Origin of the sequence: Paraburkholderia ginsengiterrae (genome assembly GCF_001645125.1) — a bacterium.
GTDB lineage: Bacteria > Pseudomonadota > Gammaproteobacteria > Burkholderiales > Burkholderiaceae > Paraburkholderia > Paraburkholderia ginsengiterrae.
The window spans coordinates 1-57,671 of the sequence record NZ_LXKA01000382.1 but is presented as its reverse complement, the minus strand read 5'-3'; the positions used below and the strand labels follow the sequence as shown (position 1 = coordinate 57,671).

50 protein-coding genes (1 of these 50 running past the window's edge) are annotated in these 57,671 nt (G+C 57.1%); 23 read left to right on the top strand and 27 right to left on the bottom strand.

Annotated elements, in window-relative coordinates:
* A protein-coding gene (locus A6V37_RS36515) for an aldehyde dehydrogenase family protein (RefSeq protein WP_064265092.1) crosses the window boundary here: on the bottom strand, window positions 1–1,008 show its 5' portion. Its footprint begins 507 nt before the window's first position; only the first 1,008 of its 1,515 coding nucleotides appear in the window; the start codon lies at window positions 1,006–1,008; its stop codon lies beyond the left edge, outside the window.
* 35 nt (window positions 1,009–1,043) lie between these two features.
* Complete coding sequence (locus A6V37_RS36510) at window positions 1,044–2,642, bottom strand: acetolactate synthase large subunit (RefSeq protein ID WP_064265091.1); 1,599 nt, start codon at window positions 2,640–2,642, stop codon at window positions 1,044–1,046.
* 427 nt (window positions 2,643–3,069) lie between these two features.
* On the opposite strand from A6V37_RS36510, the gene A6V37_RS36505 reads away from it, so the two are divergent.
* The 4 genes from A6V37_RS36505 (at window position 3,070) to A6V37_RS36490 (ending at window position 7,206) form a co-directional block, all read left to right on the top strand.
* Window positions 3,070–3,813 carry an IclR family transcriptional regulator gene (locus A6V37_RS36505; protein WP_064265090.1) on the top strand — a complete coding sequence of 248 codons (744 nt, stop codon included), beginning with the start codon at window positions 3,070–3,072 and terminating at the stop codon, window positions 3,811–3,813.
* A gap of 276 nt (window positions 3,814–4,089) precedes the next feature.
* A complete protein-coding gene (locus tag A6V37_RS36500) occupies window positions 4,090–5,034 on the top strand; it encodes a helix-turn-helix domain-containing protein (protein ID WP_064265089.1) in 945 nt (314 codons plus the stop codon).
* A gap of 284 nt (window positions 5,035–5,318) precedes the next feature.
* On the top strand, window positions 5,319–6,758 hold the full coding sequence (locus A6V37_RS36495) for an APC family permease (RefSeq protein ID WP_064265088.1): 1,440 nt from the start codon (window positions 5,319–5,321) through the stop codon (window positions 6,756–6,758).
* A 79-nt stretch (window positions 6,759–6,837) separates the two neighbouring features.
* A complete protein-coding gene (locus A6V37_RS36490; protein ID WP_064265087.1) occupies window positions 6,838–7,206 on the top strand; it encodes a hypothetical protein in 369 nt (122 codons plus the stop codon).
* Between the two features lie 86 nt (window positions 7,207–7,292).
* On the opposite strand, the gene A6V37_RS36485 is transcribed toward A6V37_RS36490, so the two are convergent.
* The 5 genes from A6V37_RS36485 to A6V37_RS36465 all read right to left on the bottom strand — a co-directional run bounded on the left by A6V37_RS36485 (window position 7,293) and on the right by A6V37_RS36465 (window position 14,198).
* The gene (locus A6V37_RS36485; protein WP_131799784.1) at window positions 7,293–7,496 is read right to left on the bottom strand and encodes a hypothetical protein; all 204 of its coding nucleotides are present in this window, start codon (window positions 7,494–7,496) and stop codon (window positions 7,293–7,295) included.
* Window positions 7,497–7,519: 23 nt separating this feature from the next.
* Window positions 7,520–8,491, bottom strand: a complete 972-nt coding sequence (locus tag A6V37_RS36480) for a WD40/YVTN/BNR-like repeat-containing protein (protein ID WP_064286886.1) — start codon at window positions 8,489–8,491, stop codon at window positions 7,520–7,522.
* Window positions 8,492–8,522: 31 nt separating this feature from the next.
* Window positions 8,523–10,883, bottom strand: coding sequence for an efflux RND transporter permease subunit (locus tag A6V37_RS36475; RefSeq protein WP_064265084.1), 2,361 nt, complete (start codon window positions 10,881–10,883; stop codon window positions 8,523–8,525).
* 61 nt (window positions 10,884–10,944) lie between these two features.
* The gene (locus A6V37_RS36470) at window positions 10,945–12,774 is read right to left on the bottom strand and encodes a DUF1302 domain-containing protein (RefSeq protein ID WP_341271993.1); all 1,830 of its coding nucleotides are present in this window, start codon (window positions 12,772–12,774) and stop codon (window positions 10,945–10,947) included.
* Window positions 12,775–12,836: 62 nt separating this feature from the next.
* Window positions 12,837–14,198 (bottom strand): DUF1329 domain-containing protein, encoded by a 1,362-nt coding sequence (locus tag A6V37_RS36465; RefSeq protein WP_064265083.1) that lies wholly within the window; start codon window positions 14,196–14,198, stop codon window positions 12,837–12,839.
* A gap of 522 nt (window positions 14,199–14,720) precedes the next feature.
* On the opposite strand from A6V37_RS36465, the gene A6V37_RS36460 reads away from it, so the two are divergent.
* The 4 genes from A6V37_RS36460 (at window position 14,721) to A6V37_RS36445 (ending at window position 19,831) form a co-directional block, all read left to right on the top strand.
* Complete coding sequence (locus A6V37_RS36460) at window positions 14,721–16,166, top strand: aldehyde dehydrogenase family protein (protein WP_064265243.1); 1,446 nt, start codon at window positions 14,721–14,723, stop codon at window positions 16,164–16,166.
* A gap of 79 nt (window positions 16,167–16,245) precedes the next feature.
* Window positions 16,246–17,589 carry an aspartate aminotransferase family protein gene (locus tag A6V37_RS36455; protein ID WP_064265082.1) on the top strand — a complete coding sequence of 448 codons (1,344 nt, stop codon included), beginning with the start codon at window positions 16,246–16,248 and terminating at the stop codon, window positions 17,587–17,589.
* Window positions 17,590–17,783: 194 nt separating this feature from the next.
* On the top strand, window positions 17,784–18,347 hold the full coding sequence (locus tag A6V37_RS36450) for a cytochrome b (RefSeq protein WP_064265242.1): 564 nt from the start codon (window positions 17,784–17,786) through the stop codon (window positions 18,345–18,347).
* A 740-nt stretch (window positions 18,348–19,087) separates the two neighbouring features.
* Window positions 19,088–19,831 carry a type IV toxin-antitoxin system AbiEi family antitoxin domain-containing protein gene (locus A6V37_RS36445; RefSeq protein ID WP_064265081.1) on the top strand — a complete coding sequence of 248 codons (744 nt, stop codon included), beginning with the start codon at window positions 19,088–19,090 and terminating at the stop codon, window positions 19,829–19,831.
* Window positions 19,832–19,884: 53 nt separating this feature from the next.
* Here the strand turns inward: A6V37_RS36445 and istB are convergent, their stop codons facing one another.
* Window positions 19,885–20,766 (bottom strand): IS21-like element helper ATPase IstB, encoded by an 882-nt coding sequence (gene istB, locus A6V37_RS36440; protein ID WP_165614388.1) that lies wholly within the window; start codon window positions 20,764–20,766, stop codon window positions 19,885–19,887.
* Window positions 20,767–20,976: 210 nt separating this feature from the next.
* On the opposite strand from istB, the gene A6V37_RS36435 reads away from it, so the two are divergent.
* From A6V37_RS36435 to A6V37_RS36420, 4 genes are all read left to right on the top strand, one after another.
* A complete protein-coding gene (locus A6V37_RS36435; RefSeq protein WP_064265080.1) occupies window positions 20,977–21,651 on the top strand; it encodes a Crp/Fnr family transcriptional regulator in 675 nt (224 codons plus the stop codon).
* A 101-nt stretch (window positions 21,652–21,752) separates the two neighbouring features.
* The gene (locus A6V37_RS36430; protein ID WP_064265079.1) at window positions 21,753–22,166 is read left to right on the top strand and encodes a RidA family protein; all 414 of its coding nucleotides are present in this window, start codon (window positions 21,753–21,755) and stop codon (window positions 22,164–22,166) included.
* Between the two features lie 331 nt (window positions 22,167–22,497).
* Window positions 22,498–23,529, top strand: coding sequence for a 4-hydroxyphenylpyruvate dioxygenase (hppD, locus tag A6V37_RS36425; protein ID WP_064265078.1), 1,032 nt, complete (start codon window positions 22,498–22,500; stop codon window positions 23,527–23,529).
* 102 nt (window positions 23,530–23,631) lie between these two features.
* The gene (locus A6V37_RS36420) at window positions 23,632–25,371 is read left to right on the top strand and encodes an NAD(P)H dependent flavin oxidoreductase family protein (RefSeq protein WP_064265077.1); all 1,740 of its coding nucleotides are present in this window, start codon (window positions 23,632–23,634) and stop codon (window positions 25,369–25,371) included.
* Between the two features lie 144 nt (window positions 25,372–25,515).
* On the opposite strand, the gene A6V37_RS36415 is transcribed toward A6V37_RS36420, so the two are convergent.
* The 5 genes from A6V37_RS36415 to A6V37_RS36400 form a co-directional block, all read right to left on the bottom strand.
* Window positions 25,516–26,373, bottom strand: coding sequence for an alpha/beta fold hydrolase (locus A6V37_RS36415; protein ID WP_064265076.1), 858 nt, complete (start codon window positions 26,371–26,373; stop codon window positions 25,516–25,518).
* Window positions 26,374–26,424: 51 nt separating this feature from the next.
* A complete protein-coding gene (locus A6V37_RS36410; RefSeq protein ID WP_064265075.1) occupies window positions 26,425–27,252 on the bottom strand; it encodes a DODA-type extradiol aromatic ring-opening family dioxygenase in 828 nt (275 codons plus the stop codon).
* Window positions 27,240–27,533, bottom strand: a complete 294-nt coding sequence (locus A6V37_RS41120) for a hypothetical protein (RefSeq protein ID WP_131799783.1) — start codon at window positions 27,531–27,533, stop codon at window positions 27,240–27,242. Before A6V37_RS41120 ends, A6V37_RS36410 begins: the two co-directional genes overlap by 13 nt.
* Before the next feature lie 12 nt (window positions 27,534–27,545).
* On the bottom strand, window positions 27,546–28,370 hold the full coding sequence (locus tag A6V37_RS36405; RefSeq protein WP_064265074.1) for an aspartate dehydrogenase: 825 nt from the start codon (window positions 28,368–28,370) through the stop codon (window positions 27,546–27,548).
* A 613-nt stretch (window positions 28,371–28,983) separates the two neighbouring features.
* A complete protein-coding gene (locus tag A6V37_RS36400) occupies window positions 28,984–29,970 on the bottom strand; it encodes a DODA-type extradiol aromatic ring-opening family dioxygenase (RefSeq protein WP_165614387.1) in 987 nt (328 codons plus the stop codon).
* Window positions 29,971–30,184: 214 nt separating this feature from the next.
* Between A6V37_RS36400 and A6V37_RS36395 the strand changes: the two genes are divergently transcribed.
* The gene (locus A6V37_RS36395; RefSeq protein WP_165614386.1) at window positions 30,185–31,156 is read left to right on the top strand and encodes a LysR substrate-binding domain-containing protein; all 972 of its coding nucleotides are present in this window, start codon (window positions 30,185–30,187) and stop codon (window positions 31,154–31,156) included.
* On the opposite strand, the gene A6V37_RS36390 is transcribed toward A6V37_RS36395, so the two are convergent.
* The 6 genes from A6V37_RS36390 to A6V37_RS36365 all read right to left on the bottom strand — a co-directional run bounded on the left by A6V37_RS36390 (window position 31,138) and on the right by A6V37_RS36365 (window position 36,681).
* Window positions 31,138–32,361, bottom strand: coding sequence for a Rieske 2Fe-2S domain-containing protein (locus A6V37_RS36390; RefSeq protein WP_207547558.1), 1,224 nt, complete (start codon window positions 32,359–32,361; stop codon window positions 31,138–31,140). The genes A6V37_RS36395 and A6V37_RS36390 overlap by 19 nt on opposite strands.
* 103 nt (window positions 32,362–32,464) lie before the next feature.
* Window positions 32,465–32,812 carry a non-heme iron oxygenase ferredoxin subunit gene (locus tag A6V37_RS36385; RefSeq protein ID WP_131799782.1) on the bottom strand — a complete coding sequence of 116 codons (348 nt, stop codon included), beginning with the start codon at window positions 32,810–32,812 and terminating at the stop codon, window positions 32,465–32,467.
* Complete coding sequence (locus A6V37_RS36380; protein WP_064265238.1) at window positions 32,802–33,743, bottom strand: 2-hydroxyacid dehydrogenase; 942 nt, start codon at window positions 33,741–33,743, stop codon at window positions 32,802–32,804. The genes A6V37_RS36385 and A6V37_RS36380 overlap by 11 nt, the downstream gene beginning before the upstream one ends.
* An 11-nt stretch (window positions 33,744–33,754) precedes the next feature.
* Complete coding sequence (locus A6V37_RS36375) at window positions 33,755–34,177, bottom strand: VOC family protein (RefSeq protein ID WP_423213086.1); 423 nt, start codon at window positions 34,175–34,177, stop codon at window positions 33,755–33,757.
* Between the two features lie 66 nt (window positions 34,178–34,243).
* Complete coding sequence (locus tag A6V37_RS36370; protein WP_064265072.1) at window positions 34,244–35,488, bottom strand: NAD(P)/FAD-dependent oxidoreductase; 1,245 nt, start codon at window positions 35,486–35,488, stop codon at window positions 34,244–34,246.
* A gap of 32 nt (window positions 35,489–35,520) precedes the next feature.
* The gene (locus A6V37_RS36365) at window positions 35,521–36,681 is read right to left on the bottom strand and encodes a Rieske 2Fe-2S domain-containing protein (RefSeq protein ID WP_064265071.1); all 1,161 of its coding nucleotides are present in this window, start codon (window positions 36,679–36,681) and stop codon (window positions 35,521–35,523) included.
* A gap of 335 nt (window positions 36,682–37,016) precedes the next feature.
* Here A6V37_RS36365 and A6V37_RS36360 point away from each other — a divergent pair, with 335 nt between their 5' ends.
* Window positions 37,017–37,709, top strand: a complete 693-nt coding sequence (locus A6V37_RS36360) for a GntR family transcriptional regulator (RefSeq protein ID WP_165614385.1) — start codon at window positions 37,017–37,019, stop codon at window positions 37,707–37,709.
* Between the two features lie 11 nt (window positions 37,710–37,720).
* On the opposite strand, the gene A6V37_RS36355 is transcribed toward A6V37_RS36360, so the two are convergent.
* The 5 genes from A6V37_RS36355 to A6V37_RS36335 form a co-directional block, all read right to left on the bottom strand.
* On the bottom strand, window positions 37,721–38,428 hold the full coding sequence (locus A6V37_RS36355; protein WP_082902542.1) for a GntR family transcriptional regulator: 708 nt from the start codon (window positions 38,426–38,428) through the stop codon (window positions 37,721–37,723).
* Entirely contained in the window at window positions 38,425–39,501 is a 1,077-nt protein-coding gene (dmpG, locus tag A6V37_RS36350; protein ID WP_064265068.1) for a 4-hydroxy-2-oxovalerate aldolase, read from the bottom strand. Before dmpG ends, A6V37_RS36355 begins: the two co-directional genes overlap by 4 nt.
* The gene (locus A6V37_RS36345) at window positions 39,491–40,432 is read right to left on the bottom strand and encodes an acetaldehyde dehydrogenase (acetylating) (protein ID WP_064265067.1); all 942 of its coding nucleotides are present in this window, start codon (window positions 40,430–40,432) and stop codon (window positions 39,491–39,493) included. Before A6V37_RS36345 ends, dmpG begins: the two co-directional genes overlap by 11 nt.
* Complete coding sequence (locus A6V37_RS36340; protein WP_131799780.1) at window positions 40,429–41,199, bottom strand: alpha/beta fold hydrolase; 771 nt, start codon at window positions 41,197–41,199, stop codon at window positions 40,429–40,431. Before A6V37_RS36340 ends, A6V37_RS36345 begins: the two co-directional genes overlap by 4 nt.
* Before the next feature lie 95 nt (window positions 41,200–41,294).
* A complete protein-coding gene (locus tag A6V37_RS36335) occupies window positions 41,295–42,074 on the bottom strand; it encodes a 2-keto-4-pentenoate hydratase (RefSeq protein ID WP_064265065.1) in 780 nt (259 codons plus the stop codon).
* 303 nt (window positions 42,075–42,377) lie between these two features.
* On the opposite strand from A6V37_RS36335, the gene A6V37_RS36330 reads away from it, so the two are divergent.
* The 6 genes from A6V37_RS36330 to A6V37_RS36310 all read left to right on the top strand — a co-directional run bounded on the left by A6V37_RS36330 (window position 42,378) and on the right by A6V37_RS36310 (window position 51,406).
* Entirely contained in the window at window positions 42,378–43,919 is a 1,542-nt protein-coding gene (locus A6V37_RS36330) for a methyl-accepting chemotaxis protein (RefSeq protein ID WP_075643621.1), read from the top strand.
* 9 nt (window positions 43,920–43,928) lie between these two features.
* On the top strand, window positions 43,929–44,825 hold the full coding sequence (locus tag A6V37_RS36325; RefSeq protein ID WP_064265063.1) for a LysR family transcriptional regulator: 897 nt from the start codon (window positions 43,929–43,931) through the stop codon (window positions 44,823–44,825).
* 1,841 nt (window positions 44,826–46,666) lie between these two features.
* Window positions 46,667–47,743: a porin gene (locus A6V37_RS36320; protein ID WP_064265062.1), complete on the top strand. Its 1,077-nt coding sequence runs from the start codon at window positions 46,667–46,669 to the stop codon at window positions 47,741–47,743.
* Window positions 47,744–47,876: 133 nt separating this feature from the next.
* A complete protein-coding gene (locus A6V37_RS41115; RefSeq protein WP_131799779.1) occupies window positions 47,877–48,161 on the top strand; it encodes a hypothetical protein in 285 nt (94 codons plus the stop codon).
* Window positions 48,162–48,728: 567 nt separating this feature from the next.
* Window positions 48,729–49,505 (top strand): hypothetical protein, encoded by a 777-nt coding sequence (locus tag A6V37_RS36315; RefSeq protein ID WP_064265061.1) that lies wholly within the window; start codon window positions 48,729–48,731, stop codon window positions 49,503–49,505.
* A 254-nt stretch (window positions 49,506–49,759) separates the two neighbouring features.
* Window positions 49,760–51,406, top strand: a complete 1,647-nt coding sequence (locus tag A6V37_RS36310) for a sensor histidine kinase (protein ID WP_064265060.1) — start codon at window positions 49,760–49,762, stop codon at window positions 51,404–51,406.
* 249 nt (window positions 51,407–51,655) lie between these two features.
* On the opposite strand, the gene A6V37_RS43360 is transcribed toward A6V37_RS36310, so the two are convergent.
* Window positions 51,656–51,835 carry a cation:dicarboxylate symporter family transporter gene (locus A6V37_RS43360; RefSeq protein ID WP_064265059.1) on the bottom strand — a complete coding sequence of 60 codons (180 nt, stop codon included), beginning with the start codon at window positions 51,833–51,835 and terminating at the stop codon, window positions 51,656–51,658.
* A gap of 545 nt (window positions 51,836–52,380) precedes the next feature.
* On the opposite strand from A6V37_RS43360, the gene A6V37_RS36300 reads away from it, so the two are divergent.
* Entirely contained in the window at window positions 52,381–53,454 is a 1,074-nt protein-coding gene (locus A6V37_RS36300; RefSeq protein WP_064265058.1) for a PDDEXK family nuclease, read from the top strand.
* A gap of 103 nt (window positions 53,455–53,557) precedes the next feature.
* On the opposite strand, the gene A6V37_RS36295 is transcribed toward A6V37_RS36300, so the two are convergent.
* Entirely contained in the window at window positions 53,558–53,866 is a 309-nt protein-coding gene (locus A6V37_RS36295) for a hypothetical protein (protein ID WP_064265057.1), read from the bottom strand.
* A gap of 380 nt (window positions 53,867–54,246) precedes the next feature.
* Between A6V37_RS36295 and A6V37_RS36290 the strand changes: the two genes are divergently transcribed.
* Window positions 54,247–55,707: an MFS transporter gene (locus A6V37_RS36290; RefSeq protein WP_131799778.1), complete on the top strand. Its 1,461-nt coding sequence runs from the start codon at window positions 54,247–54,249 to the stop codon at window positions 55,705–55,707.
* Window positions 55,708–55,793: 86 nt separating this feature from the next.
* Entirely contained in the window at window positions 55,794–56,147 is a 354-nt protein-coding gene (locus A6V37_RS41625; protein ID WP_075643620.1) for a porin, read from the top strand.
* A 210-nt stretch (window positions 56,148–56,357) separates the two neighbouring features.
* Here A6V37_RS41625 and A6V37_RS36285 read toward each other — a convergent pair.
* A partial coding sequence (locus tag A6V37_RS36285; protein ID WP_242665694.1) for an IS1182 family transposase occupies window positions 56,358–57,671 on the bottom strand: 1,314 nt, incomplete at its 5' end.

Here is a 57,671-nt window from a genome sequence, read left to right as displayed (position 1 = left end):
TCGAATGGACTGGGCTTTGGAGGCGATATCGGCAACGACGCGATCGAAGTGCTTTTTGTGGATATACAGCCGCGAGCCGGCCGTGCAGACCTGGCCCTGGTTATAGAAAATTGCAGCGGCAGCAGCTTCGGCCACCTCGGCAGGATCCGCATCCGGCAAGATGATATTGGGTGATTTGCCGCCCAGTTCGAGCGTGACGCGTTTGAGGGAATCCGCACACTGCCGGGCAATGCTTTTGCCCACCTGAGTCGATCCCGTGAACGCGATCTTGTCGACTCCGGGATGTGCCACAAGTGCTGCGCCGGCCGTGGCGCCGCGCCCCGTCATAACGTTCACGATGCCTGCCGGAAATCCGGCCTCGTCGATCAGTTCAGCTAATCGCAACGCCGTGAGCGGTGTCTGCTCAGCAGGTTTCAAGATGCAGCCGCAGCCCGCCGCCAATGCCGGCGCCAGCTTCCACGCGGCCATCGACAACGGAAAATTCCACGGAACGATCAGCCCGCAAACCCCCACGGGTTCGCTGCGCGTATAGTTCAGGAACGTCCGCCCTCCGCTCGGCGAGACAGGAATCGTTGCTCCCTCGAGCTTGCTCGGCCAGCCGGCAAAGTAGCGAAAGATTTTCGCCGTGCCTGCAACGTCGCCGTTTAGCGCGGCCGAAAGCGGCTTGCCGTTGTCGAGCGATTCGAGCTCAGCCAACTCTTGCGCATTCGACTCGATCAGATCCGCCAGGCGATTGAGCAAACGCCCCCGGTCGATGGGCGTCATTTTTTTCCATGTGACCGCTTCCAACGCCGACCGTGCGGCACGGACCGCGGCATCGATGTCCGCCGGCCCTGCATCGGCCACGCTTGTAACGACTGTCCCGCTCGCCGGATCGAGCGTCTCGAACGTCCCTCCGTCGGCGGCGTCCTGCCAGGCGCCGTTGATAAAGAGCCGATGCCGGCGCAAGGCGAAGCGACGCGCCGCATCGCCGATAAGTTCACTCCAACCACTCACGTCGGTGGACATGTTTTTGAATCCCAGATTTGTTCTGACAGCAGTGCTCAGGCGAGCACCATTTCGATCAGGAAAGGGCCGCTCGTGTGAACGAGCGCGGTCGCAAGCGCTGCCTCGAGCTCACGCGTGGTCGATGCACGCACGGCGGGCACGCCATACCCCGACGCGAGTGCCAACCAATCGAATGCAGGGTTGTCGAGTTCCGTAAGCGCACGGGCTTGAGGACCGAATTCGGCGCTGCCTGCCCGGCGCAGCTCCGTCTGCAAAATTCCGTAGCGGCGATTGGACGTAATCAGCATGACGACCGGCAAGCGCTCACGTGCCATCGTCCACAGCGACTGGATCGTGTACTGCGCACTGCCATCGGACTGAAGCGCGAACACGCGACGCTCCGGGCAAGCGATGGCCGCACCGAGCGCGACAGGCAGCCCTTGCCCGATCGCGCCTCCAGTATTTGTGAGAATCGTGTGGCGGGCAGCCGATGCGGACGCGGTGACGAACGGATAGCCGCAGGTGCCCCCCTCCACCGATACGATGGCTTCATCGGGCAGCGCATTCGAAAGCACCTTGCCTACGAGCGCAGGATCGAGCGCGCACTCGGGAATCGCATAGCGCGACATCGGGACGCCGACCTCCGACGTATCCGCGCCAACGAGTTCTGCGAGTCTTTCCAACGCAGCGTCGCCGCATTCGGCCACATCGGCAAGCGTCATCAATCGCCGCTCGTCGACCAGCAGGCTCGGCAAACCTTCGTAGCCGAAGTAGGCAACCGGCGTGATCGTCTCCACCAGCACCACCACGTCGCCAGTCCCGAGTTGCTCGATCGCCTTTTCCGGGAAATACGGCAGACGGTCGATGTCGGGGAGGCGACCACCACGCTCTGTCCGCGCAGGAAATGTCTCACTGAAGAAGCGCGCGCCCGTGCTTGCGCCGATCCGACCGGCAGCACGCTGCCCACGCTCGGACAGTGCACCGCCACCCAACAGGAACACCACGCTTTTGCCCGCCTTCAGCTTCTGCGCGACGGCTTCAACTCGCGTTTCCTGGAAGCTGCGCCGGCTTTGCACCGACGGCAGTCCGCCGTCTCGGCGCGGGGCGTGATGCTGCTGATAATCGACCGGAAAGACGAGTGTCGAAATGCTGCCGGGCGCCCTCAACGCTGACTGAAACGCAGCGAGCGTATCGCTCTCGATGTCCCCCGTGGACTCAATGGTTCTCACCATGCCGCTCACGGGGCGTGCCAGCGAATGAATGTCGGACGTCAACGGCGCATCGTATTGAACGTGCCAACTGGCGTGATCGCCGACGATATTCACGATCGGGGTGCGTGCACGCCTCGCGTTGTGCAAGTTGGCGATGCCGTTCGCAAAGCCCGGACCCAAATGCAGCAGCGTCAAAGCAGGCTTGCCCGTCATGCGGCCATATCCGTCGGCGGCCCCCGTGCACACGCCTTCGAACAAACCGAGCACAGCCCGAATCCCGGGCACGGTGTCCAAAGCGGCCACGAGCGGCATCTCCGTCGTGCCCGGATTGGCGAAACAGACCTCGGCGCCAGCGGCACGCGCTGCAAGCAGCATGAGCTCGGCCCCCGTTGTAACTGCATCGGCGACGCTTGTTTCCAAAACTGCGGGATTAGCGGTTTCCATCGATTTTTCCTGGGTTCGATACGATGCGGCGCATCGCGCGCCGAGATCAGTGCTATGGATGCTAATCCCGTATTTCGAGACTGTCAATCTACTAGATGGAGATTTTTCTTCGAACTACTGAATCGAAAATCTCCGATGTCGGGATTTAGTTGAAGACACGAAGGCGCTAACGGTTCACTTAGGCGCCCAGCGGCAGTGTGTCGAACGCGGAGCGCCGATCGGTGCTCCGCCATGGCGGGACTTTGCGCAACGGGACCAACGAGGCATTATTCGAGGCGGCGCCATGGAGGCAGATCGCAGAATGACGGATTCTCGATCCAAGCGGCAAAACGAGCGCTGATGCACCGACGACGCGCGGCATAGCGCGCCGGCCATTTACCAACCCGCAGATAGAAGCGATAAAAACGCTATGTCGAGTCTCACCCGCATGTTGTCCATCCTTGACCTGTTCTCCTCGACTGCCATGTCGATGACGGCAGAATCCATCGCCGAGCGCATGGGGTTCACGCGTACCACCTGCTATCGATACGTCAAAGAGCTCACCGAAGCGGGGTTGCTCAACAACGCGAACGGGGTCTATTCGCTTGGCGCGCGAATCATCAATCTCGATCACAAGATGCGCGAATCCGACCCGCTCCTGCAAGCCGGCATTCCTGAGTTGAAGAAGCTCGTGCGGAGCACGGGGGGCGAGGGCCTCATCTCAACGATGTATGACGAGCAAATCATCAACATCCATCACGAGAGCGGGCCCGAGCGGCTAAACCTGGGATTCAGCCGCGGACAGGTCATGCCGCTGATGCGAGGTGCCTCCTCGAAAGTGATCATCGCAACGATGAGCCGATCGCGGCTCAAACGCCTATTCGATCGGCACTTGCTCGCGCAAGACCCGGCCCTCACCGAAGACTGGCCCACCCTGTGGCGGTATTGCCAGCAAATCACCCAGCAGGGCTATTGGGTCTCGCACGAGGAGCTTCATAAAGATCACGTGGGGATCTCGGCGCCCATTCCCGCGGGCGAAAGCAGCGAAGCCACTTCCAGCATGACCCTCGTCTTCAGGCGCGAGCACTACGCCCTGTTCAACGAGTCCGTCTTGGGCGCCGCGCTCGCGGCGACCGCCCGGACCATCGGATTCAAGGCCTACCCGGCAATACCCACCCCGCCTGGAAGGTGAACGGCGGCTACGCGTGTTCGAGGCAGTCGGGGGCGCAGGCAAGCGCTCCCAATGAAAACACCTACGCACAAGGATATTGACGATCCTTTATTGTGCGATTACGTTTCTAAAAAAGGCGCAATCTCTTGGTGCGCATTTTCAAAATCCCACAATACGGAATACGCAGAAAATCGACACAGAGATATCCTCTGACGAATCACTAGGAAGTGCGCATGGCTCACGCAACGAACGACAACCGAACGCGCCGCCGAATCGGCTGGTGCCACAGAGCCGACCATGCCTTTGCGTGCTGAAACACGACGCTTTTCGGATGTATTTCTCCATTCGCAAGCCGTCGCGAACTGGTCACAGCGTTACGATCAGATCAGTCCAGGCTCGGCGAGCACCACGCTGCGCCAAATCTCGGGCCAACGCTTTCACGTCTTTCATGAGCAGATCAATCAACGTGTCCTGCAACAGGGCCGTGCGCCGCACAATCATCTGTGCTTCGCCTTGCCCGTCGTTCGCGCAGTCGCCCCGATCGTCCAAGGCCGCGCCGTCAATTTACCGAGCCTTCTGACGCTGCGAAGCGGCGAGGAGTTCGTCGTCCATTTGCCCGGTGATACGGACGTCATCGCGTTCACGATCGACCGCGCATTGACACTGGAACCCGAGCATGCGGCACTTTCCGAACTGCCGGAGCGAACGCTGGCGCAGCCGGTGTTGCCGGTGTCGCTGCTGCGGTACGAAGCGGCCGTCGACAACCTGCAAGACGTGCTGCGCACGGCCTTGGACAGCGAATCGCTCGTGAACCGGGGTGCGTTCAACGAGAAGGTGCTGACTGACAGCGTCGTCGGCATCGTGCTCGGTTTAGTGCGAACCGGTGATGAGGGAACCCCTACGCTGCCTCACATGTCGACCCAAAGCTACATCGTCCGCAAAAGCCAGGAAATAGCGCTCGACAGCAACGACGATCTCTTGACTGTGCTCGACCTGTGCCGTCATTTGAAGATCAGCCGCCGAACGCTGCAGTACAGTTTTCAGAACATCGCGGGCACGACGCCGACCGCTTATCTCCGATCGATCCGATTGAATGCGGTTCGCCGGTTCCTGATGACGAGCCCCCCCACCTTCCGTATCGGCGACGTGGCGGCGCAGTTCGGGTTCTGTCACTTCGGGCGCTTTTCGTCCTACTACCACCAACATTTCCACGAACTGCCGTCGCAGACGCTGCGCGCGTAAGGCCGCGCAGCACGTCGGCAAAGGTGCTCCAGGGTAAGCCCTAGCGTACGTCGAAGAGATAGATTGCCGATAGCGGACAAATCGAAGAACGCTCGCGCCGTAGAGTAGCCCTGCTCCCGCCGGAACCGGCGAACCGCTTCAGGCGGGAGTCAAAGCGCGCCCCCGCACGACGGCAAAGCCACACGATTCGTTATCGAATATTGGCGGCTCACATCGAATGCGGGCTACCCGTCAGGCATGCCGCGATCGATCACACGTGAACGACCCGGTCTCAAGGATCATCCATGAACCAGATTTCCAGTCAGCCCAGCGAGGGGCTTAGCAAGAACGCTGTCGGACTGCCTCAGATCGTCTTTTTCGTCGTCGCCGCCGCCGCGCCGCTTACTGCCATGGTAGGTGCAACACCGGCGGCGTTTTCATTGGGGAACGGTGCCGGCGTGCCTGGGGCCTTCGTGCTGGCCGGCGTGATGTACCTGCTCTTCAGCCTCGGCTACGCCGCCATGAGCCGCCATATCTCCAATGCAGGAGCGTTCTACGCCTACATCGCCAATGGGCTCGGCGCTCCGCTCGGCGTGGGGGGGGCGTTCATCGCGATCGTTGCTTACAACGCCGTGCAGATCGCCATCTACAGCATGTTCGGCTTCTTTCTCAACAACGGCATCCAGCAGCACTACGGGGTCGACATCCCATGGTGGGGATTCGCGCTCGCGTGCATTGCCATCGTCCACTTCTGCGGCGCACGTCACATCGAGTTCAGCGGCCGGCTTCTCGGGATGCTGATGATCTGCGAGATTGCAATCGTGATGCTGCTCGACCTCGCGATCGTGACGAAGGGAGGCGGCGCCGGCGGGTTCACCGCTAGGCCTTTCAGTCCTGCCGCCATATTCAGTCCTGGATTGGGTATCGCACTCGTGTTCGTCCTCGGTTCCTACATGGGTTTCGAGGCAACGGCCATCTTCTCCGAAGAAGCACGCGATCCCAAAGTCACCATTCCACGCGCCACCTACGTGGCCGTGATACTCATCATGGCGTTCTATGCGTTCTCCGCATGGGCGATTGTCGAGGCTTGGGGCGAGAATCAAATCGTTGCGCAAGCAACGAAGGATCCGGCAAACCTTTGGTTCGCAATGAGCGACCGGTACCTCGGCAAGGTCGCCACCGATGCGATGAACATCCTGCTTGTGACGAGCCTTTTCGCAGCGATTCTTTCGTTCCATAACACCATCACGCGTTATTTCTATGCAATGGGCCGGGAAGGCGTGCTGTGGAGCAAGCTCGGCCATACTTGCCCCGTTTATCGCTGCCCCGACGTTGCCGGCAAGCTGCAAACGCTTATCGCGCTCGTGACGGTAGCCGGCTCCGCCTTGCTGCACCTAGATCCTTTCGCGATTGTCTTTTCGTGGATGAGCGCCCTCGCGACGATCGGCATCATTGCCGTGCAGATTCTCGTAGCGGCATCGGTCATCGTGTTTTTCGCGCGGGATCATCGCGACGCCGGCATCGTTCATCGGCTGATCGCCCCGGCCATCAGCGTGATTGCGCTCAGCGCATGCCTCGTGCTCGTCGTTCGCAACCTGTCCGTTTTGAGCGGTTCTGATTCAAAGCTCGTCTCACTGTTTCCTTATCTCCTGCTCGCAATCGGCATTTCGGGCGTTTGGGCTGCATTGCGGTTGAGAAGAAAAGATCCCGGGCTTTACCGCTGTCTGGGACGAGCCGTTCAATAGGCGCGCTCGCTATCGATCGTTGGGTACGTTGCCGTTCCAAATCCAATCTCCATGGCCTATGTCTCTCGAAACTACGACCATGCTGTTGTACGCCGTTGCGGCGATACGCGTTGAGCCCGCCGGCGAAGCCGGTTGGTTCAACCGGTGCGCCGATGCTCATGCCGCGATCGTTTCAATATCCGAGGATGTGCTTGACATCGTCTTGCGGCTCCCGCAGGTCTGGGACGTCGTTGACAACGCTCGGTTGCATGGCCTTCACGACGATTTAGACGTCATGGAAGGCGACGAGCGCTTCTCGAATGGCTTCGATGGCAGCGTGTTTGCGATTGTGGGTTGCGAGGGCCGAAATCGTTTCGCCGCCCTGATGCAGGTGAATGCCGCTGAATCGGCATTTTGCGCGCCGCGCCTCTTCACGCACGGCGCGGCTTTCGAGAGTTGTCTGATTTGACCGAAACCGGCATGTTGCCGGTAAACGAAACCTCACTGCTGCGATGAATCTCGTTATCGTTTCTCAGGCTTCGATCTCGAACGCACCTAGCGCGTGACGCAGCAAGTCGACATGTTGGACTCGACAAGTAGCTTGTGCGCGTCGAGTAGCGAGGCCTCGGTCTGCTGGCCGACGCCTAAAAGCCTCGCGTAGCCGCCAAGCGCAAGGCGCACTTTCAGCGGCTTCTCCGAACTGGCCTTGAGCGTGGCAATGCGGTGCGCGCTTTGCCCGATGTCGAGCAAAGCGCGCAAACTTCTACGCCGGCTGCTCCAGCCTACTCGGGTTTTACGAAGCCATCCTTCGAAAGAAGGATCGCGCTACCGGAACCCGAAACGACGAGTCCGGTCAGCGCCGCCCTGTCAGGCCGCTGCCGCGCCGTGAATCGTTCGTCCGTGCTCGTGCCACTGATGATGAAGCCGTCCAACCCGACACCCTTTACCTGGTCGCCTGATGCGACGAGATCCGTGATCGACCCCGTCGAGGCGGAATCGATTGCATCCCAGGTGTCGCCGCCGTCGCGGCTGCGATATAGATGGCCGAGTAAGCCGCCGACGAAGATCGTGCCGTCAGCGCTTGCAGTGCCCGTCCATAAGCTGCCTTTATTGCCCGTCTGCCGGTACTCCCAGGTTGCGCCGCCGTCGCGCGAGCGCAGCAGCATGCCTTGCTCCGCCGCAATAAACAGTGTGCCGGAAGGACCCGCGAAGATGTGGAAGAGATTGCGATCTGCCTTGCCTCCGCCCGGCGGGTGCGGCAGCTTCGATACCTTCCATACGTGGCCGCCGTCCTCGGTGACAAGCAGCAGGGACCACAGCCCAACCGCCCAACCGTGCCGGGCATCTGTGAAGTAAACGGAAAACAGAGGCTGATCGATCGATGTATCCGATCGTTGGAGCGTCCAGGTTTCGCCGCCATCGCCGGTGGACAGTATCACGCCCCATTGCCCCACCGCCCACCCGTGATCCGCGTCCGTGAAATAGACCGCGGTCAGCGTCGACGATGCCGGCACCTGTTTCGCCTGCCGGTAGCTGCGCCCGCCATCGTCAGAAAGCAGCACAATGCCATGCTCCCCAACTGCAACGATACGGCCGCCGGCACGCGCTGCATCGAGCAGCATTGCGTGTGTCGGATCGGCCCGCGCATGCGCGGCTTCGATCTTGAGAGGGCTCGGCGCATCGCCGGCCGTTTGACCCGCGGCGATCGTGCAGAAGCAGGCAATCGCCGCACCCGCAAGAAGATTCCTGATCATAAATAAAACCTCAAATGTCGAAACTAAGCAGTCAGTGGGTAAGCAGGCCGGGCGCGCGCACGGGCTTACGGCGCGGAAACCAACGCTCCAGCACAACGGCAATCGCAGGCAGTGCCGTCATCGCCATCACGAGATTCACAATGAACATGAAGGCAAGCAGCTTCCCCATGTCAGCCTGGAACTTGAGGGCCGAGAAGCTCCACGTTGCGACACCGATCGCGAGCGTGATGGCAGTAAAGATCGTGGCCACACCCACCTCGAGCATCGCATGCTCAACCGCCTTGACGATTGTCTGGCCGCCCGCCATGTGCAATTGCAACCGGTTGTAGATGTAAAACGCGTAGTCCACACCGATCCCGACCGCAAGCACCATGACGGGCAGTGTCGCGACGGTCAGGCCGATCTGCAGCTCCTTCATGAACCAGTAACCGATAAAGGTCGCCACTGTCAGCGGCGCGCAGCAGGCGATCATCGCGCGCACGTCGCGATAGGCAAGGAATACGAGAATCAGGATCGCTGCGTACACGTAAAGCATCATGGGCAACTCGCTCTGCGCGACTTCATCGTTGATCGCGGCAAGGACGCCCGCGTTGCCCGCGGCAAGCCGAATCGACAAATCGCGGTGCGGATGGGCCGCACGATACTGCTTCACATCACCGAGAATCCGGTTGAGTGTCGCCGCCTTGTGATCGGTCAGGAACAGGTGAACCGCCGTCATGCTGCAGTCCTTGTTCATATAGCCTTTCACCCGTCCGATCTCGGCCGACAGCCCGCCGTAGTTGCCGGAATCGATCGGTATCACGTTCATCTTCGGGTTGCCCTCGTTATAGCCTTCGTTATACGTGCGCAGCATCCCGGGGTAAGACTGAACCGAGACCACACCCGGTTCGCTTCGCATCGTGGACGCAAACTCCTCCTCGGCCACACCGACAGCCGGGTTGTCGCAAGCGGCTCCCTTCGACTCGAACACGATGGTCAGCCAGTCGAGCCCCACGTCGTAGTTCTTCGCGATCGATACGGCATCCTGGTTGAAGCGGGCATCGACGCGCAATTCCGGCGCTCCGGGCTGCAGCGTGCCGATTACGCGATCTCCGCTTTGCCATACGGCCGCCGCAAAAATCACCGCGGTAATCGCGACAACGACATAGGCGTTTCTGGGCTCAGCCACTCGTGCGAGACCGCGCAGCCAGACCGATCGACGTTCCCGCTTTGCAAGGGCACGGTCGGCATAGGCCTTGGTGAAATGGAAGCATGATGCGGCAACGGGCAGCATCACCAGGTTCGTGACGATCTTGTACGCCACGCCGAGCGAAGCAGTAATCGCGAGTTCTCGCACCATTGGAATAGGAATCGAGAGCAGCGTGATGAACGACACGAACGCGGTGATCAGCGCGAGCGTGCCGGGCACCAGCAGTCCGCTGAAGCTCCGGCGCGCGGCTTCCAACGAGCTGTAACCGTGGGAGAGTTCGCGAACGATATGGTTGACTTGCTGCACGCCATGCGACACGCCGATCGCGAATACGAGGAACGGCACGAGCACGGCCAGCGGATCGAGCCCGAAACCCAGCAGCTTCAGCGTGCCGAACTGCCAGACAAGCGAGGTCAGCGAGCATGCGATCGGCAGCACGGTGAAGCGGACGGAATGGCTGTACCAATACACCGCGAGCGCCGTCAGTAAAAGCGCAATGCCGCAGAAGCCCAGCACGGCCGTGGCGCCGTCGGCGATATCGCCGATCTGCTTGGCAAAGCCGATAATCTGAATCTCATAGCCCGCATCTTCGAACGGCTTGCGAATCTGCTCTTCGAGCAAGCGGTTGAACGCGACATAGTCGAGGACCTTTCCCGAACTGTCGCGTTCGTTGAGCTCGGCAGTGATCATCGCACTGTCTTCGCGATGCGAAACGAGCGTGCCGATATAGCTGCCGTCGATCGCGGACTTTCGGATCTGCGCAACGATGGCTGGTGTCAACTGCGTCGGCGTGATCGTGCCGTCAATCACGGGGCTCGCCCGGAAACCGTCTTCGGTAATCTCGTTGACGAAGGCGTTCGGTGTCCACAGCGACTGGACACCTCCGCGGTCGACGTTCGGCAGGAAGATGACCGCTTGCGTCACCTGATAAAGCCGGGTGAGTCCCTGCGGCGTCCAGATGTTGCCGTTCCGAGCCCGCACGACTACCGTGATGCGATTCGCGCCAAACAAATCGTTCCGATACTTTTTGAACGTCTTGATGTACTCGTGCCCGATCGGCATCTGCTTCTCAAAGCCGGCCTCCATGCGCAACTGCACGGCGAATACCGCCATCACGGCTGTAAAGATACCGATCGCCGCCAGCACGATCGCACGATGGCCGAAGAAAAATTTCTCGAGGCGGAGGACGAAGCGAGTTAGCACGGAATCTATCCTTCAAAAGTTTCGGCGCGCGCTCCCGCGCGCCGTTGCCGCCATCACAACATCAGAAGTTGCGTGTAGCGAACAGCCCAACGAAATTGCGATCGGCGTACGGCTGCCCAACGCCACCATGGCCGCCGAAGAAGGCCGTGTAGTTGATTCCGGCTTGCCACGTGGCTGGGTTCTGGTTGAACAACACGTATACGTTTATCGACTTCGCACCTTGCAGATAGTTGGCCGTAAACGTCGGGGTGTAGCCGTACAGCGCATCCGTGAACGTCACCCCCGGCGTGACCTGCCAGCCGGGAATCAGACTGCCGTCATAGGTCCAGTTGAAATCGACTGTCGCGCCCACCGAACTCGATGTACCCGCCGCCGCGGTGATCGGATAGCCCAGGCTCGACCCATTGTTGAGCCACGTGAAGTAACCCGCCGCCGGTGCCTGCTGCACGCCGTGGCCGTCGATCGTGCGCGCGACCCCACTGGAGCTCAGCCCCGGGTAGTAGATCCAGGTCAACTCCGCAGTGAGCACCGCCTGGTCGGCACGAATGAGCTTCAGGAACGGATACTCGCTCTGAGTAAGACTGAGCTGGCCGTTGATGTCGTACTGAAACTTCTTCATGTCCATCCACTGCGGGCAATTGATGCCGGAGACGCCGTTCGTGTTCAGATCGAGCGGGCCATTCGCGCCGAAGCAGCTCGAGAGCGCAACGGCATCGTGCGGACGGTACGAAAGTTCGGTTCCGATTGCCCAATCGCCAAGACCAAAGTTGGCGCTGACACCAAAGAGCTGGCGATTTTCAAGGTATGAAAACTGGCTCGTGCCATTGGATAGCCCGGAGAGAACCGGTGACTTGTCCGTATAGTTTTCGTAGTAGAAACCGAAATTGACGTCGATCGTTTTGGGTTTGTAGTTGAGCCTGACGCCGTATTGCGGCTTGTATCCCGACGGCAAGACCGTGTTCACCTGGAATCCTACGGAGTTGTAAGGCGGCCCGGCATACTGCCCGCTGAGCAGCCCCGTGTTGATCGACGACAGTGTCGCGGAGTTGCCGCTGTTGGGACCAGCAATGGTGCCGGCATCCACACCGTTCACATTCGCGTTGACCGAACTGCCCGTCCCCGCGACGGCGCCTCGCCCGAAGCTGTTTCCAACCGACCAGTAAGTGCCGACGGGAGGATAGCGATTGCTGTTCCACTGGAACTGGTAATAGGCTTCGGTACTGAAACCATGCGACAAGCCGGTGGCAAAGCTCAGCATAGGCGCAGGCAATAGCGCCTGCTTCAGCTGCGTTCCGGGAATGAGAAGCTTCTGGATATCGAGCGAGTTCGTTTGGTTGATGCCGCCAGAAGCGAAATAGCTCTCACCCCAGTTGACGACTTGATTGCCAAGGCGCACGTGGGCCTGCTGCCCATTGAGCGCAAAGTCCTTTTCAGCCCATAGATCGAGCAGCTGCACCGGGTATTCCACCTGCGCCAGGGTGCTGCTCGAGAGCGGCGTTCGCGCGGTGTTGCCGACCAGAAAGTCGTACATCGCGGTACCCCGTACCATGAACTTGTAGCCTTCGTTCGGCATCGTCAGCAGCAGCTCGCTCGTTGCGCTGACATAGGAACTGAACGGCTGCCCCTTTCGATAGTTCAGGTCTCCGTTGTCGCTGGAGCCCCATTGATTGACGTTAGCCGCGCTGCCGCAGCCATATGCGTTCGGGTCGCCAGTGAGCGAACAGCTAGGGCTCTTTGTACGAATGCCGGCGCCCGCCGTGAGATTCGAGACCCACGAGCCGGACAAATCGCCGAGTCCCGTCGTAAAGTCGTAACCATACGAATAAACCGGGATAGTGCCCAGCCCCATCAGCGCAACGGACACCGATGCGCGAAACGCTTTTGTTTTCACGAAATTTCCCCTAGTCGTCGCGGCCTTTCGATCGCCGTGGATCGTCAGGCCGGCATCGCGTATTAGCGCTCGCTGATGGCGCCGAGATTCTCAGGCGTGTAGTAGTCGGACCGGAACATAGGAGAGCTGGACGAATCGAGATACTGAACGTCCTGCCCACCACCCACGACGTTTTGATCGGTCACATAGCGGCTGGTGACCAGGTTGTACTGAGAAAACGGCTCTACGTCGCACGTGCCGCCGAGTTCCCAAATCGGAATGGGATAGCTTTCCTTAGTTTTCCAAAGCTTTCCTTGGGCGTCGTAATCCTCGCCCGCAAGCGCGAGATACGTATCCTCGTCGAGATATAAAACTTTCTTCTGCGAGATGTGCCGCATGTTCGGCTTGAGCGCCGCTTCAACCACATAAACGCGGTGCAGTTCATAGCGGCGCGCCGACGGGTCGATCTGGTCAGTCTTGAAGACGTCACCGATGCTCTTGTTGAAGTCGTACATCGCGAAGTCGTTGTACGCCACGTAGATTTCCTTCTTTCCTACGATCTTCCAGTCGAAGCGATCGATACTGCCGTTGAAGAGCCAGGGCTCATCCACGGTGTACTGGCTTTCGAAACCGATCTGGGGCGCATCGTAGTTGTAGGACGGCATGCGGCGCACGCGCCGTTGTCCCGGAAAGTAGTAGTAAACGGGGCTGTCGTTGCTCGAAAAATTGTCGGTCTGCACGAGCGCCTGCCCTGCGAGTGCTGCCGGCGTGTCGTAGCCGACATAGATCGAATACAACCCCTCGTCAGCTCCCAGCGAATTCGCACCTTTCTTTCCCCAAGGCGTGTACACCAGTTGGCGGCCAGTCACTGCGATCCATTCGGAACCACCGGGACGCGGAGAAACCATCGTGTTGACCTTGGCCCATTTGATACCGACGCCGCGGTAGCGAGACAGATAGTTCCAAATCGCCTCCTGCCCTGTCTTCGCCGCCGGGAACGGAATACCCGGGAGCGTTGCGCTCACCAGATGGTCGCCACTTGCGTCCAGCTTCGCCGTGCCGGCGTTCTTTTTGGTGTTTTCCTGAACCCACTCGGGATAGCCGCAGTCGCGATGCGTGGGATACACGTCCATCCGGTAGTCCTTGATCTGCTTGAACATCGCAATCTGGCCTGGCGTCAGATTCGCCGCGTACTTATCGACGTTGGCCGCAGTGATGGAAAACAGCGGCTTTTCCGACTTGTACGGCGAATAGTCGCCTCTGACTTTGCCTGGCGACCAACCTGCGGGCGCCGACTGTGGGCTCGAATACGCAGGAATGCGGCCGTCTGAGCTTCCCGCCTTTTCCGCGCCGCTGACTGTCAGGTTTCCCTGCGACTGTGCCCAAGCCATCGAGATCGCCAAAGAACATGCGACGACAAGACCAGCCTTCAGATGCAACTGCATGAGAGATCTCCCGTAACCAAGAACGTAACGGCGATCGGATGGAAGCGACCGCCTCTTACCTACCGGCATCGGGATCGAGTGCGGAAGGCGCAGCCTTGCCCTGATGCGTTGCGCTCATTATTCCCAGAATAAAAGATTCGTCAACATGCAATATGCGATACGTGCCGTATGTAAGCACTGTAATCCCTCATTTTGGTATTTATGAAAATTCGACGACGATGAAAGATGCAACCGGGCGGTGAGCCGTTTGCGTCGGGCGTTAGAGGAAATGACGCGCTCTCGGAAGCTCTTCGCGGCGGGGCCAAAGTGGCTCGACGATGCAGCTCTCGGCGTGAAAAAAGTCGGGTATTCCCTATTCAGATGCTCAAGCAGCGATTGCCAAAAGCGGACAAGCCAGAGCACGTCGTCGACTTAAAGTAGCTCCGAACATGAGGCTGCACCCTTCGGCAATCGCGATGACCCATCACGTGTATCGAGGTGTGCGAACCGACCTGACACCCCACTTTGAGGATCAAGAAGGCGATGATGGAACTCGAAAACCTAATCGGCGGCCGGCATTGCAAGGCTGCGTCTGCCAGCTTTTGCGACAAGCTCGCCCCGGCGACCGGCGAGCGCTTGGCCAGGGTCCCTGCGTCAAACCACGAGGACGTCGATCGCGCGGTGAAAGCCGCACACGCGGCCTTGCACGACGATCAGTGGGCCAATGCCGGCGGAGCAGCTCGGGCGCGCTGGCTGCATCGCCTTGCCGATCTGATCGAGCGAGATAGCGACACGTTTCAAAGGCTGCTCGCCGAAGAACAAGGACGGCCGCCGATCGAAATGCGAATGATGGACGTGCCGATGAGCGTCGACGTACTTCGCTACTTCGCAGGCTGGGCGGACAAGCTGGAGGGCCGCACGATCCCCACCGACGGGTTCATGGGCCGGCGCACGCTGAACTACACGAAGCGCATGCCGGTAGGCGTGGCGGCGCAAATCATTCCTTGGAACGCGCCGCTCATGATCGCCGTATGGAAGCTGGCGCCCGCGCTAGCGGCCGGCTGCACCGTTGTCATCAAACCCTCGGAAGACGCTCCCATTGCAGTGGCCCGGCTCGGCGAGCTTGCCCGCGAAGCGGGCATTCCAGATGGCGTAGTCAACATCGTCCACGGTATCGGCGCGCATGTAGGTCCTGCGCTAGTCGCGCATCCTCTGGTCAGCAAGGTCAGCTTCACCGGCAGTACTGAAGTAGGGCGTTCGATCGCAATTGAAGCAGCCAAAACCTTCAAGCGCGTCACCCTCGAGCTTGGCGGCAAAGCGGCTCAGATCGTTTTTGCCGATGCCGATATAGAACAACTCATTCCCGTCTTGACGCTTGGGATGTTCGTCAATCAAGGCCAGACGTGCGCCGCGGGATCGAGGGTGCTCGTGCATCGCTCGCTCGCGCAAGCCGTGGAAACGCGGCTCGCCGATGCAGCGCGCAGCATGCGCGTTGGCCCGCCATCGGACCCGTCGTCGCAGATGGGGGCGCTGATCAATGAACGTCATCTCGCTCGCGTGCGCGCACATGTCCAAGGCGCCATCGCGGAAGGCGCGATCAGGCTGGCAGGCGACGAAGCGGTACCTGAGCATGGGTATTTCATGAGGCCGACCGTGCTTGGCGGCGTGCATCCCAGCATGCGAATCGCAAGCGAGGAGGTGTTCGGGCCGGTCGGGATGGTCATTCCTTTCGACACCGAAGAGGAGGCGATCGACATCGCCAACGATACGCCGTATGGCTTGTCCGCTTCGCTGTGGACGCAAAACCTCGCCACAGCCCACCGCGTTGCCGACTGTCTCGATGTAGGCGCCGTGGCAATCAATTGCTGGAGCCCTCTCGATGCGCGCCTGCCGTGGGGAGGAGTCAAGCACAGCGGCATTGGACGCGATCTGTCCCGGGCCGCGCTCGAATCCTACCTTGAGGAGAAAGTCGTCACCGCGGCACTGTGACACGCAATATCCGTCAGCGCCCCACACCTAAGCATTGGTTTTGTGCAGTTCCTTACAAGCACTTCTTGAGTGATACATCATGGACTATCAACAGCGTCAAAAGCGTTTCTGGCACCCGATGAGCTCGGCGGCCGCAGGCCACTCGACCCCAACCGTCGTCATTGCCAGAGGGGACGGAAACTACGTGTTCGACGTCGAAGGCAACCGCATGCTCGACGGGGTCGGCGGATTGTGGAACGTCAATGTCGGCCACAACAGGCCGGAAGTGAAAGCCGCGATCGCGCGTCAGATGGATGAGCTTTCTTACTATCAAACGTTCGACGGCGTTGCGCATCCGCGCGTGTATGACCTCGCCGATCGGCTCTGCGCGATGTTCGAGCAAGAGGACATGCAGCGCGTGATGTTTGGCAGCGGTGGGTCCGACGCGTGCGAAACCGCGCTGAAAATGGCTCGCCAATATTGGGTTGCCGCAGGCGAGCCCTCGCGAACGAAATTCCTCTCGCTGCGTAATGGCTACCACGGCGTACATATGGGCGGAACGTCGGTCGGAGGCAATGGTGTCTATCACTACAACCACGGTCCCCTGTTGCCGGGTTGCGTTCTGCTCGATACGCCGTGGCTCTATCGCAACCCTTGGGGTTGTGAGGACGCGGAGGAGCTCGTCGCGCATTGCATCCGACAGTTGGAAGAAACGATCGCATTTCATGGCCCCCAAACCATTGCCGCATTCATCGCAGAGCCGGTGCAGGGTGCGGGCGGCCTGATCGTACCGCCGGCCACTTATTGGCGCCGCGTCCGGGAAGTGTGCGATCGAAGCGGCATCCTGCTGATCGCCGACGAGGTGGTCACTGGCTTCGGCCGCACCGGCAACATGCTCGGAAGTCGAGGTTGGGGCGTGGCACCAGACATTCTTTGCCTGGCTAAAGGAATCTCCGCAGGCTACGTGCCGCTGGGCGCAACGATGTACAACGGGCGTATCGCGCAAGCCATCGAAACCGGAAGCGGCTTCTCGCATATGGTGATGCATGGCTATACGTACAGCGGACACCCGCTCGCCTGTGCCGCGTCTCTCGCGGTGCTAGACATTGTGGAATCCGAGAATCTGCCTGCGAATGCCGGCAGCGTCGGCCAGCATTTGCTCGAGCAGTTGCTTCCGCTGAAACGCGAATTCGAGACTGTGGGGGATGTACGCGGCAAAGGCCTCATGCTGGCCCTCGATCTCGTGACCGACAAGGCGAGCCGAACACCCCTCAATCCGATGGAGGGCTTCGCGGCGCGCGTCGCCGATGCCGCACGCAAGCGCGGCGTTCTGGTGCGAGCCATCGCCAATAAGGTTGTCATGTCCCCCCCGCTAACGCTGACGTTGGACGAGGCGGCCCTGATAGCGCGCGCGTTGCACGAAGCGCTGCGTGAGTGCTGTTGACAGCGCTTTTTGCCTTAGGTACACACGAGCGTCGGAGCGAGTGCTCGTGTGCTACCTGCGGAGCACTCGCTCGTCTGCTTGCGGATTCTTCATCAGCGGTCCCGAGCCACCCCGTGCTTTTTGCCGGCACGGTGTGAGTTACCGGGACCGAAGGTTTTAAGAGTTCGCTTCGATCGTTGAGGATGGGAATTGAGATGGAAATCCAAGTTGCAAAATTGGCGGAAGACAAGTATCCGCTTGTCGTTCGGCTTCTCCACTGGGCCAGAGCGTTCCTGATCTTCGGACAACTGTGGATGGGATGGACAATGGTCAGACTTAGCGATGACCTTCCGGCCAAGTTCGACTGGTACTACCCGACTCATAAGCAGTTCGGGATTCTGACTCTTTTGCTCGTTCTGGTTCAACTCGCGATCCGTTCCCGGAAGACGCTGCCGGCTCCGCCGGCGGGGCATGCCGACTGGGAAAAGAAATGCGCCAAGGCAGCGCATTACCTACTGTACGCTTTGGCTATCGTGGTGCCGTTGATGGGTTACTCGATGTCGAGCACATTTACTCAAAGCGACGGTGTACCGTTTTTCGGGGCGCAGTTGCCTGAGCTCCTGCCTAAAAACGATAATTGGTTCAAGGTATTCCAGTGGTTGCATAGGACGTTAGCCTATACGTTGCTCGCGCTCATCGCGTTTCACATCCTCGGTGCGTTGAAGCATCGCTTTTTGGACGCGGATCGCCGCAACGATGTCTTGCGGCGCATCTTGTAGGCCAAGTGCGACATTTCGATACCGAGTGGGCACCTTGGGTCGGCGATCGATTCGGCCGCCGATCCGTACAATCCTCGCCTGGGGACAGGGCCGGCCTCCTGGCGTATTGCGCACTCACCGCTTGCTGAACTCAGGGCAGAGTTCACGTGGTGAATAATCCATGACGGGTTTTATTCTCCCGGATCATCTGGTGATCGCAAAAAATATACTCGGTCGAGACAGCCCTCGCTAAGTAGCTGTTTTAATTATGGCCTCCGAATTCAAAAAATTGCCTCCATAACGGTCGGGCCCCTTGTGTGACGCGCGCTTTCGTTCGTTCTAAAAGCGATAGTCGGTCGAGCCTTGGCATGTCGGGCGATTCCGAGACTGAACCATTCGTGCCAACGCTTTCGCCCCAGCGGACATTGGACAAGCGGGCAGATGAAATCGGCTTCGCGCCCTGCTTACGCCAAGTACGTTTTTCTTTCCGTATTCGATCTGCGGCACCCAATTGCAATGCTCAGCCGGATCACATCGCGACCGCCACAGGCTGAACGCAGACCGGCCGCACTCTCGCCGGGTCCGGAATCTGCAATCCTGAGACGTAGCTGTGCGGCACCAGCCCGGTCAAACAATTCGTTCGCACCAGATAGTTGCCCCCGGAAACCATTGACGGCGAGGGCGGTTCTGTCGTAATTTAATTGCTCCAACTTCAAATTAAAGCTAATTTTGATCTTTTAAACTACGCTCATGAGGTAACCTTGAGTGATCGAAAAATCCAGCGCCTGATAAAAGACGCGCCGCGCGGACAACCACTTGATCCAGCGATGTTGCGGAGCTTAGAGATAAACCCGGCCCAAACCACCTACCTGGTTAACGCGGGGTGGCTCCAACGCTTGTCGAAAGGAGCATATCTAGTCGCTGGGGATGTTGCTTCTGTAGAAGGGATCATCACCTACCTGAGCAGGAGGATTCCCGGACTGCACGTTGGAGGCAAAACAGCGCTTGACTGGCAGGGCGTCCGGCACAACGTTGCCTTCAGACCCAGGATCACGCTGTGGGGATCGAAATCCTATCGCTTTCCCACTTGGATTGAGCAGCACATGCCCTACACGTTTCAGACAACGCAGTTGTTTGACGATCAATATTCGGTGATTCAATGGCTGCGACCGTTGCCATCCAAAAGCGCGCACGTGTTGGTTTCGGTCCCAGAACTTGCCCTGTTAGAACTTGCGAGCGATATAGGGAAGAGAGGCAGAAAAGGGCAATCACTGGACGAAGCGGCACATCTGGCGGACATGTTGCGTAACGTGCGCATTGATATTCTCAGCCCCTTGCTGGAAAATTGCGTCCGCGTAAAAGTCGTGAAGCTAGTACGCGATTTAGGCCAAAGCAGCGGTTACCCTTGGGGGGAAGATCTTCAGAAATACGTAAATCGCCTGAGTCAGGGAAAACGCTGGTCAATCAAGGAAAAGGACGGGAGGCGACTTACGTTGAAACCGTGACGGCGACTCAAAGAAATCAGCGACTCCGACACCCAGCGCGATAGCAAGCTTCTCTAGATAGCGTCAAGCAGCATGGCCGGCTTACCGTCAATTATTTTGGCCGGTCGACCGGGGTGATTGTCGGTGGTTATTCGGTCATGGTTGTCGCTCCTTCCCTGTGATTGTCGGCGCCGGTTGGTTTGTTTGTCGCTGGCCGTACGACGGCGGTAGCTTTCGACGTTCATTTCGAAGATCGTCGAGTGATGGACGAGCCGGTCGATCGCAGCGACGGTCATGCCGGGATCTGGAAACACGTCATTCCAGCCCGAGAACGGCTGGTTGGCGGTTATCAGAAGACTGCGGCGCTCGTATCGTTCGGCGATCAGCTCGAACAACACGCTCGTTTCGGTCTGGTCCTTTCGGGCGTACGACAGGTCGTCCAGGATGACCATGTCGAAGCGGTCGAGCTTGGCGAGCGCTGAAGGCAATTGCAGGCTCTGACGTGCGGCCCACAGCTTCTGCACAATCTCACTGGTCCGCGTGAACAGCACCCGGTAACCGGCGTCGATCAGCGCGTGTCCGATGGCCGCCCCAAGATGACTCTTGCCGACTCCTGGTGGGCCGAACAGGAGCACTGTGGCGCCTTTCTCGAGCCATGAATCGCCGGTCGCCAGTGCCATCAAGTGAGCTTTGGAGACCATCGGCACCATGCCGAAGTCGAAGGTAGCCAGTGTCTTGGTCGGATCGAGATGCGACTCGGCGCGGTGTCGCTCTATGCGCCGCTTGGCGCGCTCGGCCAGTTCGTGCTCAAGCAGTACACCCAGCAGTCGAGTTGCCTGCCAGCCTTCCTTGTCGGAACGCTGGGCGAATTCAGGCCACAGGCGGGCGATGGTCGGCAGGCGCAGTTCATTGAGCATCAGGGCCAGTCGGCCGGGATCGTAAGCGGGTGTGCTCATGCCGCTACCTCCTCGCCCTGAAGATCGTCATAGGTCCGGATGCTGCGTGCGATGAATGCGCAAGTTGCATGGCACACGACACGTTCCATCTCCTCGATGTCTTGCCATTGCAATGTCTGTACACCCTTACCACCCTACGCAACGCTCAGATGGCCTCGCTCCCGTGACACAATGTCCATACCGGCCCCACACAGCAGAATGGAGAAAGGTTTGGGCAAGAGCACCGTGCCGAATACCGAGACATGGCATATGGACGACGCCACCGCAGGTGCGTGGATCCGTGCCGCCCATCTCGGCCGGAGAATGAAGTTCGCCAAGGGCGCCATGATTTATCGTCAAGGCGAGTTCGGATCTACTTTCTATTTTCTGCTTGCGGGCCGTATCCAGGTCTCGATTTTCCAGAGTGACGGCGCGGAGTTCATTCTCGAGGTAATGGGCCCTTGGGCCATGTTCGGTGAAAGTCCGGCGATGGACGGCTACCCCCGCATCGCCACGGCTATCGCAGTCGAAGATTCCGAGGTAGTTGAATTTGATATCAGGGTAATCATTGAAACGATCTCGTCTCGCCCTGAACTCGCCATCTCGTTAATGCGAATTGTCGCGCTCAAGCAGCGCGTCCTGGCATCTCGAATCCAGTATCTGGCTCTTCCGAAGCCGGAAATGAGAATAGGCGAGCTGCTGGGACGGCTGACCGAACTGTATGGCGAAAAGCACGTACACGGCACGCTTATAGCTATGACCTTGACCCACGAGCAAATCGCGGCGATGACAGGTGCGACCCGAGTCACGGTTACACGCGCGTTGAAACGGCTGACAACAGTCGGAGCAATCGAGATCCGGAAGCGCCGCATCTGGGTTATCGATCCGTCAAAACTTCTAGGGTGATTTTGTAACTCGCTATACAGACGTCCCTCTGTCGCTCACTTAAAGTCTGGCTCGTCGGAAGCAGTTTCCACGTCCCACACCAGCTGATTTGAAGGACTGTCATGAGCAAAATCGAGCGCTTGCGCCTTCCGGAAGATGACGCAACTTTCGGAAGCAATCGCATTTTTGATCTTTTCCAATACTCACCAGCAGTAACTGCAAATGGACTGGTCTTTGTCGCCGGCCAGATTGGCCTGCGTGCCGACGGATCGATACCCGAGGATTCCAAGGAACAGATTGAAGTCGCCTTCCGGCGAATCGAAGCGGTCCTGCAACACCTGGATCTCGACTTCACAGACGTCGTCGAACTCGTTTCCTATCATGTCGACATCGGGTCGCAACTTGCTACCTTCCGGGAAGTGAAGGAACGATACATCCGCTCCGACTTCCCGGCGTGGACAATTCTCGGAGTGGCCTCCCTAGCTCGCCCCGAATTGATCGTCGAGATCAAGGTGGTTGCAGCCACGCGCAAGTGACCCGGTCGTTTGTCTGCGGCATCGTGAGCGGAAATCCACATTCCACTGACGGCCATACGTCTGCGAGTCAAACTGTTTCCTGCGTTGCGCTCTGGCACGCAACTAGACTGTCAGGGCATGCTCAATCTGCCATTGCAGGCCGTTCGATGGCTCACGTGCCTACGACGACTCGCCGGATTTGACGATCCGCGCACCTGGACGTCGGAGCACGCCATCGACATGTGGAAGCGGTTAGTAGTGTAGGAACATTGCGACGCGGGCTATTAGGCAGCACAGAGCACCCGCGACCGCGATCATCTCCAGAACCTTTACTTCGTATACCTACGTAATCATGAATACACCAGTTAAAACCGACGGATTTGCATTTGTCGAGTTCGTTTCGCCTCGTCCCTCGGAACTCATCGATCTTTTCAAACGCCTTGGATTTCGTCTCCGTGGCAAGTCGAAGAACGAAATGTACCTCATGACGCAAGGCACGGCCGCATTCATAGTCAACGGCAACGCAAGCGCATTCCAGTCGAAACACGGCGCGTCCGTGCGTGCGATTGGAATCCACGTCAGCGACGCGCGGCTCGCGCACGCCCAAGCTCTTTCCGGTGGAGCGCGCACAGCCAGCCCAGACACCGAAGGAATGTTTGTCATCGATACACCAACGATCCTCGGTATTGGTGAGAGCCTCGTGTACTTCGTCGACACCGACTTCCACGAAGTCTTTTCATTGCCAGTCGAAGCCCGGCAAGTAGCGGTAGGCGACGCACATATCATGGCGGTCGATCATACGTCCAATATCGTTCACCCCGAAAATCTCGATCGTTGGGCCGACTTTTACCGTGACACGTTCGGATTTGCAGAAAAGCAGTATCTGGAAATCAAGGGGCATATGTCCGGCATGCGCGCCCGCTCCATGGTAAGCCCATGCGGACGCGTCTCGATTCCGGTAGCTGCGGCCGCTCATGACCAGCCCGGTGTACTCAATCAGAACGATGAGTTCATTCGGGATTACGGCGGCGAAGGGATCCAGCACATTGCGTTGCTTACGTCCGACATCGAAGTCACGATCGAGAAGCTCAAGGCGGTTGGCATTGAGTTCATGACCGCACCGTCGCAGAACTATTACGACGGCATTGACGCACGGCTGCCGGACCATGGCCTCGACGTTGAGCGGTTGGCTAAGCGAGGGATCCTGGTGGATGGCAAGGGTCCCCAGAAGCTCCTGCTCCAGCGATTTACGAAGCGCCAGATTGGTCCGGTCTTTTTCGAGATCATCGAGCGCCGGGGGGAGGACGGCTTCGGCGAAGGCAATTTCAAAGCGCTGTTCGAGTCGCAAGAGAAAGAGCAGCAGCAACGCGGCTCGCTCCAGTGAAGGTACGACAGAGATCTACGGTCCCTGCCGCACCTGAGACGCTACCACCCACAAGCTATCACGAGGGCGCCGCGCAGTAGTCTTCACTGAAAGGAAATCACCATGACCGCATCCGTTTGCACTTTCCATCCCCACGGCACGGCGTTCTCCTGCGAGGGACAATCCACGATTTTGGACGCAGCACTCGCAGCCGGGGTATCCGTACCATTTTCGTGCCGTCGAGGGGCTTGCGGCTCGTGCGTGGCCGAGGTGCTGTCGGGGGCGCACGAGCGGGTCGCGCCACCGGCCCTGGATGAGTTCGAGCCTGGACCGAACCGGCTGCTGATGTGCAAGACACGAGCGTTGGGGCAATTGACGCTGGAAGTACCAAATTGGGTGCCGACGCCAGCGCCCACGCGGCGGACTGTGCGAGTAGTTGTGGTCGAGCCGCTGTCGCCAGATGTGTGGCGGCTTGTAGTCGCGCCGTTACCCGGCGAGTCCTTTGAGACTCGTGCAGGCCAGCACCTGCAGTTCCTCTTGGAGGGCGGGGAGCACCGCAGTTTCTCGGTCGCCAACCTGCGCAACACCCACGAGCCATTGGAACTGCACATCCGCCGCGTTCCGGGTGGGATATTCTCAGACGTACTGCTCAGGCAACTTGCGGCTGGCGATTCTATGACAGTGGACGGCCCCTTTGGCCTACCGCCAGCACCCTCACGCGAACATGTTCGCCGCCTCGTGCTGCTGGCCACAGGTACCGGCTACGCAGGGGTGCGGCCCGTGCTGCTGGAAGCGCTGCACAGTGAGCAATACGACAGCATTGCGTTGTACTGGGGCGGTCGTCACACCGACGACCACTACGCTGCCGACGAACTCAACAGCCTCGCTGAGAGCCATCCTCGCTTCAGATGGACGGCCGTAGTGCCGAGGAAAACCAAGGCTTACGCGGGCCGCGATTCTGCGTTACAGCACCATGTACAAGATTACGCACTCGCGGACGGCGGCAACTGGCAAACAACGCGCGTGCATGCCTGCGGTAATACGGGTATGGTGAGCGACGCACGCGCGGCGCTAACAGCCGCCGGCCTGCCTTCGGAGCAGTGGCATGCCGACGCATTCGTACCTAGCGGCAAAAACGTGCCGGACTCGAGGGCGTGGGAACGCGTCGGTCCGCGTTTTCGGCGCGAAGGAATTCTCGCAGCGCGCGAACGCTCTATTGACGCGGTTTATGACATTGCAGCGCAGTTGCGCCCTGGGATGACCATGGCCGAGGCTACCGAACTCGCTGACCGGCGCCTGCGTGAACTCGGCGCAGAGCGCAATTGGCACCCCACCTATATCCGATTCGGCCCAGACACGACCAGCCTTGTGCGCGAGCCTGATCGTGCGCGTCTCCTATGCGACGACGATATCTTTTTCGTCGACATCGGTCCGGTTTGGGACGGTTATGAGGGAGACTACGCCGATACGTTCGTGTTAGGCGAAGATGCCGACCGGCTGCGATGCGCCAGGGCAGTCCGCTCGATTTTTGATGAAACCCGCGAGGCCTGGCTGCGCGGCATCAGCGGCGAGGCACTGTACACCCACGCAGAAGCGCTAGCGCGCACGCACAGCTGCGAACTGGTGCGTGAAGCTGAAGGCCACCGCATCTCTGATTTCCCGCACGCCCTCTACGGTCCGCACCAGCTCGCGCAAGCAGGCTTTGCTCCGACTGACGGACTTTGGGTGTTGGAGATCCAGCTCCGCGACCAGACCCATGAGATCGGCGCCTTCTTCGAGGACGTGCTGCTGCGCGACGATTCGGCATCTTCGGCCACGTATCGCAATTTGCAACGGCCAGACACAAGTCCTTTGGATAGCTGATCTGATAGCTTTCTTCACGAATTACGCGTTCGGTCACGCACCGGTCAACAAGTTGACATACCTATTGGTCGCCGCGCCGAGCTCCGTGCACTAGCACGGAGCTCGGCAGAGACAGAGAGTCACTGAGCAGTCTAAAGACCGGCATCAGCCGTCGACGATCACTCCGAAAGCCGAATCGAGGAGGAAAGTAAGCGTCATGCGGACAAATGCTTCTGGAGCCTCGATCATCACCCAGTGGCCAGCTTCTGGTACAACGATGCCCCAGGCCTGCCTGATGAGTTCAAGATAGCCGTAGGTTCGCGCGAGGACAGCGACTTTGTCCTCCTTACCACCGACGACAAGTGTTGGTGCGCTCACGCTGGCGATTTGCTCGTGGGTATACGCAAGCTTGGAGCGAACGATGCTTCGGATAGCCACCTGGGCATCAGCATTCTGCATGATTTCGTGCCTATATTGCACGAGCGCCGGATCGACAACGTGACTGGAGCCAGTCATAGTCGTCATGATTTGTTGCATGCCATCGAGCGTGAAATCATAGGCCTGTAGTTTTTTGATGTAGGTTGGATCTGGATTGGCAATATCAAGTCCAGCACTACCCATCAGCACGAGTTTCTGCACACGCTCAGGCGAGTTGATAGCGAGTCCCAGAGCTGTCGCTCCGCCCATGGAATTGCCAATCAAGCTGGTTGAACGGATTTCGAGTGCATCAAGGAATCCGGCGAGGTGACGGTTACGCCCATCCTGGGAGTAGTCGTAAGTATCAGGCGATGGCTTGCCCGTTCGACCGAAGCCCGGCATGTCGGGCACCAGAACCCGAAAGTGTTCCGCGTATGCATCGATACAACCACGCCAGTTTCCCCAGCCATCGGCACCCGCACCGCCTCCATGCAGAAGGACAAGTGGTCGTCCCGTCCCCTTCTCGATGTAGTGGGTTTTGATGCCGTCGACATCCACAAAGCGGCTCAGAGATTGAATGTCAGTTGGTAGTTGTGGATAGCTCATAAGTTTTCCGAATGATTTTGAAGGTGGTGAAGGTAATCAGGCGCGCGGGTATCAATTTGGCCCGTCAGTCTGACCGCTCATCAAGATTCCGCCCATTCCTGTCCACCATGGTCGCATTTCCTCATAGTAGATGATCCGGCCGGTGTTACTTGCTGATGCACCAGCCATAAACGCCCACGAGGCAATCTCGAGGCCGCCGTTGCCACCGTCCCTAAGAATTACGTCACGCGTTAGTCCGATAATTTTTTCGGAGTCACCGGAGACGAACGCGTTCATGACCTCCTCGTCCCACTCGACATTGACACGCCCCGAATCCGGCAAGCAAATCCAGTGTGACAGCCCTCCGGTTCCCAGTACGGCCACCCTCTCCCCGTCAGGTCGCACGTCTCTCACATATCGATTTAGACATCGGCCAAGTTCGTAACTACGCGCACATGACGGTGCCGGCGTCATGACGGTGTTAATAAATATCGGCACGATAGGCATCTCACAGTCGAGGTTGATGATGGCATTCGGCATCGCCATCCCATGATCCAGTCGTACGTTCTCGACGCCCGCCAGATCAAAACCGTTGTCTGCGCAATAATTCAACAAACCGCTAGCAAATTCGCGATGCCCCGTGAAATGGGTACGCGGCACACCAAGATCACCCAACGGTGTCCATTGGTCGGCAATACCCACCGCCAACGGAATCTGGAAGTCCAGGGAAAAATCGTTGAGATGGTCGCTCGAGGCGATTACCAGTACGTCCGGACGGCTCGCCCTGATCGCGCGACCTATCTCACTGATGCCGTCGAAGATTCGTTGCGCCTGAGTCTCGACATCGTCGGTGACACCGAAGGTGTGAGATGTGGCAGCAGCACTGACTATTTGCCCCATGACGTGTCATCTCTCTCAAGAAAAGGACGGATTGATGCGGGTTTCAGATTTAAAAGACCGCTCAGCCCGAGGTATTTGAACTGGAGGTTCGGATGCACGCCCAACTCCCTAAAAGCGCTTTGCGGATCGCTTTTCAGCATTTCTACCTGCTCGCGAGGTACGAAAAACTGACTGAAAACTGCATCGGGCGTGTCGCGAAAGCGTTTTACCAGCTCTCCGTCCTGTATCAGTGCATGAATGAGCCTGTGTAGTTCAACAGGTGGGCGCCTGTTCTCTGTCATCACGTCTCCCTTCTAGGAACCCACCCGGAGTGGGGTCGACATTTTGCGCAGAAGCGCAAGAATACTTTGGGCGGTGATACGGCCGGTCTTCGGATTTTCGGTCGGAATATTTTCAATTGTCATGGACAGCCGGGCTGCATCGGACTCGACCGTAATCGTGTGCGTGTTACGTTTGAGATCTGGATCGGCCCAGATTTCAAGCTGCGTCCGATCCGGCCCAATGCCGGCCAACGCCAGCGCGACCGCGACGTTCAGATTCGCCGGGAATCCTCGAGCCGCCTCGCGTGCAGTTCCAGAAAACACAAGGGTGCGCTCGGTGCAACCGTCAAGAGAAATACCACGATCGAGCAAATACGGAGCCCCAAGCAGCCCGCTGACGGGTTTGCGAGTGATCATTTGCACCGAGCTGATCTCTCCCTCGGCTGCAGCTGTCACGGCATCGAGCCCGAGCAGCGCACCGCTCGGCACCATGATTTGCCCACCATGCTGCGCTGCAAGACCTGTCAGATGATCATTATCAAGCAATGCGCCACAGCTCAGTACAACGACCTGACGGCCGGCACGCAATGCAGGCTCCGCGATCTGCGGAAGCAACTGTGCCGGTGCGCATTCGATAACAACATCACACGTCTCCGCGATTTCTTCGAAGCTCGCGATCTTCGGACTTGAGCTAAGCCCCGAGAGCCAGTCGCGCGCAGCGGATTCATTGCGAGCCGCGACTGCAACCAGCTCCACACCGGGAATGCCACGGTCCAACGCTTTCGCCAACGACTTACCTACCGTTCCAAGTACCGCGATACCTACTCGCTTGGGACGAACATTTTCAAAGTTATCCATTAAGAATATTTCCGTATAGGTTGATCAGCCAGTCACTATTCACGACACCAGTTTTCCGTTTATGTTGAATTCTTGAGTGTTTACGTGCCGAGTCACAAACGATTAATGTAATGTGCCCGGCACACGCATACTCATGCGTCACGGTCGCGGGACATGACGTTCAGATGAAAGTGATGGAAGCGACGTCACGACCACTTCCGACACGAGCAATGCCGAAGCGAAGCTGCTCGGGGGATGCCAAATTCGCGGCTCGCCGAACTATCACGTCGTTGCTAATCGCAAACACTTTGGATGCCGATCCGTAGCGACCGGTTACAACCGGTGCTCACGGACTCACCGAGCGTGGAACACCAGAGTGTGACTGCGAAACCGGAACCCAACCATCAAGCAGTGAACGTCTGGCTAAACGATCGGGCGAGCATCGCCCTATCGTTGCGTTCGCGAGATGACCCACCTGCTCCGCAAAATCGGGCGTTTCTGAAGACCATCCGCTTAAAGCCCTTGTCACCGGCCCGAAACCTGCGCGATTTGGCTGGTGGCTACCCTCACGCGCGTCACTGAAATGCGATGCTCGTACCAGACGCTGGAGTCCCCCTTAACGTCTCTGGCTACGTCAAGACCATGTCGCAAATGCCATTGCACAGCCCGTTCCAGCCAGACTGCGATAGCACGGAATGTAGTCGATCAGCTCCATGCGCATGCCGTCCACCGCCCCGGCAAGTGCAGACCAACAGCGAAATTCGGAATTCCCAGACTGCAGCTTGACGAGGGGAAGCGATGCGTGGGCTTCGGGGCCACCTTTTGCGAGTGACGCAAGGAAATCGCGATCGAACTCTTCGTCCACGACAAAGTGACTGAGGCCACCCGTGGAAATTACGACAACCCGCAAATCTTCCGGCCACGATTCAATCTGACGACGAATTGCCTGACCGATCTGGAATGCGCGCGACGGCGAAACATTATTGGGAGGATAGTAGGTGTTAATACTTACCGGAATGGCCGGGTACGCCGGACCCGTCATCAACTTGTAGTAAACGTAGCCAAACGAATGACTCATCGCCTGGCCGTCGCGAAAATACTTTGACTGAGCGACGTCGAACCCGTCATCCATCAATCCCTGGATGAGTCGTTCTGCGTGAGCGGAAGCGACCGGATAATCCTTTTCCTCTTGGGGATACCAGAGCGCCTGATCGAGCGCCGGATCGTACTTCCATTTCATGATCCCGCTCGGGCGGTACGGCAGCGTTTCCCCCCAAAAGATCGACAAGGCCGGCATATTATCGTCGCGAAATACCTCTTTATGGTCATCACCAATGATAACGACCAGGTCCGGCTTCGCATCGTCGAGGATACTGGCCAACCGCTCAACAGCGGCCTGGTTTTGCTCATGCCGCTGCTGAAGCTTCTCCGGCGTGATTTCACTAGCGAGAGCGGGATCGGCCGACTCAAGCAGTTGCTGGTACGTCACACGTTGCCCGGTTCGATCGTGCAGCACAAAGAAGTTTTGATCGTCGGACGCGGCGCGCGCAAGCCACCCACTGGGCGTCATTAAAAGGGTCGGACTGTGCGACGAACCGATGCCCATCACAATTTTTGCCATTAGCACTTCCTCGAATATTGACATGACTGCGTACCGTATACAATGGACGCAACAACTGGGAAATCCGTTGACGCCGCGCCGTAACCTCCCGCAAGCGCGGCAACTCATCCCATGTTGGATGGTAGGAGCCACTGGCTTCGTCAACAAACGATTTTTTCCTGCTGCGACGATGCGCGCCAGTAATGCGTCCAGCGACATGGTAAAAGGTGACAGAATGAGCTATCGTCTTCCCCCACTGCTCGCTCTCCGTGCATTTGAGGCGTCGGGACGCCACTTGTCGTTCACGAAAGCAGCTAATGAACTGCACCTTACGCAGGGCGCGATTTCGCGACAGATCCGACTGCTGGAAAGCTTCCTTGGCCACAAGCTTTTCATCAGACTCACCCGTAAGATCGAACTGACGCGAGCCGGCGATGAGTATTTCCAGGCGGTCCAGCAAGCGTTAACCATCATCTCCCAAGCGACACGGCAGACCGTTCTTGACTCGCACCGGATACTTACACTTGACATCCTGCCCACTTTGGCGACCCATTGGCTCATGCCGCGCCTCGCTGGGTTCACGGAATGCCATCCTGGTATCGAAGTAAGAATTGTGTCGTCTATCGAACCGGCAGACCTTCATAGCGGTGACACAGACGTTGCCATCAGGGTGGGCCGACTGCCAGGAGCACGCTATGACCGACGCGCTCCGCGCGTTGACCTTGCAATGATCGACAACTGGAAGGGATTGAACATTGATCCACTTTTTCCGGATACCCTTATCCCCGTCGTGTCCCGCAAGCTTATGGATGCTGTGGGAGAAATCGCGACGCCAGCGGACTTACTGCAGTATCGGTTGATTAATACTGCCAGCCGACGTCATGCCTGGCATGACTGGTTGGCATGGTACGGTCTCACCGCCCCTCAAGACGCTAACCCGCTAGACCTTGGCCACTTTTTCATGGCTCTGCAGGCAGCCCGTGACTCAAAGGGCATCGCGCTTGTACCTGAGGTGATCTTTGCGAACTATGAGTGGCGCGATGAATTGCTCGCGCCCCTGCCTGCCGAAGTACCTAGTGCCGGGGGATATTATCTTTTTACCCTTGAGAGCACCAATGACGATCACGCGGTATGCTGCCTGCGCGAGTGGATTCTAAACGAGGCTGCGCTGATCGCGCAGCCGTCGTGTCAATCCACCTTGGTATAAGCAGCAGTGCCTTCAAGAAAATCCGTACCATGCGGAAGAATCGCAGCGGTGGATCGAACGCGAAACCATTGAGGGTTATCGGCAATTTCGAGACGCGCGCTCGACTCCCGCTCTTTTGCGAGCTTGAGGATGCTTCGCCGAAAACCCGCGATCGCGGCATCGCCCGAACCGAGATTTTCAACTGATCGATCCACGATGGCGCCCATGCTCTCCTGGATGGCAGTGTCCTGCATGCCAATACCCTCGATTCCTGTCGAGCTGTACAGCTTTTGGCGGACGCGGTCTAGCCCGTAGTCGTTCTCGGAGGACAATAGCGGCCGGTAAGTGCCGTCGTCTGTTACCTCTGAATGCACAGCGCCATGGTCCAGTTCGTCGGCATCAAGCGGACGATCGCTATTCCAGGTCATGGTGAAGACCCAGCAATTGTGGTCGTCGATTGGTGTCCACGCATGTCCCATGAATGCTCGCCCCTCCCGTAACGGCGCGATCATTGTGTAAAAGGGAGCGAGATACTGCGTGACGCGCCAATAGTATTCCTCATCGCTCGCGTTTCGTCGCGCGCCAATAGCCATTCCGTAGTTGGTCGGTCGAATGAAGAATCGGGGCGCAGTGTCCGACGCCAGGTACGGAATCGCCAGATTAGGCGATATTTGACGCTGCCGGAATGGTAATTCGGGATGTTCAGGGTCAAGGTGACTATGAAGAATGCCAACATGGCTCGAATCGATTCCGCCTTCCACGCCCTGCGCATAATTTGTACGCTGCAGACGTTTTGTAATAAACCGAGCCTCCGCCGGGACAAGCCCCCATTCCATTTCCGGAGGCTTCGCAGGCATCGTCGCTTGATCGCCCATATATGCCCAGATGACGCCACCCCATTCGATCACGGGATAACTCTTAATCCGCGTGTCCTCTTTCATCTGGGTATTCTCGGGCTCCGCTGGCATATCGACAATTTTGCCAGTCACATCAAATTTCCAGCCGTGGTAGACACAACGAAGGCCACACTCTTCGTTGCGCCCGAAAAACAGATCGACGCGACGATGCGGACAGTACCGGTCCAGCAAGCCGATTCTTCCCTCTGAATCGCGAAACGCGACGAGATCTTCTCCAAGCAGCCGTACGCGAACGGGCGGACAATCAGGCGCAGGAAGCTCTTCTGGCAGCATGAACGGCATCCACATGCTTCTGAAGGTCTTCCCCATCGGGGTTCCAGGCCCGACACGACACAGAATTTCGTTGTCTTCCTTACTAAACATCGCGATCACCTTGAATTTAGCCGTCCCCTTGGGGCGTGTTTTTTGCCCATCAGTCGAGCGCACTGTAGAGTGCGTCGCCTTCCTCGAAAATCTGAAATGTCTTGAGCGCTATCGTGCACGGCTTTTCCAGCGCTTCACCGGTACGAACGTCGAAGGCGCCGCCGTGAAGCGGACAAAAGATCGTTGCACCTTCCAGGTCGCCACCAGAAAGTGCCACCATCCCGTGCGTACACATATCTTCGGTAGCGTAATACTTACCTTCCACGTCATAGACCGCGATACCATCACTGCGCCCTTCGGGACAGACTTGCACAACACCGTTGGCTGGCACAGCTGACTTCTGACACAAGAAAATCCTCTTTTCCATCTTTCCTCCCATACGGTTATCAATAGCCAAGCGCAAAGTCGACCCGACCACCAGGTGTCATGCCACGCTCGAGCATCGCGATCTTTTTTGAAACTTGCGCAGCCGATTCATTGACCTGGGTCACTGCCGAAATATGCGGAGTCAGCGTGATCGCTGGTTCAGACCAGAATGGATGCTGACTAGGCAGGGGCTCGACGGAGAACACATCAAGCATCGCTCCGCCGACCTGACCAGATCTGACTGCGTCAAGAAGATCGTCCTGAACAAGGTGTGACCCACGAGCCAGATTGACGACCAGCGCACCACGCCGAAGTTTGGAGAAGCATTTCTTCTCCAGTATTCCGTGCGTCTGCGAAGTGGCGGGCAGGAGATTAATAAGAACGTCCAGATCCGTCAGGAACGCATCGAACGCTTTATCCCCCGCAAAGCACTGCACACCTTCGATATCTTTTTCGCGACGGCTAAAACCTCTTACGTTGAATCCCCATCCGACCAATCTTCGAGCCACTTCGGCTCCAAGGCTGCCAAGACCCAGAATCCCCACATTGAAATCCTGCGCCAGGCGCGGTCGCAATGGTCGCCATGTTTGTACGCGTTGCTGCAGTTCATATTCCCTGAATCGTCTGAGATGCCGGAGTGCCGCATACAATGCGTACTCCGCCATCTGACCCGCCATCCCTGCGTCTTCGATACGAAAGACCGGTAAGCTTTCTGGTACAAGTTCCGGATCCTCCTTGGCTAGCGCAAGCAGCGCATCGGCGCCCGCGCCCATGTTAAATACGGCTTTTAAGCCGTGCCGCCCCTTTAGTACGCGAGGGTCAGGCCGCCACACGAGTGCGTAATCTGCGGCGGCGTCATCGTCTGCAGTCCAACTGCGCACCTGCGCGCCCGGCATCGCGTCGCGTACTGCGTTCAGCCATTCCGTACCATCCTTGCCGGTCATTGCCATCAACAATTGCATCTCGTCACACCTCACTTCGCGAACAGCTGTGCGAGATCTCGCAGCGCCTTAAATTCGAGTGCATTCCCGGCGGGATCCATGAAGAACATCGTTGCTTGTTCTCCCACTTGTCCCTCGAAGCGAACTTGCGGCTCGAGGATGAACTGAACACCTTTCGCACGAAGACGGTCTGCCAGTGAATTGAAATCATCCATGGACAACACGACACCGAAGTGCGGAACCGGTACATTGTGGCCATCCACATCGTTGGTCACCCGCTCCCCGGGGCACGCCTGCAAGTGAGTAACAATCTGGTGGCCAAACAGGTCGAAGTCGATCCAGTGATCTGAACTTCGTCCTTCCGGGCACCCAAGCATGTCGCCATAGAAGCGACGGGCGGCCTCAAGGTCATCAACAGGAAAGGCCAAATGGAATGGCCGAATGCTCATAGTCATGAAAGTAATCTCGTCGTTTAGGCGGATCGATGAACAACGGTCATCACCCCTCCGCCTTTTGCAGCGTTAAAGAACCGAGTCGGCAGACCAGCTTGTCAGATCTGCGGATGCGTCCGAAAGAACAGACTCTGGAATTCGTGCTCGCGTCCTTACGAGTAATTTGCCGATGCGCAGATCGCGCGAGGCATTTATCGCGCTGACGCCGGCAACCACCCCGTCCACGGTATGAAAGACACAAAATCTGTCCGAAGTCGGTTCACCTCGAAGAATGTCTCTCTCCCCAATTGATGAGCCATAACATTGAAGAGAAAAATCATATTGGTCTGACCAGTAGCCACAGATTTCCTCGTATGGATCCGAGGGCGCGACCATCGCGCGACCAACATGGGTTCCGTGCGCTGCTGCGTGGTGCCAGTTTTCCTGCCGGTCATACTGGCCACTACGCGTGTTAAAGTGATAGGCCACCTCGCCCGCAGCATAAATGAACGGATCTGTCGTTCGGCCGTACCCGTCAACCTCAATTCCGCGAGGAGAGGTTTCCAATCCTGCGGCCTGAGCGAGGTCAATATTCGGAGCTACACCAACTCCGACTACAACCGCGTCTCCAGACATGACGCGTCCGTCAGTTGACGTTACGTGCCACTGCCCATCGCGGGTAAGCGCGAATGCAATCGTGACGCCGGTCAGGATTTCGACACCCATCGCTTCGTGACGACCGCGTATGTAATCGGCTACGACACGACAGGCAGCACGTTGCATTGGTCGTTCCGCAGCTTCAATAACCGTTACATCCACACCTAGCTCGCGCGCCGCTGCGGCTACCTCCAGCCCGATCACACCTGCACCAACGATAAGAACACGAGAGATAGAACGGAGCGCGTCACGCAAATTTAGCGAGTCATCGAGGTTACGCAGGTAGAAAACACCGGGCATACTTGGCGCAAACATTGGAAGCGTGCGCGGCGAGGAGCCCGTAGCAAGAAGAAGTTGGTCGTACGGAAGTTCTGATCCGTCGTCGAACCGCACGACCCGTGCTTGCCGGTCAATCTGCGTTGCTCCACAACTAAATTTCAACTCCACCTTGTTATTTTCGTAGAAGGCCTGATTGCGGAGCTGAATATTGGGAACCTTCTCCTTTTCGAGTAACACTGATTTCGACAACGGCGGCCGGTCGTACGGCAGACGCGACTCCTTGTCTGAAAGAATAATGCGCCCGGCGAACCCAGCTTTTCGCAACGATTCGACGGCATGCACGCCGGTAAGTCCACCACCGATCACGACAATCGGTGCGTCATGGCGTTCAGTTTTCATTGACATCGCCTCACAACCCGACTCGCGGGAAATCAAAGATGCTCGGGCTTCTGAATCCCACGTGTGTGCCGGTGACACAGTTCGCGCCACTTGATCAGCGGCGAATCACCTTCGATAAGCATTTCATCAAGCCAAGCGGTGTCACGACGATAAAATTTTTGCAAGGCGAGACGCGCCTCGATGTCCTGTGCATTGAAGTTTTCAAACCCGATTGGTTTCCAGCGATTCCAGAACTCGTGGTTGAAATGCTCCTTGTCCTGCTCGCTGTCGACCCGCTTGCCGACCAGCATCACATAGAGGTGCTTCTCCTCAGTAACGGGCACGTAGAACTCGAACTGAGTGATGTCCTGGTCGGGAAAGTCATCCACGCGCAAACCGCACGGCATCCACAGCGACGCCGCAGTGGTGCGTGTGGGCTTATCCGACACCCGTTTGGTGCCGGTTACGACCACCTGGCCATCCACCTTGCCTTCCCAGATGCTCGTATGATTGGCGAAAGCGTCGTAAACACCCTTAGGGGCCCCGAAGGCTTCGTGCACCTCGACTTCCCCAGATTTAGCGAGGTGGCCGATCGGTAGAGACCGCATTGTGTCGGGGACGAGCTCTGAGGAGCGATGGATATAGACATGCAGACCATCAAAGCCGTTTTCACACGCTACTCGCCAGTTCGAATCAACCTCGTAAATCGCACAATGCATTACAAGGTCCTCGTCGAGAAACGTCGGCGGCACGTCCTCAGCTAGCGGAGGCGCCTTATAGTCGTCGTCGCCAACAAAAACGAACACAAGACCCTTTGCTTCCTGCACCGGATAGGTACGAACCGCTCGTCGGCCGATCGCTTTGCTATCAGGGGACGCGAGGATATCGCAGAGCCGACCGCCGTCCCACTTGTACGTGAAACCGTGGTACCAGCACGTGATCGTGTCCTCGGTGTAGCATTCCACCTTCTCGGAAAACTTCACTCCTCGGTGCAAACAACGGTCGCGGATCGCTTTGACCTCGCCGTTAATGCGCTTGAGAAGTATTTCTTCACCAAGGACCGTCGCCTGGACCACCCTACCCTCGATAACGTCTGACGAAGCCTTGACCGGGTACCAATGATTGCGGAATCCCAGCTTGGCGGCGAGGTAGTTTCGCCAGCGCGGCACCTTTTCAAGCAGACTTTCGTCGACAAACGTGCTTCCTTGTGCCATGTTCGATCGCTCCTGAGCGTTGTTCATTGCGTACTGTATGCAATGAACCGTGTTTATTAGGATGGATTCCGCGCCGCGTTTGTGAGAGCGCGCCTACCTTGCTATCACCAGTGTGGCGCGCTCGCATCACGGCAGCATTTCAGACGCTGTCGCTTGTCGACGCGCGGATATATTGATCGTAGGGCGCAGAACCTCAGGCAACAACTGATTTTAAAAATGCTTATGCATTACTCTCGTTAATGCGTCTTCCGTGGGTAACCAATGCTTCCGCCGGCGCGTTGGTCATCGTAGAATCAAGCTCAGCTCTTCAACAGGCTTCCCTCACAAAGTACACAATGAATATGTCCCGTAAGGTCATCCAGAGTGACAGGCTAAGAGATCAGGTCTATCGGCTGCTTCGAGAAGATCTCTTTAGCGGAGTTATACCCGCCGGCAGCCGACTCGTCGAGCTGGAGTTAGCCGAGCGGTACGGCGTGTCCAGGACACCAGTACGTGAGGCGCTATTTCAGCTTGCCCGGGAGGGTTTGCTCGAACAGTCCGAGCGCGGATATTCATTGATAGCGGACACGCCGCAGGACTTCCTGCAGCGGATGGGGGTGAGGCTTCTCCTGGATCCGCCTCTGGCCGAGCACGCAGCCCGTTTTGGTACGGAAGAGCAGCTTGACTCCCTCGAGGCAGTGTTCGGACGAATGAAAAAGGCGGCGGAACAGTCGAAATTCATTGCGTTCGTCGCTGCGGCGCACGAATTTCGTACCCTGCTGCTCGAAATGTGCCACAACACACCTCTCGCAAAAGTGTGTGCCGTCCTTGAAGACCAGTTTTTGCTGGTCCGAAACGAGTACTACAGAGACGAAAGCAATCGGGCAATTTCCATTGAGCGGGACGGGCAGCTAGTCGACGCAATCAAGGCACGCGACTCCAAGGCTGCGGCAAGGGCCGCAAAGGACTATGTGGAAACGTTGATTGACAGGTACTCGCCCGAAGCAAAGCGCGGAAAGGCTCGGGCCAAACCGGACAACACTGCATAGCCGGAATCGCCTCAGTTTCCGGTTTCCCGCGCAAAAGAGGATACGATTTTGTGCTCTGCGCCTTCGCCTGTCGTGCAGGAACCAATTTGACGAAGCAAACCTTCGATCAAGACCCGGGTCTCGCACGCTGCACTATCAGCGTCACGCAATTGGATGGCACGCAGGAGTCGATCAAGGTGCTCCGCAGCGAGGTCTCTGCTCCACGGACGCTCAAACAGCCCTCGTCGTGCTGCTACAAAGTCGTCTTCAATTGCGTCGCAGCAACGTGCAAGCACCGCGTTTGAACAGCATCGGATAAGACACTTCTGTAGCCGATGGAAAGCACCGGCGAGCGACTGTCCCGTCCCCTCCGATAATAAGCCACGCGCGAACTCGATGCAGGCAACGAGTTCGAGCAACTGTTCCGCGTCAGCCGTAGAAACGACCACACGAGCGAGTTCAGGATCCACGAGGCATCGGACCTGCAACCGCTGAGCGACCTCAGGCATCGCAATTGAGGGAACCCCATATCCGCGAACGGTGCGCACGAGTAGTCCTTCCCGCGCGAGCTGGAATAGCGCTTCGCGCACTGGGGTTCTGGATACGTCGAAGCGCGCGGCAAGATCCTCTTCAGTCAATCGTTGACCGGGGACGAACACGCCCTGACCGACGAGTTCCCTCACTGCGTCGTAGATGCGGTCACGCAATCGCCTCGGATGCAGTGAAGGATTTGTATTCATACAGGAGGACGTCTGGAATCCTCGCGCTTGAGGAGATCGAGCGCGACACCCACTATCAGCTCTTCCTCGTGTTTGACGAGATCGAGCGCGACATCCACAATCATGTCCTCCTGCCCGCCCACCATTCTGCGTCGTCCGAGTTCCTCCAGTATGGTCACGGTCGAAACGCCGTACTTACGCGATGCCGCCTCCGCATGCCGCAAGAAGCTTGAGTAGACTCCTGCATACCCCAGTGCAAGCGTTTCGCGGTCGACTCGTACCGGTCTATCTTGCAAGGGACGCACCAGATCGTCGGCGGCATCCATCAGCGCGTGAAGATCGCAATCGTGCACCCATCCCATGCGGTCGGCGACGGCAATGAACACCTCCAGCGGCGCATTGCCTGCACCCGCGCCCATACCGGCAAGACTCGCATCCACCCGATCGCAGCCCTCCTCCACCGCAACGACGGAGTTGGCAACACCGAGCCCAAGGTTATGATGCGCGTGTATGCCAGTCTGTGTCGCTGGACTTAGCACGTCTCTGAAGGCGCGAATTCGTTCTCGAACTCCGGCCATGGTCAATGCCCCGCCTGAATCCACCACATAGATGCATTGCGCGCCGTAGCTCTCCATCAGGTGCGCCTGCTTGGCAAGCTCTGCAGGCGAGACCATGTGACTCATCATCAGGAAGCCAACCGCTTCCATGCCGAGTTCACGCGCCTTTCCAATATGCTGAGCAGCAACATCAGCTTCCGTGCAGTGAGTCGCCACACGTACGATGCGCGCACCGGCATCAAAGGCTTCACGCAAATCATGCGTTGTCCCAATCCCTGGAAGCAGCAATGTTGCCACTTTCGCGTGTGTGACCGTTTCCGCGACAGCGGAAATCCATTCCACATCGCTATGTGCGCCAAAACCATAGTTAAAACTCGAACCGGAAAGTCCATCCCCATGAGCGACTTCAATTGAATCAACCCGAGCTTCGTCAAGTGCGTGCGCAATCGCTTTTACATGTTCGATCGAGTATTGATGCCGGACTGCGTGACTGCCGTCTCGCAGCGTGACGTCCGAGATGTAAAGTCTAGTGGTCATGTCGCTCTCCCCGAATTTCGACGGCAATGCGTTCCGCGCATGCAAGCGCAGCTGAAGTCATGATATCCAGATTGCCTGCGTACGACGGCAGGTAATGGCCCGCCCCCTCCACTTCCAGAAAGACGGTGGTCTTGAGGGCGGCCGCTCCGGCCCCTTGTCCCGGGAGTGAAGAAACGTCGTCGAACTGAATGCGTTGCTTGAGTCGGTACCCCGGCACATATCGCTGCACACGCTCGACCATGGCTTCCACCGCCTGCTCGATCTTCCCAACGTCTGCAGGCTCGGACAGCGTGTAGACGGTGTCGCGCATGATCATTGGGGGCTCAGCCGGATTGAGGATAATGATGGCTTTCCCACGGGTTGCCCCGCCAACGGTTTCCAGTGCCTTCGATGTCGTTTCGGTAAACTCGTCAATGTTCGCGCGAGTGCCAGGGCCAGCCGATCGGCTTGAGATTGATGCCACGATTTCCGCGTAGTGAACCTTCGTGACCTCGGATATCGCTGCAACAACCGGAATGGTTGCCTGACCGCCACATGTCACCATATTGATATTGGGTGCATCGAAGTGTTTTTCGATGTTGACGGCGGGGACAACAAACGGCCCAAGTGCCGCAGGTGTGAGGTCTATGACTCTAACGCCATGCGCACTCAGCACTCGATCATGGTGTGCATGTGCGCCTGCGGAGGTGGCGTCAAACGCGATACGAATGCCACTGAAGCCAGGTATCGTCAGCAGGCCGTCGATACCGTTTGCCGTATTTGGCACCCCGAGCCTCGAAGCCCGAGCGAGACCGTCGGAGCCTGCGTCGATGCCTACCATTGCCCCGATCTCGACGTTCTTACCATATCGCAGGATTTTCATCATCAGGTCGCTACCGATATTCCCTGATCCAATGATTGCCGCCCGCACTTTTCCCGTTGAATTAGTCATGTTTCCTGCGCCTCCTGCAGCCAGTTTCCTATCGTTGAATTGAATGCGTCAGGTGCCTCGAAGTACGCGGAATGCCCCGTCGCCGGCAATCGATAGAACGTTGCCCCCGGAACCATGGCCACGACCTCCGAAACGATCTCCGGTGGGAAGAGGACATCCTCCTCGCCCACAAGAAATGCGATACGGACGTCGCTACGGGCAAGCTCTTCTGGCGTATGAGTCTTTTGCTCTCCAACCAGCGTCTTGACTGTGTACTGGTTAAAGCCAGCGATCTGTAGATACAGCGTCGCCATTGCGGACTCACGTACAATAAAAGAACGTCCCAGTACACGCCCCAACTGGTCCAGTCCGCTGGTCCGCTGTTGTACGATCTGCATCTGATCGGCCAGGCGACGCGGCAACTCGAGCCCGACCAGCGAATCGGCAATTACAAGTGACGAGACACGATTGGGAAATTGACATGCGAAGTCGATCGCCGTACCGCCGCCCATCGACTGCCCGATCAGTGACACAGTGTCCAAATCGAGATCGTCTAGAAGAGCGACCAGATCTTCAGTGAATGCAGAGCGACCCAGTCGTTCAGGATCAGAAGAATTCCCAAAGCCTCTTGCATCAACGAGAACCATCTGAAATTGGTTTCGCCACGCCGCAATCTGATAAAACCAGCTGGCGTGATTTCCGCCAACGCCGTGCAGCATAACCACTGGCGGCCCTGAGCCATGAATCTCGTAGTAAAGCTGCGTACTCCCGCGTTCTATGTAAGGCACCGTCTATCCTCTTTATCTCTTCATCAGTCTTTGCGTCAGTTTTCGAACAAATGGAGACATTCGCACTTTCCAGGTATGCCCAGAAACGCGACGCTCTAGAATCCCACCTGGACCACGCCGATACCGGCGATTGAGGCCGAATAAGTTTCCCCAGCCTTTACACTGACCATCGGCCCGAGAGCACCACTCAGGACGATCTCTCCAGCGCGCAACGGTCTGCCCACCTCAATCATTTTCCTGGCAAGCCACAGTGTGGAGACGAGCGGGCTTCCAAGACAGTCTTTGCCTGTTCCTTGGGACACAATTTCCCCGTCGCGCCACAGCGTCATCAAACAGCTCACTACATCCGTGCTCGGCAACATCGACTGCTTCTCACCGACTACGAATCTTCCCGACGATGCGTTATCTGCAATAGTCTCAACGATACCGATACGCCATTCGGCAATCCGGGAGTCCACGATCTCGAGTGCCGCAGCCACCCAGTCGATGCTTTTTACCAACTGCGCCTCAGTGATGTCAGGATCCTCAATGTCGCACCTCATCCCGAATGCGATTTCCGCTTCAATTCTGGGTTGCACCAACCCTTTGGTCGAAGTAGACGCTCCGTGAGGTACGGCCATATCAGAAAAAAGTATCCCAAAGTCCGGCTGATCAACGCCAAGTTGCGCCTGTACAGCAGGAGAAGTCAGTCCTATCTTGCGTCCGACAATTACGCGCCCTTGCGCGTGAATTGCGTGCTCGGTATTGATATTCTGGATTCGGTACGCACCTTCGATGTCGATCCCGTGATCTGATGCGAACGGCGCGATAGGTCCTGCGGTGCAGGCAGCGCGAAGCCTGGCAGCCAGATCAAGCTCAGTGTCAGTGACATTCATAGGTTCCCCCGCAACGAAGTAAGCATAGCTTTCGAAGAGCAAAACCTAAGTATTGTGTACTGTATGCAGATACGCAACCATCGATGCAGTGTTTATTCGCCGTCCATACCGCAGCGAGAGTCATGCGTGACGAGCATTGAATAGGCGACGCTTGCTATCAGCAATGCGGAGCGTTGACAACGGATAAATTTTCTCACCTTTGCATATTTTGAATCGTTGGTCGGGACAACAATCAGGGAGTAGAAAGTAGGGCGAATCTGGGATGCGCTGGAAGACATCAAGCCGGAAAGGAACCTGACACTAATGTATGAAAAACAAGACCTGCGAAAGCCGCTCGAGCGAGCTACATACATGATCACCCGAACGAACAGTTCGGAAATCACTTACGCTAACCAGGCTTTCGCAAATGCCACCGGCTACTCATTGGAAGACGTTATTGGGTCCCCGGTAGCCAGATACCTAACTGGGGGCACTCCGCCTGCCGTCGGCAAAGATATCATCAAGACCGTGATGGGCGGCAGTCGTTGGGAGGGAGCACTGCCTATACGTCGTTGTGATGGATCATCATTCTGGGCGTATACCAGCATCTCACCATGGATCGAGAACGGCAAAATAACGGGCTCAACTGCAGTCCGGACTTATGCATCACCATCCGAAGCCAGGAAAAGCGAACGTCAATACCGCTTGCTGTCCAGATATTCTTGGCTTTTTGGTCTGCGGGCGGGGCGCATGGGATTTGTGGGGCTGGCCTTCCCTCTCAATCTGCTACGGGCAGACCCTATGATTTGGCTGATACTGCTGATCTGCGCGGCTCCACTTTGGATCGTCATATTGGCAATTCTAAGTGTCCCGTCTTGTGGTATGCCGCGCTACCTGTATGCGAGCGCCGGACTGACAGCATCAATTCTTGCCGCCGTTTTCTCCAAAGCAGTTCTCGCACGTGCGGTAAGTGCACCACTAGCATCGTTGACTGACAGTCTTCACCTACTCTCGTCTGGAGAAACCGGCGCTCGTACGGCGGTCGAATCGAAGGGCGCTATCCGTGATCTGTCTCGGGCCATTAATCTCACCCGTGAAAGCCTCGTATCCATGATAGGTGGGGTGCGCATCGGCGTGAGTGCCATGACGGTTGCAACATCAGAACTATCTGCTGGTAATGATGATTTGGCCGGCCGGACGGAAGCGCAGGCATCTTCGACAACTGAGATCACAGAGCGCACCGGTGAGCTACGGCAATCTGTTTTCGACGCAACGTCAGACACACTAGAGGCGGAACGTTATGCGGAATCTGCGAATGGCGCTGCAAAGCAGGGCACTGAAGCGGTTGAAGCTGTGGTCGAGTGCATGACAGACATTGTCCAGGGTGCGCGCGCGATGTCGGACGTGATGTCTACCATCGAGTCGATAGCCGCACAAATTAACCTGCTTGCTCTCAACGCTGCCGTTGAGGCCGCGCGCGCGGGTGAACAGGGACGGGGATTTGCGGTTGTGGCAAACGAGGTGCGGTCGTTAGCCAATCGCGTCAAAGAGGCGACCTCAAAGATAAAGGGGTTGATAGATGGATCACTTGCCCGAACCCACGCCGGGTCGAGGACCGTGGACCAGGCAGCTCGGTCGATCGCCAAGCTCGGAGAAGCAATCTCCGCTGTAGATGCGATTGTTCGAAAGATTTCTTCACGTTCACAGCTGCAATGCAATGCGCTCGATGACATTCATCGGGCTCTTGGAGGCATTGACGAAATGACGCAGCAGAACGCTGCCCTCGTGGAGCAGAGTTCGGCCGCAACCGCTTCCATTGCGAGCCAGGCAAGACAGCTGGAATTAACGCTAGCTGTCTTTCGCTAGAGCCTCGAGATGAGCCTGCTTGAGGATATGCATCTTTTCGTGGAAGTCGCAAATGCACGTAGCTTCACGCGCGCAGCCTCCGTGCTCGATATGCCCGTATCCACGCTGTCGAGACGCATTGGCCGGCTTGAGGATACTATCGGCGTTAGGTTGTTGAATCGTAGTACACGTACCGTCGAACTCACTGAACTAGGTACGACCTACTACGAAACATGCCGCGAACTGGTCGCGCAAGCACAGTCTGCGCACGAGTCACTCGGAGCAGCTGCGGCAACACCATCGGGCGTGCTCCGCGTGGCGCTTCCTGTCGACTTTTCTACTACCTTTCTTGACCTGCCGATTGCGCGCTTCCTGGCGAGATATCCCCGCGTGCGCCTGCATCTCCACCTGACCTCCGAACCGGTCGATATGGTCGCTGGCTCTTTTGATGTCTCGATTAGAATCGGAAACCCTCCCGACAGCCGCCTGATTGGACGCAAATTGGCCACTCTCTCGCGCTACTTCTATGCGAGTCCCGAAATAGCAGCGAAACTCTCCGGCATCACAGGACCGGCGGACCTTGACCCTTCTTTCTGCATAGGGCTTGTTGATGCCGCTGTAGAACACTGGGAAGCACATAAAGTCGACGATCGCTTCACACTGAAACCTACCGGACGGGTGGTTGCGAACAACGTTGGGCTTCTGCGTCGGCTTGTCCAGCGAGGCGTAGGAATTTCCGTGTTTGCAGAAGCCATGGTTAGCCCGGAAGTCGATTCTGGATCACTAGTGCGTATCTTGCCTGGCTGGCAACTAGGCCCCACCCCCGTCTACGCATTTACTGCGAGCCGACAGGAGCCGGCGAAAGTATGTCTCTTTGTCGCCACCATCAGCGACGCCCTGCGCACCCCATCTGACGGCCGCGACTAACTTCGCAGAACGATCTACCGTGGAACGAATGCGCAACCGTCGTAAGTCGCAGCCTGTTCGCTTGATGCCCAGGCACAACCGTATTCCGAATCCACGGAGTGCGAATGGCTCGAACGGCCCGACTGAGTCGATGCGGACGACACTCCGCCAGCGTCTGTCGCCGCAGAAACCCGCGAGCTCGTCGCAGAACACGCCGTTAGCGCAGCCGTGATCGAGGTCGCGAGAATAATATGTTTAAAGATTTGGAACCGCATGGAGTTTCTCCGTTGTCGTCGCTCCTTGTTTCGCGACATGAGAAAATTCTAGCGGTAACTTCGGGCTAGATTGTTGCGCGACAGCAAACCCGCTTTGCAGCCCACTCCGACGCCACGGTTCACCCGGAGGTCGAGTCTGGCTCACTAGTGCGTATCTTGCCCGCCTGGCAACCAGGCCCCACCCCCGTCTACGCATTTACTGCGAGCCGACAGGAACCAGCGAAAGTACGTTTCTTTGTAACCACCAACAGCGACGCCCTGCGTGACCCATCTGACGGCCGCGACTAACTTCGCGAACGACCTACCGTGGAATCCATGCGCAACCGTAGTAAGTCGAAGCCTGTTCCCTTGGGACCCAGGCACAACCGTATTCAGAATCCACGGGACGCGAACGACCTGACTGAGTCGATGCCGACGGCACTCCGCCAGCGTCTGTCAACGCAGAAACCGGGGAACCCGTAGCAGAACACGCCGTGAGCGCAGCCGCGATCGATGTCGCGAGAATGATTTGTTTGATGATTTGGCATCGCATGGAATTTTCTCCGTTGTCGTCGCGCGTTGTTCCGCGACATGAAAGAATTCTAGCGACAACTTCGGGCGAGATTGTTGCGTGACAGCAAAACCGCTTTTCGGACCACTGTGGCGTGCGCTTCTCATGAATGGCCGGGAGAGTTTACTGCCATCAGGACGACGATAATCTATTGAGGCACGGATCCGCCAGGCCAACCGTGCCCCTCGTCGGCCCTGTTACTGCCCCTCCGAACGCCCGTGATTGAAGCGCGGCATCAAGCCACGAAGCACCCACACGCCGATCAGTGCCACAACCGCGTCGACAAGAGGCCATGTGTATGTGCGGAGGTAATCAAAGCCAAGTGCGAACACAACATTTCCACACACTGCAGCACCCACAGTTGCAAGCAGAAGAAGCCACTATCCTCGGGATAGCTCCACGTGGGCACGCTTCCGTCCTATAGTCACCAGATCAATTGTTCCGTCCATCGCGCGTACCTATTCCAAAGAAAACCAGATAGAAAATGGTAAGGTCGCCGGCGATGCGATACCAGCGCACGCGCACTCACCCGCTTGCGGGATTATTCCGCTCGCCCGCTCATGCACCCAAGCTCTGAGCCCGAAATCCGACAAACCTAAGACGTGGAAAGACCGCCGACAACCGATTTCTTCGGGTGTCACACATGAGTTTCATTCACACGATCGGCGTCGGTGTATTGACACTACGTGTGAACCCCCACCAGATTCCCTTCGACGATTCCGAATCAGATCGACGTTGCGTTTCGCAACACCTCCCCAACTCCATGCATCAGTTTCACGAACGCAATGTGTGCAAATTTTTCGGTTGTGGCGAGAAAAATGCCGCCATACCTTCGCGATACCACAGCGCGAGCCACACCCAACGAGCATCTGATTAAAACGGGGAACGCCCGGCGGTCAGGGAATAGCGTACGGGCCCATCTGATTGGAATGCTGTACGCACCGTGAACGTTTCGACGGCACGGTGCCTCCGCGTCACCAAAGGCGGCAGCGCGATGCGGAAACTTTTAAAACCGATATAGTCTGGAGATGAAAAGAATGAAGTGCAAACTGCTATCGCTTCTCGTGATGTCCACCTACTGCGTCGGCGCTGCCGCGCAGTCCAGCGTAACACTCTATGGAGTGGTCGACGAAGCCGTTGCATACGCGAACAATGCGGGTGGAGCTCACGTTGTACAGATGATTGACAGTTTTCACTGGAACACGGCCTTCGGTATCAAAGGCACGGAGGATCTGGGAGGAGGATTAAAAGCGCTTTTCGATCTCACCAGCTACTTCAACCTATCCAACGGAAAACAGTTCAGGAGTGACAGTTTCTTTAGCGGGGGTTCATGGGTGGGTCTTTCTCAAATCGATTACGGAACGGTAACAGTTGGCCGCCATTTCGACTATTCCGTTTATCTTCTTGGAAACACTCCCGCCTATAACGCTACATTCTTCTTTACCCCCGCGAATGCCGACCATATGGCCGGTGGCTATATCGACAACGCGATTACCTATCGATCCCCGACTTATCACGGTTTTACTTTCTCCGCCATGTATGCGCTCCCCGGTGGCTCGACTGACTTGTTCAATCGTGGGCGAGTCGTGAGCTTTTCAATCACCTATGCTGACGACCGACTCCGCGCCGCAACGGTGGCAACGAAAATCAATGGTACCAACTTCACGCCGACTCTTGCGGGTATGAAAAGTTTCCTTGGCCAGCAGGTGGCCCCTTTCCGATCGTATGCTGTGGACGCCCAAAATATCTATGGCGCGAGCACGTCGTATCGCGTAACAGATCGCCTGACTGGCCAACTCAGCTATACGTACGTCGCATTTGAAGGTTTCGGCCACTACGAATCAATTCGCGGGGCGACCGTTTCCGCCGTCTATGCGTTTCAGCCGGACCTGAAGCTCACGGCGGGGTATGGAAGATATGGAATCGGCTCGGGTGCCGAATCAAACTATAGCTTATTCCTCGATAAATTCTTGTCCAAACGAACAGATGCGTACGTTGCCGCCAGTCTGGCTTCCGCTTCTGGAGCAACTCAATCCGCAGCACTGTATCCGCTGACTCCGTCCTCAACCAGCCGTCAAGTAGCAATTGCGGTAGGGGTCCGACACTTCTTCTGAAATATTGATCCTACAACACATCAAATCACGCGTCTTCGATGTCTATAGCACATAGCATCCACATTTCATTCTCGCTCACGACGGTTGGTGCGTGAAGGCATCTAATCAACTCAATCTTTAAATGGGTTAAATCATGTCGCTAAATAAACTGAAAATTACGACGTGCGCCGCTTTGCTCAGCATTTTTCTGGCCGCGCCAGTAGAGCACGTGAATGCACAACAACAAAGTTCCGATGCGGCTGCGCAGTCGAAAAAGCAAGCACGCCTTGCTCGTAAGCAGCAAAGAGCTGCAGCAAAGGCTGCCAATCGCGCACAGCTGCGGCAACTCGATAAGGGCGCTTTCAAACGCGAGACAGACAGGACCGAATCTCCGTATGAAGGCACCAATCGCCCGCCACAGGGGGCCTCGGCTCCTTAAACTCCACATACACCAGTATCGAGACAGAGCGCCATCGCCGCAAAACCATTCGGTACATTCATCCGATGTCCATCATCACGGCTCTGTCTCGAGCAGCAACTTTCTTGTATGTAGGTTTTTTGCGAGACCGGTATCCATTCGCACCACTCACCGCGACGTCTCCAACAAGGCAAGCCTAGCCGTCGAGAGATCAAAACTTCGATACGCCCTCGAAAGGCACGGAGGATGAGGGGAACGATACATGGCAACGGCTCCTACACCGTGCCCAAACTACGATGCCGGTCACGCGCCTTACCGCGTGCGAAGCCGAATAGCGATTCGTATCGCTCGACACTGAAGCTCGACAACGAACACGAAGGAATCAACAAGCACTGAGCGGAAATCCTCTATGCATGAGTATTCGTCCTTCGTCCACACAGGAAATATCGCTTGTAGGGCACGCCCCCCTTGGTTACCGTGTCTGAATTCTGGATAGCGACAAATATATCTCGCGTCGGATCCGGCATCGTTTTGTGCGCGATAGAACTCAACACTCGTCGCCTACGGCCCTGACCCTTCGGAGCAAGCATGCATACCGCCACATATTTAAGCAGTGAGATGTTCGAGATTCAGGATGGCGGAGACAAAGTATCACCGTCGGAGCTACTGGATTGGGGGCCCTTCGACAGGCTTGGTGTGATCGTCAATGCGCCTTTTGGCGGATTGGGAGCGTCCTTGCTAATCCAGGTTGCCACGACAGCGTTCTACGACTCGCCGGGTCGTGATCGCCGTAGGCGCCCCGTTTACCCAGAGATTTACCTGTTTCACGTCGGTGCGAAGCACGGCAACCACTCGGCGTTCGACTTCTGGCCACCACGCAAGGAAATTTTTGTCGAGAACGATCACGTCGACGTCTTGGGATCCGTAAACAGCCATGGCATTACTCACCTTGTTGTGCCCGAGGGTCCGGCGCAAAATCTGAAACATCACTTCAAAGAACCCGACGCTGCCGCCGACAGAATCAAGCAGTGCTATGCCTACGGATATGATGGGATTGTCGAGGACTCGACGTTGCGGATCAATGCTTTCGGCGCCGCACCGATCGAGAACAGTGCGAAATCATTACGCCCGGGTCCGATGCTCGAATTTCTTGCCAGTCGCCGGCTTCCACCCTTGCAACGAGTGGACAACGAACGAGTAATCGAAAACTATCGAAGGCGCGCAGCCGAAGTTCCGAATGCTATCCACGAAGAACGATCAAAGCGTTTTGACGAATGCCTTCGGCAAGGACGAATCACGGAAACGTATCGTAGAATCGATCTGAAACACGCGCTAGACAGACTCTGCATGGATTTGTTGTCTTGATGATTAGCGCGCGGAGCACACCGCGTGCTCCGGCACGTCACGCTGCATCACGGTTGCCGCCCCATAGTCTGCGGCGGCACGACGGCAATCCGCGCTTTTGTTGTCCCGTACAGTTGCACTGGGAATTGCTGGACTGGCGCATCAGTCCCTCGGTCGGGGACACCTAGCCTTCGTTACGGCTGCGCCTGCTAGGGTGCTAAGGGCAAGGTCAGGCAGCTTGATCAATTACTTCCGCAGATCAAGGAGGAGCCCCCGTGACCGCGCATATCGGCACCATCGCCACGTCCTTCGAACAGCTCGACCTGGCGACCGTAATCCAGCTATCTCAAGCGGTATCAGGCGAGTTGGTCTTTGAAAAGCTGATCGACACGCTCATGCGGACGGCGCTGATGCAAGCTGGAGCCGGGCGAGCGCTGTTGATTCTTGCCCAAACTGCTGGAGAACGGATTGCTGCAGAAGCGATAGCCGACGGCGATACGGTAACGGTGCAATTGTGCAAACATGCCTTGGCCGCCACAGCGCTTCCGGAGTCTATCCTACGCCATGTCCTGAGTAGCCAGGCGTGCTTGCTCCTCGACGATGCATTGGCAGAAGGTACATTCGTCGAAGACCCGTACATCAGGCAACACCGCGCACGCTCGGTTCTCGGTCTGCCATTGCTGACCCAAGCCAAGCTCATCGGCGTTCTATATCTCGAAAACAACCTGGCCCCGCGCGTCTTCTCCCCCGCTCGCCTGGCGGTCCTGAAGCTGCTGACGTCTCAAGCTGCGATCGCCATGGAAAATATCCGGCTGTGTCAGCGACTCACCGAACGCGAGGCGAAGATCCGGCGGTTAGTCGACACCAACATTGTCGGTATTTTCATCTACGACCTCGACGGTTGCATTCATGTCGCCAACGACGCGTTTCTTCACATTGTTGGCTACGATCGCGAAGATCTTGCGTCGGGATGCATCAACTGGAAACATCTTACCCCGCAGGAATGGCTCGATCGTGATTTGCGAGAACTGATACCCGGTTTGAGGAAGACCGGCTTCTTGCCACCGTTCGAAAAGGAGTACATCAGGAAAGACGGCAGCCGCGTTCCAATTATGCTTACTACCGCCACCTTCGATGAAACCGAGAAAGAAGGTGTCGCCTTCGTGGTCGATCTGACTGGGCAGAGGAAGGCCGAGCACCGCCTGCGTGAATCCTATGAAATGCTGCGGGAACTTGCCTCGCGGCGCGAGACAGCCCGAGAAGAAGAACGCAAGCATATTGCACGCGAACTGCACGACGAACTCGGACAACATCTCACCGCGCTTCGCATGCGTGCGTCGACATTGCGTATGCAGCTTAAAAACGACCGTCCAGCGCTGGTCGACGAGACTGGGTCACTGATCGCCTTGGTTGATCAAACCATGCAGGTTGTCAGGAGCGTCATAACATCGCTACGCCCTCCGGTTCTGGATATGGGCATTGCAGCAGCTCTCGAGTGGCTCACCGCCGAATTCAACCGCAATGGCCGCACGATGTGCCACCTTCGCATGCGAGACGAGAATATGGCAATGAGCGAAGATCACGCTATCGTGCTATTCCGCGTCGTCCAGGAGGCGCTGACAAATGTCACGCGTCACGCTGATGCTACCGAGGTAATTATCACACTAGAACGAACAACGAATGCTTACTTGCTGGAAGTCCTTGACGACGGTCAGGGATTCGACGTCCAGGCGACCAGAAATAGATCTTTCGGCCTCGCCGGAATGGAGGAACGCGTTCTAATGCTCGGCGGCCAGATTGACGTCATGAGTTCGCCAGGAATCGGCACCTTGGTCAAGGTAGACCTTCCTGCTCACCGCTCCACCAGGATAGTCGTACCGAGACCATCGCTGACTGAAACGTCGGTGGCTTCGACAGGCTGACGATGAACGGTTGTGTTTCAGTACGCGTTTTGGGTCACTCACGGAAACCGCAACGGCTCTCCGGCAAGAAGACGAACCACGCGGTAGGCTCTCACGTCTCTCGTCACAAATGGGCTGGCGGTAGTCCGCAACATCCCGCAATGAAAAACGTCCCGTTCACCGCGCCTGGGTCTCAACATCGCGACTTGATCGACTCGATGTATTGACGGCCTTTTTCGTTATCGTACTGCCCCTCCGATTTCGCGATAGTCAACGGCGCCAAGGCATTGCCAACACGTTCAGGACCGTTCTTCCCATATCCATCAGACGATCCACGCCTGCGATGAAAGCAAGCCCTTCGAGGGGCAGACCGGCACTCGCCAGTGTCGCCAGCAGGATGACAAACATGAATCCCGGGACACCTGCAGCGCCCTTTGAAGTTACGACCATCGTGAGCGTGAGGACAATCTGCTCCTGAAGGCACAGGTGGATTCCATACGGGATCGTTATGTTCCCGGTGTCAAAACCAACACCGTGACAACGCCTCCCGAAGGGGACACTCGCCCGTTCCGTGGACAGGGACTGCGAGAGAGGTTACTCGCTGGGCCGAAGTACTTGCGGATTCGGACGGCAGCACCGCTTCCCACGCACACATGAGAGCGCAATACGCGCACGCCTTGGAACGTGACTACGCCCAACCATCACCAGCCCTCAAAGCGGACGGCGGTCCGGCATTTCGCCCCTCCAGACAGAACACGTACCGGCTGGACGCACGCCACAATGTGAAAGTGCAACGCACTAGCGTTCTGCAACGGGTGCCTTGACGGTTGCCACCAAACGCGCTTCAAATTTGCCCAAGTCACAGTGCGCGATGTTCAATCGAGATCCGTTTGTTAAAATTTATTAAGTAATGGGCGAATTCGGCCGTTATATCAGTGAGCTCAAGCCATTGACGAGCTTGGGTTAAGAATAAACCACTTGCCGGATCCGAATTCATGCAACCATATCGACCAGAAATACGCAAGCCGCTGGGAGAAGCCGATTTTGAGCAGCTTTGCGCCAATGTTTATGGGGCCGTCTTCAAGGACCCGTTGCCGTCCATCAACGGACGATCAGGGCAGTCGCAGCATGGCATCGACGTCTTGGTACGAACCAGGTCCGAGCGCGCAGTCGCCATTCAATGCAAGAGATACGACCTGAAAGCACTCACACCCGAAGTGCTGGAAGAGGACATCAGGAAGCTCGATGCCAGTACGTGGGACGTCGGCACACTGATATTCGCCACTACGGCCGAGCGTGATACGCACCTCCTTCAGTGGACGGAAGAACTGTCGAGCCAACGCATGGCCGAGAGCAAGTTTGCGGTTCAGGTCGAGTTTTGGGGCGACATTTGCAATCATATTTGCGCGCACGATTCTCTCCGACAGCAGTATGCTCCCACTCCTGATTCCATTACCCTAGCGGCATTCCGGGACGCCCAGCAACGGAGCGACAAGACCGCGAGCAGAATTACGTCATTGATTGAAACGCTAGTCGAAGCTCAGAACGGACGGCGAAAAAACGAAGAGATATATGACGAACATGGACGGATGTTTGTTAATGCAAAACGTTCGTACGTGCTGAATCGCCCCATAGTGAACTCCCAAAAGTTAGGACCCTACGCGATTCTCCTCTGCATCACCGGCATGGGAATCTGGTTCACATGCGGGACACCCTTCATTCTGCATCATCCCCCGTACTGGTTTGGCTTCCTCGGCGGCCTTTCGATGATGATGGCTGGGGTGATGCTCATAATTGTCTGCTATGCGCTTAGACAGCGAATGCCAACCTTGGCGTCTCCGTTCGACCGAGGATTGCTTTTTGAAGCAGATGCTCGAGGTGACGTGTACCTGACGCGAATTTTCGCGAGCTGCCCAAAATGCGGATCCAGCATGAGATACAAATTCGTCGGTCCGCTTAAAGGTCCGCTGGAGCCTCGACTCGTGTGCCCACGCTTCGATCGGGCTCACAGTTCGGTATTCGACTTCACGTCGATGCCAGACGCCGGCAGTGACCTACCTGGCCGATAGATGGTGTCGTCTTCCTGTTCGGAATCGAACTTTGCGTCTAGACCGCGTATCTGGATACCGCGAGACGCGACCGGCATACGCGATCAGAGTTCAAGCAGAACGATCAGTTGCCCCAGCCGTCGGGCCCCTTCCGGATGCGTTCCACGACCAACTCGGCGAAAACAAACGGTTCTCGATCCGTGCCGCCTTCGGCCCGTGCGACGACCTGATCGTCCCAATCTCCTGTCCAGAGTCCGATGATGTCCTGAACCAGCCAGGTGCTAATGCCCTTGCCCGGGCGCGACGCTTGCGAGCGAGCAATCTGCGCTGAAGATTCGCCTCGCTCGACATGATCGCGCATCAAGCGCGCGGGAATCACGGGAATCGCGATCCCTTCGCTTGCGGGCCCCAAAAGAAGTAGAAAGCTGGCCATTGCCTCCGCAGCCAGGTCTTCAGGCTAGGTAGCCTTGAACGGACAATAGTCGACCTCGAGGCTGCCTCCTCGCCGGTACCGAAAGTCGTAGTCCAGGAAATCAAAACGTTGCACCGGATACACGAGGGGTAATGTGGCGGCGTCCCCTACCGATGGGAAAGTGTGCGAGTACTGCCCCGCCGTAACGGGCAAAGGAGAATTCAAGATCCTCCATCGGGATGTCGAGGAAGGCGTGCTAGCCATAGAGAGATAGTCCCTAGGTACGTCAATTTCGATCACGTACCATTTCAACGCATTACTGAATCTCATGCATCCGACCAACGAAAATCGCTTGTACCCCAAGATTTCGGCGACCTACCTTAAAACGCGCAGGTAGAGTGGTGACTGAAGACTTCAATTCGCGCCGTGTAGTCAAAACCGTGCACTCTTTCGGAGTCAACGTGACACAAAATGATAGCGACGTCGTTTTTTCGTTTGAATCTGCTCTGGATCGAAAATCGATCGGGCGCTACCAGTTTTTTATATTTTTTCTTTGTTTTATCTGCCTCGTTTTTGACGGATACGATGCCTACGCAATGGCATATGTCGCGCCTTTGTTGCGCGTCGACCTAGCTCTTAACCACTCCTCGATAGGCCAGGCCTTCAGTGCATCATTAGTCGGGATGTTCGTCGGGGCAATTGTCCTTAGCCCCATCGCTGACATCTTAGGTCGACGCAAGGTGACTGTCGCGGCGCTGCTTGTTAGTGGGCTGAGCATGCTGGCGTCGGCGAAAGCACAGATCTTTGGAGAACTCTTCATTGCACGGGCACTGACGGGATTTGGGCTCGGCGTTATTTTGCCTAACGCACTGTCGATCTGCGCGGAATTCGCCCCGAGCAAACGTCGATTTCTCACTGTAATGCTGGTCAGTCTTGGTATGTCAGCAGGAGGAGCGATTGGCGGCCCAGTTGCGGCACTATTGATATCTAGCTCGGGTTGGCGAGGCGTGTTCGTAGCAGGTGGGCTCGCGTCCATAATGGTCGCGTTCTGTATGGCCTTCTGGATGCCGGAATCGTTGAACTTCCTGATCCGACGCGAAGGCAACCTGAGCACTTCAGCGCAGCGAATCGCGGTGAAAGTATTTGGCCCGGGCATAGCGGCAAGTTTGACGCCCTTCAGTGCTCCTGCTTCGACGAAGGGTGCACCGTTCCTCGAACTGTTCGCGCATCGAAGGACCTTGCAGACACTATGCATCTGGGCGATTGCCTTCTGTAATCTGCTGTGTCTCTACCTTCTTGCAAGTTGGCTGCCAATACTTTGCCAGGAGGCCGGTCTTGGATACCGTGATGCTGCTCTTGCGACCTCAGTGATGCAGATAGGCGGGCTTGCGGGAGTTCTTCTTCTTGGATCGCTGGCTCGTCGCACTAATCCAAAATTGGTTCTGCTTGTCGGATATGTGATCGGTGCAGCAGCGATTTACGCTGTGGTCCCCACATTGCATATGGGCATCGGACCATTGGCGGTGGCCACGTTCGTGGCGGGTACATCCATTATCGGTGGACAGGCAGGTATACAAGCCGTCGGCCTTGATCTTTATCCGCAAGCAGTGCATTCGACCGGCATGGGCTGGGCGTTGGGTGTCGGTCGCCTGGGATCTGTTTGCGGTCCGATCCTGGCTGGAGAGCTGATGATGCGTGGTCTTTCAACCCAGAGCGTCGTCAACCTCGGGGCTATCGCAGCTCTAATCGGGGGCATCTCGACGGGATTTCTGTTTTTGTTAGATATACGCCTGCGCCGGAATCAGCGGGTCACGACCGTGACGGAAAACAATCAGCGAGCAATGATTCGGACGCACACCTAGCCCCTAAAGATCAAGAAAAATATGCGATAATTTTACTTATTAGCATCGCATTCCTAATTATATATCCAATACTTAGGAGCATTGCGGTGACCGATGTTACGCTCTATGGCGTGATCGATACCAGCATTGAAATTACCAATGCTGGAAACGGGACTGCTGCGAGAATTGACTCTGGTGCTGCGACCGGATCTCGGTACGGTCTGAAAGGAACCGAACGACTTGGAGGTGGAAATATTTTTAACTTCCAACTCGAGAACTGGTTCTACAGCAATACAGGCGCGGCTTTTGACGTCACACGTGCGTGGAGTCGTCAGGCGTGGATCGGTTTTGCGAGTTCGACTTTCGGCGAGTGCGCGTTGGACGTCAACTCTCGCCTGTTTACATCCCTGTCGTGGGGAGATACGACGCATTTAACGATGCTACTCTCGCTTCGGCCCTGAACAACTTCCAAGTCATCGATGTCCGTAACGACAATGCAATCTCATATTAGAGTCCCAATTTAAGTGGTTTTTCGGTTCAGGTCATGATCCAAACCGTGTGGAAACGCCGTTTTCTCGGCGAAGCGCTCGATTGCAGATCAGGTCGATCAAATTCGATACGACGAGTTTGCACTATTCTGGCATCGCGAGCCCAACAAAGCCCCTCGGGGCTTAGCTTCTGATTCCTGTCATGGCCTTTAACGTCCCTGCGACGCCAAGTATTTTCATGACCCGCTTCAGGTTGTAGGCAAGCACGTTCAGGCTCATCTCGGTACTCACGCGTTTGAGCGTCCGGGTCAGGAAGTGGGCGGGCCCCATCCAGTGCTTTAGCGTCCCGAACACATGCTCGACTGTACTTCGGCGGATCGTCATTGCGTCGGGCCTCCGGTCAAGCCGGCGCTGCATGGCTTCCAGCGCGTTCTCGTGTTCCCATCGTCGAATACGACGATAGTCGCTTGTTGAACATTGTTCCTTCAGATGGCAACGCGGGCAGGCACTCGGCCAGTAGACCCGTAGATTCATGTCATGTTCGACGGTTGTAAATCGATGGATTGCCCGCTCGCCAGCAGGGCATCGATACACGTCACTTTTTGCCATGTAGACGAAGTCGGACTTCGTGAACAGACCCTTCTTCCGGGATGCTGACGTGAGCGGCTTGGGAACATACGCGCTGACGTCGTTCAGATCGCACGCCCTTATCTCCGGGCCGCTGAAGTAACCCCGGTCAGCTACAACCTTCAGCTTCGATCTGCCCATCGCGTGCTTCGCCGACAGCGCCATTTTGCTGAGTTGCCCATGATCGTTGCCGACGTTGGTTACTTCGTGTTCAACGATCAGATGATGTTTCGTGTCAACTGCTGTCTGGACGTTGTAGCCCACTATGCCGGAGCCTCTTCCACTTGTTGCCATCGACCGTGCGTCCGGATCCGTCATCGACAACTGCTTGTCCGGCTGCCTTTCTAGCTGCCTGCTGATCTGCTTAAGCTCACGCATCTGCTGGCGCAACACGGCGACCTTCTCGTAGAGCCGGACGGTTTTTACATCAAATCCCGTAGGACTAATGCGGTCGGCGGTTTCAATCAGGTCGAGATATCGCTGCACGCTTTCCTCGATCTGCTTCTGACGCTTGTCGATCTTGCTTGCCGTGTAGTTCCTGTCGCGGCTGGTTGATGCCTTGAACTTGCTACCGTCGATGACCACCATGTCACTGGATAGCAGCTTGAGCCCGCGACATAGTTCGACAAAACGCCGCCATACGTTGCGAATGGCTGCGCCGCTGTCACGGCGAAAGTCGGCAATTGTCTTGAAGTCCGGAGCCAGACGTCCCGTTAGCCACATCAGCGCGACTTTGACACTGATGTCAAACGCAATCTCAAGTTGATACAGCGTCGGACGCAAACGCAATTTAAATTTGATACACCTGCGCATACGGTTATTAGCTGAGTGCTGCCTCCTTCGAATTGCGTTTGCGTTTGACGTCGTCCG

Excerpts from the sequence above, each read along its gene's own strand:
- A6V37_RS36510 (WP_064265091.1), bottom strand. The coding sequence starts at position 2,642 with ATGGAAACCGCTAATCCCGCAGTTTTGGAAACAAGCGTCGCCGATGCA.
- A6V37_RS36505 (WP_064265090.1), top strand. The coding sequence starts at position 3,070 with ATGTTGTCCATCCTTGACCTGTTCTCCTCGACTGCCATGTCGATGACG.
- A6V37_RS36500 (WP_064265089.1), top strand. The coding sequence starts at position 4,090 with ATGCCTTTGCGTGCTGAAACACGACGCTTTTCGGATGTATTTCTCCAT.
- A6V37_RS36495 (WP_064265088.1), top strand. The coding sequence starts at position 5,319 with ATGAACCAGATTTCCAGTCAGCCCAGCGAGGGGCTTAGCAAGAACGCT.
- A6V37_RS36490 (WP_064265087.1), top strand. The coding sequence starts at position 6,838 with ATGCTGTTGTACGCCGTTGCGGCGATACGCGTTGAGCCCGCCGGCGAA.
- A6V37_RS36480 (WP_064286886.1), bottom strand. The coding sequence starts at position 8,491 with ATGATCAGGAATCTTCTTGCGGGTGCGGCGATTGCCTGCTTCTGCACG.
- A6V37_RS36465 (WP_064265083.1), bottom strand. The coding sequence starts at position 14,198 with ATGCAGTTGCATCTGAAGGCTGGTCTTGTCGTCGCATGTTCTTTGGCG.
- A6V37_RS36460 (WP_064265243.1), top strand. The coding sequence starts at position 14,721 with ATGATGGAACTCGAAAACCTAATCGGCGGCCGGCATTGCAAGGCTGCG.
- A6V37_RS36455 (WP_064265082.1), top strand. The coding sequence starts at position 16,246 with ATGGACTATCAACAGCGTCAAAAGCGTTTCTGGCACCCGATGAGCTCG.
- A6V37_RS36450 (WP_064265242.1), top strand. The coding sequence starts at position 17,784 with ATGGAAATCCAAGTTGCAAAATTGGCGGAAGACAAGTATCCGCTTGTC.
- istB (WP_165614388.1), bottom strand. The coding sequence starts at position 20,766 with ATGAGCACACCCGCTTACGATCCCGGCCGACTGGCCCTGATGCTCAAT.
- A6V37_RS36430 (WP_064265079.1), top strand. The coding sequence starts at position 21,753 with ATGAGCAAAATCGAGCGCTTGCGCCTTCCGGAAGATGACGCAACTTTC.
- hppD (WP_064265078.1), top strand. The coding sequence starts at position 22,498 with ATGAATACACCAGTTAAAACCGACGGATTTGCATTTGTCGAGTTCGTT.
- A6V37_RS36420 (WP_064265077.1), top strand. The coding sequence starts at position 23,632 with ATGACCGCATCCGTTTGCACTTTCCATCCCCACGGCACGGCGTTCTCC.
- A6V37_RS36415 (WP_064265076.1), bottom strand. The coding sequence starts at position 26,373 with ATGAGCTATCCACAACTACCAACTGACATTCAATCTCTGAGCCGCTTT.
- A6V37_RS36410 (WP_064265075.1), bottom strand. The coding sequence starts at position 27,252 with ATGGGGCAAATAGTCAGTGCTGCTGCCACATCTCACACCTTCGGTGTC.
- A6V37_RS41120 (WP_131799783.1), bottom strand. The coding sequence starts at position 27,533 with ATGACAGAGAACAGGCGCCCACCTGTTGAACTACACAGGCTCATTCAT.
- A6V37_RS36405 (WP_064265074.1), bottom strand. The coding sequence starts at position 28,370 with ATGGATAACTTTGAAAATGTTCGTCCCAAGCGAGTAGGTATCGCGGTA.
- A6V37_RS36400 (WP_165614387.1), bottom strand. The coding sequence starts at position 29,970 with ATGGCAAAAATTGTGATGGGCATCGGTTCGTCGCACAGTCCGACCCTT.
- A6V37_RS36395 (WP_165614386.1), top strand. The coding sequence starts at position 30,185 with ATGAGCTATCGTCTTCCCCCACTGCTCGCTCTCCGTGCATTTGAGGCG.
- A6V37_RS36390 (WP_207547558.1), bottom strand. The coding sequence starts at position 32,361 with ATGGGGAAGACCTTCAGAAGCATGTGGATGCCGTTCATGCTGCCAGAA.
- A6V37_RS36380 (WP_064265238.1), bottom strand. The coding sequence starts at position 33,743 with ATGCAATTGTTGATGGCAATGACCGGCAAGGATGGTACGGAATGGCTG.
- A6V37_RS36375 (WP_423213086.1), bottom strand. The coding sequence starts at position 34,177 with ATGACTATGAGCATTCGGCCATTCCATTTGGCCTTTCCTGTTGATGAC.
- A6V37_RS36370 (WP_064265072.1), bottom strand. The coding sequence starts at position 35,488 with ATGAAAACTGAACGCCATGACGCACCGATTGTCGTGATCGGTGGTGGA.
- A6V37_RS36365 (WP_064265071.1), bottom strand. The coding sequence starts at position 36,681 with ATGGCACAAGGAAGCACGTTTGTCGACGAAAGTCTGCTTGAAAAGGTG.
- A6V37_RS36360 (WP_165614385.1), top strand. The coding sequence starts at position 37,017 with ATGAATATGTCCCGTAAGGTCATCCAGAGTGACAGGCTAAGAGATCAG.
- A6V37_RS36355 (WP_082902542.1), bottom strand. The coding sequence starts at position 38,428 with ATGAATACAAATCCTTCACTGCATCCGAGGCGATTGCGTGACCGCATC.
- dmpG (WP_064265068.1), bottom strand. The coding sequence starts at position 39,501 with ATGACCACTAGACTTTACATCTCGGACGTCACGCTGCGAGACGGCAGT.
- A6V37_RS36345 (WP_064265067.1), bottom strand. The coding sequence starts at position 40,432 with ATGACTAATTCAACGGGAAAAGTGCGGGCGGCAATCATTGGATCAGGG.
- A6V37_RS36335 (WP_064265065.1), bottom strand. The coding sequence starts at position 42,074 with ATGAATGTCACTGACACTGAGCTTGATCTGGCTGCCAGGCTTCGCGCT.
- A6V37_RS36330 (WP_075643621.1), top strand. The coding sequence starts at position 42,378 with ATGTATGAAAAACAAGACCTGCGAAAGCCGCTCGAGCGAGCTACATAC.
- A6V37_RS36325 (WP_064265063.1), top strand. The coding sequence starts at position 43,929 with ATGAGCCTGCTTGAGGATATGCATCTTTTCGTGGAAGTCGCAAATGCA.
- A6V37_RS36320 (WP_064265062.1), top strand. The coding sequence starts at position 46,667 with ATGAAGTGCAAACTGCTATCGCTTCTCGTGATGTCCACCTACTGCGTC.
- A6V37_RS41115 (WP_131799779.1), top strand. The coding sequence starts at position 47,877 with ATGTCGCTAAATAAACTGAAAATTACGACGTGCGCCGCTTTGCTCAGC.
- A6V37_RS36315 (WP_064265061.1), top strand. The coding sequence starts at position 48,729 with ATGCATACCGCCACATATTTAAGCAGTGAGATGTTCGAGATTCAGGAT.
- A6V37_RS43360 (WP_064265059.1), bottom strand. The coding sequence starts at position 51,835 with ATGGTCGTAACTTCAAAGGGCGCTGCAGGTGTCCCGGGATTCATGTTT.
- A6V37_RS36300 (WP_064265058.1), top strand. The coding sequence starts at position 52,381 with ATGCAACCATATCGACCAGAAATACGCAAGCCGCTGGGAGAAGCCGAT.
- A6V37_RS36295 (WP_064265057.1), bottom strand. The coding sequence starts at position 53,866 with ATGGCCAGCTTTCTACTTCTTTTGGGGCCCGCAAGCGAAGGGATCGCG.